At 72.3% G+C, this 57,671-nt stretch carries 46 protein-coding genes, 1 tRNA gene and 1 rRNA gene (1 of these 48 running past the window's edge); 29 read left to right on the top strand and 19 right to left on the bottom strand.

Annotated features, from left to right (window positions below; all coding sequences use genetic code 11):
* The 3 genes from rrf to ACF1BE_RS08630 all read left to right on the top strand — a co-directional run.
* Positions 1-105 (top strand): 5S ribosomal RNA (gene rrf, locus ACF1BE_RS08620); the annotation flags it as partial.
* A 115-nt stretch (positions 106-220) separates the two neighbouring features.
* Positions 221-883 carry a DegT/DnrJ/EryC1/StrS family aminotransferase gene (locus ACF1BE_RS08625; protein ID WP_392198570.1) on the top strand — a complete coding sequence of 221 codons (663 nt, stop codon included), beginning with the start codon at positions 221-223 and terminating at the stop codon, positions 881-883.
* Between the two features lie 84 nt (positions 884-967).
* A tRNA-Thr gene (locus ACF1BE_RS08630) sits at positions 968-1,043 on the top strand.
* 44 nt (positions 1,044-1,087) lie between these two features.
* Here the strand turns inward: ACF1BE_RS08630 and ACF1BE_RS08635 are convergent.
* Complete coding sequence (locus tag ACF1BE_RS08635; RefSeq protein ID WP_392198242.1) at positions 1,088-3,838, bottom strand: SpoIIE family protein phosphatase; 2,751 nt, start codon at positions 3,836-3,838, stop codon at positions 1,088-1,090.
* A gap of 416 nt (positions 3,839-4,254) precedes the next feature.
* Between ACF1BE_RS08635 and ACF1BE_RS08640 the strand changes: the two genes are divergently transcribed.
* The 10 genes from ACF1BE_RS08640 to ACF1BE_RS08685 all read left to right on the top strand — a co-directional run bounded on the left by ACF1BE_RS08640 (position 4,255) and on the right by ACF1BE_RS08685 (position 19,165).
* On the top strand, positions 4,255-9,714 hold the full coding sequence (locus ACF1BE_RS08640; protein ID WP_392198243.1) for a HAMP domain-containing protein: 5,460 nt from the start codon (positions 4,255-4,257) through the stop codon (positions 9,712-9,714).
* Positions 9,715-10,027: 313 nt separating this feature from the next.
* On the top strand, positions 10,028-10,708 hold the full coding sequence (locus ACF1BE_RS08645) for a two-component system response regulator (protein ID WP_392198244.1): 681 nt from the start codon (positions 10,028-10,030) through the stop codon (positions 10,706-10,708).
* A 124-nt stretch (positions 10,709-10,832) separates the two neighbouring features.
* A complete protein-coding gene (locus tag ACF1BE_RS08650) occupies positions 10,833-13,613 on the top strand; it encodes a DNA translocase FtsK (protein ID WP_392198245.1) in 2,781 nt (926 codons plus the stop codon).
* Positions 13,614-13,891: 278 nt separating this feature from the next.
* Positions 13,892-14,728: a helix-turn-helix domain-containing protein gene (locus ACF1BE_RS08655; protein ID WP_392198246.1), complete on the top strand. Its 837-nt coding sequence runs from the start codon at positions 13,892-13,894 to the stop codon at positions 14,726-14,728.
* A gap of 91 nt (positions 14,729-14,819) precedes the next feature.
* Positions 14,820-16,292: a 30S ribosomal protein S12 methylthiotransferase RimO gene (gene rimO, locus ACF1BE_RS08660; protein ID WP_392198247.1), complete on the top strand. Its 1,473-nt coding sequence runs from the start codon at positions 14,820-14,822 to the stop codon at positions 16,290-16,292.
* Complete coding sequence (pgsA, locus tag ACF1BE_RS08665) at positions 16,289-17,059, top strand: CDP-diacylglycerol--glycerol-3-phosphate 3-phosphatidyltransferase (protein WP_392198248.1); 771 nt, start codon at positions 16,289-16,291, stop codon at positions 17,057-17,059. The genes rimO and pgsA overlap by 4 nt, the downstream gene beginning before the upstream one ends.
* On the top strand, positions 17,056-17,601 hold the full coding sequence (locus ACF1BE_RS08670) for a CinA family protein (protein ID WP_392198249.1): 546 nt from the start codon (positions 17,056-17,058) through the stop codon (positions 17,599-17,601). The genes pgsA and ACF1BE_RS08670 overlap by 4 nt, the downstream gene beginning before the upstream one ends.
* 109 nt (positions 17,602-17,710) lie before the next feature.
* Positions 17,711-18,082 (top strand): helix-turn-helix domain-containing protein, encoded by a 372-nt coding sequence (locus ACF1BE_RS08675; protein ID WP_392198250.1) that lies wholly within the window; start codon positions 17,711-17,713, stop codon positions 18,080-18,082.
* A gap of 199 nt (positions 18,083-18,281) precedes the next feature.
* On the top strand, positions 18,282-18,752 hold the full coding sequence (locus tag ACF1BE_RS08680; RefSeq protein WP_392198571.1) for a Dps family protein: 471 nt from the start codon (positions 18,282-18,284) through the stop codon (positions 18,750-18,752).
* A gap of 137 nt (positions 18,753-18,889) precedes the next feature.
* The gene (locus ACF1BE_RS08685; RefSeq protein WP_392198251.1) at positions 18,890-19,165 is read left to right on the top strand and encodes a hypothetical protein; all 276 of its coding nucleotides are present in this window, start codon (positions 18,890-18,892) and stop codon (positions 19,163-19,165) included.
* A 90-nt stretch (positions 19,166-19,255) separates the two neighbouring features.
* Here the strand turns inward: ACF1BE_RS08685 and ACF1BE_RS08690 are convergent, their stop codons facing one another.
* From ACF1BE_RS08690 to ACF1BE_RS08700, 3 genes are all read right to left on the bottom strand, one after another.
* On the bottom strand, positions 19,256-20,101 hold the full coding sequence (locus ACF1BE_RS08690) for a DNA-formamidopyrimidine glycosylase family protein (protein ID WP_392198252.1): 846 nt from the start codon (positions 20,099-20,101) through the stop codon (positions 19,256-19,258).
* A 235-nt stretch (positions 20,102-20,336) separates the two neighbouring features.
* Positions 20,337-25,391, bottom strand: coding sequence for an ATP-dependent helicase (locus tag ACF1BE_RS08695; protein WP_392198253.1), 5,055 nt, complete (start codon positions 25,389-25,391; stop codon positions 20,337-20,339).
* A gap of 372 nt (positions 25,392-25,763) precedes the next feature.
* On the bottom strand, positions 25,764-26,708 hold the full coding sequence (locus tag ACF1BE_RS08700; RefSeq protein WP_392198254.1) for a hypothetical protein: 945 nt from the start codon (positions 26,706-26,708) through the stop codon (positions 25,764-25,766).
* An 80-nt stretch (positions 26,709-26,788) separates the two neighbouring features.
* On the opposite strand from ACF1BE_RS08700, the gene ACF1BE_RS08705 reads away from it, so the two are divergent.
* The 5 genes from ACF1BE_RS08705 (at position 26,789) to ACF1BE_RS08725 (ending at position 33,584) form a co-directional block, all read left to right on the top strand.
* Entirely contained in the window at positions 26,789-26,983 is a 195-nt protein-coding gene (locus ACF1BE_RS08705) for a DUF3046 domain-containing protein (protein ID WP_392198255.1), read from the top strand.
* A 277-nt stretch (positions 26,984-27,260) separates the two neighbouring features.
* Positions 27,261-28,394, top strand: coding sequence for an AI-2E family transporter (locus ACF1BE_RS08710; protein ID WP_392198572.1), 1,134 nt, complete (start codon positions 27,261-27,263; stop codon positions 28,392-28,394).
* Between the two features lie 404 nt (positions 28,395-28,798).
* Positions 28,799-29,926 (top strand): recombinase RecA, encoded by a 1,128-nt coding sequence (gene recA, locus ACF1BE_RS08715; RefSeq protein WP_392198256.1) that lies wholly within the window; start codon positions 28,799-28,801, stop codon positions 29,924-29,926.
* Positions 29,927-29,929: 3 nt separating this feature from the next.
* A complete protein-coding gene (recX, locus tag ACF1BE_RS08720; protein WP_392198257.1) occupies positions 29,930-30,889 on the top strand; it encodes a recombination regulator RecX in 960 nt (319 codons plus the stop codon).
* 166 nt (positions 30,890-31,055) lie between these two features.
* A complete protein-coding gene (locus ACF1BE_RS08725; RefSeq protein WP_392198258.1) occupies positions 31,056-33,584 on the top strand; it encodes an FtsX-like permease family protein in 2,529 nt (842 codons plus the stop codon).
* A 91-nt stretch (positions 33,585-33,675) separates the two neighbouring features.
* On the opposite strand, the gene ACF1BE_RS08730 is transcribed toward ACF1BE_RS08725, so the two are convergent.
* The 8 genes from ACF1BE_RS08730 to ACF1BE_RS08765 all read right to left on the bottom strand — a co-directional run bounded on the left by ACF1BE_RS08730 (position 33,676) and on the right by ACF1BE_RS08765 (position 39,987).
* Positions 33,676-34,116: a rhodanese-like domain-containing protein gene (locus ACF1BE_RS08730; protein WP_392198259.1), complete on the bottom strand. Its 441-nt coding sequence runs from the start codon at positions 34,114-34,116 to the stop codon at positions 33,676-33,678.
* Positions 34,113-34,658, bottom strand: coding sequence for a cysteine dioxygenase (locus ACF1BE_RS08735; RefSeq protein WP_392198260.1), 546 nt, complete (start codon positions 34,656-34,658; stop codon positions 34,113-34,115). The genes ACF1BE_RS08730 and ACF1BE_RS08735 overlap by 4 nt, the downstream gene beginning before the upstream one ends.
* A 72-nt stretch (positions 34,659-34,730) precedes the next feature.
* Positions 34,731-34,937 (bottom strand): putative leader peptide, encoded by a 207-nt coding sequence (locus tag ACF1BE_RS08740; protein ID WP_392198261.1) that lies wholly within the window; start codon positions 34,935-34,937, stop codon positions 34,731-34,733.
* On the bottom strand, positions 34,894-36,498 hold the full coding sequence (locus tag ACF1BE_RS08745; RefSeq protein ID WP_392198262.1) for an FAD-dependent monooxygenase: 1,605 nt from the start codon (positions 36,496-36,498) through the stop codon (positions 34,894-34,896). Before ACF1BE_RS08745 ends, ACF1BE_RS08740 begins: the two co-directional genes overlap by 44 nt.
* A gap of 177 nt (positions 36,499-36,675) precedes the next feature.
* Entirely contained in the window at positions 36,676-37,569 is an 894-nt protein-coding gene (locus ACF1BE_RS08750; protein ID WP_392198263.1) for an amino acid ABC transporter permease, read from the bottom strand.
* A complete protein-coding gene (locus tag ACF1BE_RS08755) occupies positions 37,566-38,231 on the bottom strand; it encodes an amino acid ABC transporter permease (protein WP_392198264.1) in 666 nt (221 codons plus the stop codon). Before ACF1BE_RS08755 ends, ACF1BE_RS08750 begins: the two co-directional genes overlap by 4 nt.
* Positions 38,232-38,306: 75 nt before the next feature.
* Complete coding sequence (locus ACF1BE_RS08760; protein ID WP_392198265.1) at positions 38,307-39,143, bottom strand: glutamate ABC transporter substrate-binding protein; 837 nt, start codon at positions 39,141-39,143, stop codon at positions 38,307-38,309.
* A 67-nt stretch (positions 39,144-39,210) separates the two neighbouring features.
* Positions 39,211-39,987: an amino acid ABC transporter ATP-binding protein gene (locus tag ACF1BE_RS08765; RefSeq protein ID WP_392198266.1), complete on the bottom strand. Its 777-nt coding sequence runs from the start codon at positions 39,985-39,987 to the stop codon at positions 39,211-39,213.
* 291 nt (positions 39,988-40,278) lie between these two features.
* Between ACF1BE_RS08765 and ACF1BE_RS08770 the strand changes: the two genes are divergently transcribed.
* Both ACF1BE_RS08770 and ACF1BE_RS08775 read left to right on the top strand, forming a co-directional pair.
* Entirely contained in the window at positions 40,279-40,965 is a 687-nt protein-coding gene (locus tag ACF1BE_RS08770; protein ID WP_392198267.1) for a response regulator transcription factor, read from the top strand.
* Between the two features lie 9 nt (positions 40,966-40,974).
* Positions 40,975-42,411, top strand: a complete 1,437-nt coding sequence (locus ACF1BE_RS08775) for a sensor histidine kinase (RefSeq protein WP_392198268.1) — start codon at positions 40,975-40,977, stop codon at positions 42,409-42,411.
* Here the strand turns inward: ACF1BE_RS08775 and ACF1BE_RS08780 are convergent.
* A complete protein-coding gene (locus ACF1BE_RS08780) occupies positions 42,408-43,406 on the bottom strand; it encodes a TAXI family TRAP transporter solute-binding subunit (protein ID WP_392198269.1) in 999 nt (332 codons plus the stop codon). The genes ACF1BE_RS08775 and ACF1BE_RS08780 overlap by 4 nt on opposite strands.
* A gap of 105 nt (positions 43,407-43,511) precedes the next feature.
* Here ACF1BE_RS08780 and ACF1BE_RS08785 point away from each other — a divergent pair, with 105 nt between their 5' ends.
* The 5 genes from ACF1BE_RS08785 (at position 43,512) to ACF1BE_RS08805 (ending at position 46,922) form a co-directional block, all read left to right on the top strand.
* On the top strand, positions 43,512-43,919 hold the full coding sequence (locus ACF1BE_RS08785) for a MazG nucleotide pyrophosphohydrolase domain-containing protein (RefSeq protein WP_392198270.1): 408 nt from the start codon (positions 43,512-43,514) through the stop codon (positions 43,917-43,919).
* A gap of 268 nt (positions 43,920-44,187) precedes the next feature.
* A complete protein-coding gene (locus ACF1BE_RS08790) occupies positions 44,188-44,730 on the top strand; it encodes a hypothetical protein (RefSeq protein WP_392198271.1) in 543 nt (180 codons plus the stop codon).
* A gap of 191 nt (positions 44,731-44,921) precedes the next feature.
* On the top strand, positions 44,922-45,605 hold the full coding sequence (locus ACF1BE_RS08795) for a hypothetical protein (RefSeq protein WP_392198272.1): 684 nt from the start codon (positions 44,922-44,924) through the stop codon (positions 45,603-45,605).
* Positions 45,605-46,279, top strand: coding sequence for an RES family NAD+ phosphorylase (locus ACF1BE_RS08800; protein WP_392198273.1), 675 nt, complete (start codon positions 45,605-45,607; stop codon positions 46,277-46,279). Before ACF1BE_RS08795 ends, ACF1BE_RS08800 begins: the two co-directional genes overlap by 1 nt.
* Before the next feature lie 97 nt (positions 46,280-46,376).
* Positions 46,377-46,922, top strand: coding sequence for a DUF1697 domain-containing protein (locus ACF1BE_RS08805; protein ID WP_392198274.1), 546 nt, complete (start codon positions 46,377-46,379; stop codon positions 46,920-46,922).
* A gap of 117 nt (positions 46,923-47,039) precedes the next feature.
* Here ACF1BE_RS08805 and ACF1BE_RS08810 read toward each other — a convergent pair whose 3' ends face one another.
* The 4 genes from ACF1BE_RS08810 to ACF1BE_RS08825 all read right to left on the bottom strand — a co-directional run bounded on the left by ACF1BE_RS08810 (position 47,040) and on the right by ACF1BE_RS08825 (position 52,983).
* A complete protein-coding gene (locus ACF1BE_RS08810; RefSeq protein WP_392198275.1) occupies positions 47,040-48,140 on the bottom strand; it encodes a lytic polysaccharide monooxygenase in 1,101 nt (366 codons plus the stop codon).
* Positions 48,141-48,249: 109 nt separating this feature from the next.
* Positions 48,250-50,454, bottom strand: a complete 2,205-nt coding sequence (locus tag ACF1BE_RS08815) for a glycoside hydrolase family 3 N-terminal domain-containing protein (protein WP_392198276.1) — start codon at positions 50,452-50,454, stop codon at positions 48,250-48,252.
* A 134-nt stretch (positions 50,455-50,588) separates the two neighbouring features.
* Complete coding sequence (locus ACF1BE_RS08820; protein WP_392198277.1) at positions 50,589-51,716, bottom strand: cellulose binding domain-containing protein; 1,128 nt, start codon at positions 51,714-51,716, stop codon at positions 50,589-50,591.
* Between the two features lie 235 nt (positions 51,717-51,951).
* Positions 51,952-52,983 (bottom strand): LacI family DNA-binding transcriptional regulator, encoded by a 1,032-nt coding sequence (locus tag ACF1BE_RS08825; protein ID WP_392198278.1) that lies wholly within the window; start codon positions 52,981-52,983, stop codon positions 51,952-51,954.
* A 273-nt stretch (positions 52,984-53,256) separates the two neighbouring features.
* On the opposite strand from ACF1BE_RS08825, the gene miaB reads away from it, so the two are divergent.
* The 3 genes from miaB to ACF1BE_RS08840 all read left to right on the top strand — a co-directional run bounded on the left by miaB (position 53,257) and on the right by ACF1BE_RS08840 (position 56,635).
* Positions 53,257-54,783, top strand: coding sequence for a tRNA (N6-isopentenyl adenosine(37)-C2)-methylthiotransferase MiaB (gene miaB, locus ACF1BE_RS08830; protein ID WP_392198279.1), 1,527 nt, complete (start codon positions 53,257-53,259; stop codon positions 54,781-54,783).
* A gap of 74 nt (positions 54,784-54,857) precedes the next feature.
* Complete coding sequence (locus ACF1BE_RS08835) at positions 54,858-55,274, top strand: hypothetical protein (RefSeq protein WP_392198280.1); 417 nt, start codon at positions 54,858-54,860, stop codon at positions 55,272-55,274.
* A gap of 641 nt (positions 55,275-55,915) precedes the next feature.
* Positions 55,916-56,635 carry a class III extradiol dioxygenase subunit B-like domain-containing protein gene (locus ACF1BE_RS08840; protein ID WP_392198281.1) on the top strand — a complete coding sequence of 240 codons (720 nt, stop codon included), beginning with the start codon at positions 55,916-55,918 and terminating at the stop codon, positions 56,633-56,635.
* 147 nt (positions 56,636-56,782) lie between these two features.
* Here ACF1BE_RS08840 and ACF1BE_RS08845 read toward each other — a convergent pair whose 3' ends face one another.
* Both ACF1BE_RS08845 and ACF1BE_RS08850 read right to left on the bottom strand, forming a co-directional pair.
* Positions 56,783-57,067 (bottom strand): antitoxin, encoded by a 285-nt coding sequence (locus tag ACF1BE_RS08845; RefSeq protein WP_392198282.1) that lies wholly within the window; start codon positions 57,065-57,067, stop codon positions 56,783-56,785.
* Positions 57,068-57,092: 25 nt separating this feature from the next.
* Entirely contained in the window at positions 57,093-57,458 is a 366-nt protein-coding gene (locus ACF1BE_RS08850; protein ID WP_392198283.1) for a hypothetical protein, read from the bottom strand.
* Between the two features lie 189 nt (positions 57,459-57,647).
* Here ACF1BE_RS08850 and miaA point away from each other — a divergent pair, with 189 nt between their 5' ends.
* Positions 57,648-57,671, top strand: partial view of a tRNA (adenosine(37)-N6)-dimethylallyltransferase MiaA gene (miaA, locus tag ACF1BE_RS08855; RefSeq protein WP_392198284.1) — the beginning only. 915 nt of this gene lie beyond the right edge of the window; 24 of the gene's 939 nt are visible here — the first part of the coding sequence; it begins with the start codon at positions 57,648-57,650; its stop codon lies off the right edge, out of view.

Genomic DNA, 57,671 nt, shown 5'->3' on the forward strand with positions numbered 1-57,671 from the left:
AGCGTGAGGGAAACGCCCGGTTACATACCGAACCCGGAAGCTAAGCCTCACAGCGCCGATGGTACTGCAGGGGGGACCCTGTGGGAGAGTAGGACACCGCCGAACAATTTTTCAGAAAGGTCGGATCCTGAACTTCGGTTCAGGGTCCGGCCTTTTTCTGTTGTGCGTAACGTGTCGTTCACGTTGCGCGCCGAGCATCCAGCACATGGGAACTGCTGCACTGCTCAGGGCCGCCGGCGTCGGAGCCGGTGACGAGGTCGTCGTACCGGCCTTCGGGAACGCCGAGGTGGCTGAGGCCGTGATCCTGGCCGGCGCGCTCCCGGTGTTCGCCGACATAGACCCGGTGACCTACTGCGTCGCCCCGGAAGCCGTCGACGCGGCCATAACCCCCCGTACCGCGGCCGTCGTTGCCGTACACCGCTTCGGACGGCGCGCCGACATGAGGCGGTTGCACGCGCTCGGACAGCGGCACCGGCTCCTCGTGCTGGAACACGCCGAGTCCGAGGCGCCGTACGACGAGACGGCGCAGCGCAGGGAGCGGGCCGGCTATCTCGACGCCAGACTGAAGGGCGTACGGACGCCGGACGGCGGGGACGGGCACACCTACCAGCAGTACGTCGTACGGGTGCCGGGCAACGGCCGGCCCGACCGGGACGCCTTCGCACGCGCCCTCCGGGTCAAGGGAGTCGGCTGCCGGGTGCCGGTGAAGACGCCGGTGCATCGACTGCCGGAGTTCCGCCGGTGCGTGTCCCTGCCCGAGACCGAGCTGGCCGCCGACGAGACGCTCGCCCTGCCGGTGGACGCCTCGCTGACGAAGCGTGAGATGCAGCGGATCGTCTCCGCCTGCAACGCCCTCGGCGGACTGCTCCAGCCCGCCTTCTGAACAGGCACCGAACGCATTTGGGAACTCGGGCCTGTCCGGGGTACAGTTTCTTCGTCGCCGCGAGGGAAACCTCGAAAGCGACCGGCCCCTATAGCTCAGTCGGTAGAGCGTCTCCATGGTAAGGAGAAGGTCAACGGTTCGATTCCGTTTGGGGGCTCCAATGAAAAGGCCCCACCCTTCCGGGTGGGGCCTTTCTCATGCCTCCTAGAGGATTTCCGGGATCCGCATCGTCAGGATCGCCATGTCGTCCGAAGGGGCGTCCGAGGCGAAGCGTTCCACCGCGCGCATGATGCGTGCCGCGACCGCCCCGGCCGTCAGGCCCGTGCACGTCGTCAGGACGTCGGCGAGACCGTCGTCGCCCAGCATGCGGGTGCCCTCCCGGCGTTCGGTGACGCCGTCCGTGACGCAGAGCAGCACGTCACCGGGCTCGAGGGTGACCGTCTCCTCGTACAGCTCCAGATCCTCTATGACGCCCAGCAGTGGCTGCGGCTCGGCCGCCGCCACGACCGTGCCGTCCTGACGCAGCCGCAGCGGCAGGGGGTGGCCGGCGCAGACCACCTTCAGTTCGGCGCTGCCGTCCTGCTGCGGGCGCAGCTCGCCGTAGAGCAGGGTCAGGAAGCGGCTGCGGTCGCCCTCGTCGAGGATCGCGGAGTTCAGGCGCTCCAGGACCGCCGGCCCCGACAGGCCCTCCCGGGCCAGCAGACGCAGGGCGTGCCGGGCCAGGCCGGTGACCGCCGCCGCGTTCGGGCCCGTACCGCAGACGTCGCCGATGGCGAAGCCGTACGCGCCGTCGCCGATGGGGAAGAGGTCGTAGAAGTCGCCGCCGACCTCGTTGCCCTCGCCGGCCGCGCGGTAGATGACCTCCACCTCGACGTTGTCGATGTGCGGCAGGCCCGGCGGGAGCAGGCTTCGCTGGAGTGCCTGGCTGATGGCCGTACGCTCCGAGTACAGGCGGGCGTTGTCCAGGGCGAGGGCGGCCCGGCGGCTCAGGTCCTCGGCCAGCTCCAGGATCTCCTGGCGGAAGTGCTCGTCGGTGGGCTTGCCGAGGGTCAGCATGCCGATGACGCGGTTGCGGGCGACGAGCGGCAGCACGACCGTCTCTCCGCCGACCGCGGAGGCCGTCGCGAGCGTGGGACCGATACCGGAGGAGAACTGGTGCGTGGAACCGCCGGTCAGTCCCAGGCTGCGCATGGAGCTGCGCAGTGCCGCCTGGTGGGCCACCTCGCCCGGGGTCGTCCAGATGCGGGCACCGGGCGTGGGCACCGGGTCCGGCGGGGAGACCTTCGACAGCAGCGACTTGATGCCGTCGATGAGTTCCTCGTCCTCGTGCAGGACGTACGACAGGTACGGCTCCGACGCCTGGTCGGCGATGGTGTACACCGCGCACCACGTGGCCAGGGTGGGGACGGTCATCTGCGCCATCAGGGCCAGCGTCTGGTCCCGGTCCAGGGTGCCGGCGAGCAGGTCGGAGGCCTCGACCAGGAAGCTCAGGGAGCCGCGGCGCAGCCGTTCCAGCTCGCCCAGGCGGGCCGACTCGACGGCCAGGGCGATGCGGTCGGCGGCGAACTGGAGGCGCAGCGCCTCTTCGTTGGTGTAGCGGCCGGGTGCCTCCGCCGCGACGCCGAGGGAGCCGGTCAGGCGGCCCTCGACCTTCAGCGGGACGGTGACGACCGAGCGCATGCCGGTGCCGGCGAGCAGCGGGACGGCGCCGGGGACGGCGGCGAGGTCGTCGTGGACGGCGGGCATGCGCGCGGAGCCGTAGCGGCCCGGGCCCGCGTCGACGGGCACCCGCGCGAAGCGCTGGCGGGCGGAGGGCAGGCCGGTGGAGGCGCGGACCTCCAGCTCCGTCTCGTCGTCGGTGGCGAGCAGCAGGAACGCGGAGTCGCCGTCGAGCATGTCCCGGGCGCGCTCCACCGTGCGCTGGAGCAGACCGTCGAGGTCGTCGGGGGCGGGGGAGCCGATGAACACCTCGAAGGGGTCGGTGTTCGGTCCGTCGCCGGACGAGGTCTGGTCGGTGGCCGGGACGCGGGACGGCGTCTGCAGGACGGCGCGCTCGTGGTCCCGGACCAGCAGACAGACGGTGGACGGCTCGCCGCCGGTGTCGCGCACCCGAAGATGGGAGGCGTACACCTGGGCCACGCGGCCGTCGGCGCCGCGGATGCCGTAGCTGCCCTCCCAGCGGGAGAGCTGGAAGGCCTCGGCGATGCCGGTGCCGGTGCCCGGGGTGTGCGGCCAGGCGGCCAGCTCGGTGAGGGGCTTGCCGACGACCTCGGCCGCGGGGAAGCCGAACAGTTCCTCGGCGTCCTCGTTCCAGGCGCTGATGCTGCCCTTGCGGTCGACCTGGAGGACCGCGACACGGACCCGCCCGTCGGCCAGCGGGAGCAGGTCGGCGGGCAGGGCGGGGCCGGCGGCGCGGGTGCCCACCATCCGTGCGGGCAGGTCGAGCTGGAACCAGACCTTCTTGTGGGTGGGGGTGTAGTCCACGCCCCAGCGGGTGGCCAGGGCCGCGCACAGCTGGAGGCCGCGGCCGCCCTCGCGTTCGGGGCTGCCCATGACGGCGGCGCTGTTCTGGAGGGGGACCTCGCGCTCCGGGTACCGGTCGGCGACCTCGATGCGCACGCCGTCCTCGGTGCGCAGGCAGAGCACCTCCGCGTGCGTGCCCGCGTGGACGACCGCGTTGGTCACCAGCTCGCTGGTCAGGACCACGGCGTCGTCGACGATGTCGGTGAACCCCCAGCCCTGGAGGGTGTCGCGGACGAAGGACCGGGCGGTCGCGACCGATCGCCCGACGGGCTCGAAACTGGCAGCCGCGCGCGCGGTGATCACAGAACTCCTCGGCCGGTCGTCGGAGGGCAGGGCTGCGGGGCCGGCCGGCTCGTGCCGCTGCTGCGGCATCAGCTCGCCCGTCGGTTGTGGCTCCGGGGGCTGTCCCCCGGGGATCACTCCGGTGGTCATGGTCTGCGGCCGCCCCTCCGATGCCCGCTCGTGCTCGTGCCACCGCCCAGGCCGGTCGGACCGGTGCGGCTGGACAGCCGCTTGCAAGGTTACTTACCTTCGCGGTCCGAGCGGATGCCGGTCGGCGGTGTTCACCCCCCACGGTGTGCGGACGATGTGCGAAGCTGCCGAACTGTTATGGCCTGGTTCGGCCGGGGTGAAACACTGGGCAGGCTTCGATGGAGGTCGGGTCGGGCTGCGTGCGTTCCGTGCGGGCGGGCAGCAGCCCCTGGTGAGGCCGGATCCCGTCTGGGCGGAACTGGCAGGAACACGCAGTAGTAACCGGTACGCCGACGTGCCCGGGATGCCGATGACGGCACCCGGGCAGAAGCGGGCCGGGCACAGCAGTAGCGGTCTACCCCTCCGGGAGGGACACAGTGGAGTCTGGCGCGGCGACGCGGGGTACGAGGACGCGCGCGAAGGGCGGACCATCCCTGGGCAGGAGCGGCGCGACCACCGAGGTGGACACGGCGGCCCTGAACCGGCTGCTGGCGGCGCTCGTGTCGATGCGGGACGGGAACTTCCGCAAGCGGCTCACGGTGTCCGGAGACGGCGTGATGTCGGAGATCGCGGCCGTCTTCAACGAGGTGGCGGACCGGAATCTGCACCTCACCGGCGAGTTGTCGCGGGTGCGGCGCATGGTCGGGCGTGAGGGAAAACTCACGGAACGGCTGGAGACGGGGGCCTGCGAGGGTTCCTGGGCGGCGGCCGTCGACAACTCCAACGCGCTGGTGGACGATCTCGTCTGGCCCGTGTCGGAGGTCAGCCGGGTGCTCACGGCGGTCGCCGAGGGTGATCTCTCGCCCCGCATGGAACTGCGGACGCAGGGGCCGGACGGTGGCACCGGGCATCCGCTGCGCGGTGAGTTCCTGAAGGTCGGCCGTACCGTCAACAACCTGGTCGACCAGCTGTCGACGTTCACGGACGAGGTCACGCGGGTGGCCAGCGAGGTCGGTACCGAGGGCAAGCTCGGTGGGCAGGCCCAGCTGCGCGGGATGTCGGGTTCGTGGAAGGACCTGACGGAGTCCGTCAACACCATGGCGTACCGGCTGACGGCCCAGGTGCGGGACATCGCGCTGGTGACCACGGCGGTCGCCCGGGGTGATCTGTCGCGCAAGGTGACCGTCCATGTCGCCGGCGAGATGCTGGAGCTGAAGAACACCGTCAACACGATGGTGGACCAGCTCTCGTCCTTCTCCTCCGAGGTCACGCGGGTGGCCCGGGAGGTGGGCACCGAGGGCATCCTGGGCGGCCAGGCGCGGGTGCCCGAGGTGGCCGGTGTGTGGAAGGAGCTGACCGACTCCGTCAACACGATGGCGGGCAACCTGACCGCGCAGGTGCGCGGGATCTCGCAGGTCACCACGGCTGTGGCCAGTGGTGACCTGTCGCAGAAGGTGACGGTTCCGGCGCGCGGCGAGGTCGCGCAGCTCGCCGAGACGATCAACCAGATGACCGAGACGCTGCGGATCTTCGCGGACGAGGTCACGCGCGTGGCGAACGAGGTCGGCGCGGAGGGGCGGCTCGGCGGGCAGGCGAACGTGCCGGGCGCGGCCGGGACGTGGAAGGACCTGACGGACTCCGTCAACACGGTGTTCCGGAACCTGACCACGCAGGTGCGGGACATCGCCGCCGTGACGACCGCGGTGGCCAGCGGTGACCTGTCGCAGAAGGTCACCGTGGACGTGGCAGGCGAGATGCTGGAGCTGAAGAACACCGTCAACGGCATGGTGGACCAGCTTTCCTCGTTCGGTGCCGAGGTGACGCGGGTCGCGCGGGAGATCGGCGTCGAGGGTGAGCTGGGCGGCCAGGCGCAGGTGCCGGGGGCGGCCGGGACGTGGAAGGACCTGACGGACTCCGTCAACACCGCGTTCCGCAACCTCACCGGGCAGGTGCGCAACATCGCCCAGGTGACCACGGCGGTGGCCAACGGCGACCTGTCGCAGAAGGTCACCGTGGACGTGTCCGGCGAGATGCTCCAGTTGAAGAACACCGTGAACACGATGGTGGACCAGCTGTCCTCGTTCGCCGACCAGGTCACGCGGATGGCCCGGGACGTGGGCACCGAGGGCCGGCTGGGCGGTCAGGCCCGGGTGGACGGCGTCTCCGGCACGTGGAAGGAGCTGACGGACTCCGTCAACTTCATGGCGGGCAACCTGACCTCGCAGGTGCGCCAGATCGCCCAGGTGACGACGGCGGTGGCGCGCGGTGACCTGTCCCAGAAGATCGACGTCGACGCGCGTGGCGAGATCCTCGAACTGAAGAACACGATCAACACGATGGTGGACCAGCTGTCCGCCTTCGCCGACCAGGTGACCCGGGTCGCGCGTGACGTGGGTACGGAGGGCCGCCTCGGCGGGCAGGCGCAGGTGCCCGGGGTCGCCGGTGTGTGGCGGGACCTGACCGACTCCGTGAACGGCATGGCCGGCAACCTCACCGCGCAGGTGCGCAACATCGCGCAGGTCGCGACGGCGGTGGCGCGCGGTGACCTGTCCCAGAAGATCACCGTGGACGCGCGCGGCGAGATCCTGGAGCTGAAGAACACGCTGAACACGATGGTGGACCAGCTGTCGTCGTTCGCCCAGGAGGTCACGCGGGTGGCCCGCGAGGTGGGCACGGAGGGCATGCTCGGCGGGCAGGCCGAGGTCCAGGGCGTCTCCGGCACCTGGAAGGACCTCACGCAGTCGGTCAACTTCATGGCGAACAACCTGACCATCCAGGTGCGCAACATCGCCGAGGTCACCACGGCGGTCGCGAAGGGCGACCTGTCGAAGAAGATCACGGTCGACGCCAAGGGCGAGATCCTCGAGCTGGTCACGACGGTCAACACGATGGTCGACCAGCTGTCCAGCTTCGCCGAGCAGGTGACGCGGGTGGCCCGCGAGGTGGGCACCGAGGGCATCCTGGGCGGGCAGGCGCACGTGCCGGGTGTCACCGGTATCTGGAAGGACCTCAGCAACAACGTCAACCTGATGGCCAACAACCTGACCATGCAGGTGCGGAACATCTCCCAGGTGGCCGCGGCGGTCGCCAACGGTGACCTGACGCGGCAGGTGACGATCGAGGCCAGCGGTGAGGTCGCGCAGCTCGCCGACACCATCAACACGATGGTCAAGACGCTGAGTTCGTTCGCGGACCAGGTCACCAAGGTGGCCCGTGAGGTGGGCACGGACGGCATCCTGGGCGGCCAGGCGCACGTGCCCGGGGTGGCCGGCACCTGGAAGGACCTCACCGAGTCGGTGAACCAGATGGCGTCCAACCTGACCGGTCAGGTCCGCAACATCGCCATGGTGACCACCGCCATCGCCAAGGGTGACCTGACGAAGAAGATCGACATCGACGCGCGCGGTGAGATCCTGGAGCTGAAGACGACGATCAACACGATGGTCGACCAGTTGTCCAGCTTCGCCGAGGAGGTCACGCGGGTGGCCCGCGAGGTGGGCACCGAGGGGCAGCTCGGCGGCCAGGCACGGGTGCGCGACGTCGACGGCACCTGGCGGGACCTCACCGAGTCGGTGAACGAGATGGCCGGGAACCTGACCCGTCAGGTGCGTGCCATCGCGCGCGTGGCGACCGCGGTGACCCGCGGCGATCTCAACCTGAAGATCGACGTGGACGCGTCCGGTGAGATCCAGGAGCTCCAGGACTACATCAACAAGATGATCGCCAACCTGCGCGACACCACGATCGCCAACAAGGAACAGGACTGGCTGAAGGGCAACCTGGCCCGCATCTCCGCCCTCATGCAGGGCCGCCGGGACCTGGAGGACGTGGCCTCCCTGATCATGAGCGAGCTGACGCCGGTGGTGTCCGCGCAGCACGGGGCGTTCTTCCTGGCGATGCCGCTGATGGAGGGCAGGGCCACCGGCGGCGGCGAGGACGGCTACGAGCTGCGGATGCTGGGCTCGTACGGCTACTCGATGGGCTCCATGCCGACGTCGTTCCGGCCCGGTGAGGCGCTGATCGGCACGGCCGCCGAGGAGAAGCGCACGATCCTGGTGGACAGGGCGCCCAGCGGCTACCTGAAGATCGCCTCCGGGCTCGGCGAGGCCCCGCCCGCGCAGGTGATCGTGCTGCCGGTGCTGTTCGAGGGCGAGGTGCTCGGCGTGATCGAGCTGGCGTCCTTCACGCCGTTCACGCAGATCCAGAAGGACTTCCTCAACCAGATCGCCGAGATGATCGCGACCAGCGTGAACACCATCTCGGTCAACACCAAGACCGAGAAGCTGCTCAAGCAGTCGCAGGAGCTGACCGAGCAGCTGCGGGAGCGGTCGGCCGAGCTGGAGAACCGGCAGAAGGCGCTCCAGGCCTCCAACGCCGAACTGGAGGAGAAGGCCGAGCTGCTGGCCCGGCAGAACCGGGACATCGAGGTGAAGAACACCGAGATCGAGGAGGCCCGGCAGGTCCTTGAGGAGCGTGCCGAGCAGCTCGCGGTGTCGATGCGCTACAAGAGCGAGTTCCTCGCCAACATGTCGCACGAGCTGCGCACGCCGCTCAACTCGCTGCTGATCCTGGCCAAGCTGCTCGCCGACAACGCCGAGGGGAACCTGTCGCCGAAGCAGGTGGAGTTCGCCGAGACGATCCACGGCGCGGGTTCCGACCTGCTGCAGCTGATCAACGACATCCTCGACCTGTCGAAGGTGGAGGCGGGCAAGATGGACGTCTCCCCGACGCGCATCGCGCTCGTGCAGCTCGTGGACTACGTGGAGGCCACCTTCCGGCCGCTGACCGCGGAGAAGGGCCTGGACCTGTCGGTACGGGTCTCCCCGGAGCTGCCCGCCACCCTGCACACCGACGAGCAGCGGCTGCTCCAGGTGCTGCGGAACCTGTTGTCCAACGCGGTGAAGTTCACCGACTCCGGGTCGGTGGAGCTGGTGATCCGGCCCGCCGGCGCCGGGGTCCCGCAGTCCATCCGGGAGCAGTTGCTGGAGGCCGGTTCACTGGTCGATCCCGAGGGTGAGCTGATCGCGTTCTCGGTGACCGACACGGGTATCGGCATCGCGGCCAGCAAGATGCGGGTGATCTTCGAGGCGTTCAAGCAGGCGGACGGCACGACGAGCCGCAAGTACGGCGGGACCGGGCTGGGGCTGTCGATCTCGCGGGAGATCGCCCAGCTGCTCGGCGGTGAGATCCACGCGCAGAGCGAACCGGGCCGCGGCTCGACGTTCACGCTGTACCTGCCGCTGCACCCGAGCGAGCTGCCGCCGCAGGGCTACCAGCAGCCCGTGGCCGCGCTCGAGGCCGGTGACCTGGTCGCGTCCGAGGCGCGCCGGTCCCTGGAGCTGTCGGCCGCGGAGATCGAGACGCCGGCCGAGGTGAAGTCGTACCGGGAGACGCAGAACGGTCCCGCGGCCCTGTTCCGGCGCCGCCGGCGCAGCCTGCCGGAGGAGGGGCAGCGCACCGGGCAGTGGGCGGTGGCGCCGGAGCAGGAGGGCACGTCGCAGCCGGGCCGCGCGGTGCGGTTCGGCGGGGAGAAGGTGCTGATCGTCGACGACGACATCCGCAACGTGTTCGCGCTGACCAGCGTCCTGGAGCAGCACGGTCTGTCGGTGCTCTACGCCGAGAACGGCCGTGAAGGCATCGAGGTGCTGGAGCAGCACGACGATGTGGCGGTCGTGCTGATGGACATCATGATGCCGGAGATGGACGGGTATGCAACGACCACGGCGATCCGCAGGATGCCGCAGTTCGCGGGGCTGCCGATCATCGCGCTGACGGCGAAGGCGATGAAGGGCGACCGGGAGAAGGCGATCGAGTCGGGTGCCTCCGACTACGTCACCAAGCCGGTCGACCCCGACCACCTGCTGTCGGTGATGCGCCAGTGGATGAGCCCGGAGTGAGTGCGGCGGGCCGCGGTGCGGCGGGGACGCTGTGGGGCGGGCGGTGCGGCCGGGTGTGGCGTGAACTCGCGGGAACGTCGGGAGGGCGTCGGAGGTTGTTGCATCATGAAGGCGGGGAACACGCGGGAATGCGGGATTCCGGGAACCCTCCGGAGGCCCGCCGCGTTTCCTCTACGTGCACAGTGACATCACGGTGACAGGGTGTGGCGACAGACGGGGTGCGGCTACGATGACCGGCACAAGGACGGGCGGCGAAAGGGAGTCGTCCCCTGGGGCGGCGCCCGGCGTACCGCCGGGGCGAGGAGGGCGGGCCATGGTGCAGAAGGCCAAGATCCTCCTGGTCGATGACCGGCCGGAGAATCTGCTGGCGCTGGAGGCCATCCTCTCTGCGCTCGATCAGACGCTGGTGCGGGCATCGAGCGGGGAGGAAGCGCTCAAAGCGCTGCTCACGGACGATTTCGCGGTCATTCTGCTGGATGTCCAGATGCCGGGCATGGACGGGTTCGAGACGGCGGCGCACATCAAGCGGCGTGAGCGGACCCGTGACATCCCGATCATCTTCCTCACGGCGATCAACCACGGCCCGCACCACACCTTCCGGGGTTACGCGGCGGGCGCGGTGGACTACATCTCCAAGCCCTTCGACCCGTGGGTGCTGCGCGCGAAGGTCTCGGTCTTCGTCGAGCTGTACATGAAGAACTGCCAGCTGCGTGAGCAGGCGGCGCTGCTGCGCCTCCAGTTGGAGGGCGGCGGCGGCAAGGGCGCGGTCGCCGGCCGGGAGTCGGCCGGGCTGCTCGCCGAGCTGTCCGCACGGCTCGCGGCCGTCGAGGAGCAGGCCGAGGCGCTGTCCAAGCAGCTGGACGACGACTCCGCCGACGCGGCGGCCGTCGCCACGGCGGCCCATCTGGAGCGCAAGCTCACCGGTTTGCGCCGCGCGCTCGACGCCCTGGAGCCGGGCACGGGCAGCGGCGCCTCCCTGCCGTCCCAGAACTGACGCGCGCCGGGCCCTGACTTGCCGGTGAGCGGGCGTCAGTTCCGGTCCTCCACAGGCACGACACGAACGGGTGAAGCTGTGGGCACACGTGTCCGCCGTCGTCTCCCCCGGTAACCTCACACCCATGGCCTCACGTCCGTCCGCAGCCAAGAAGCAGCCCGCGAAGAAGGTGGCAGCTCCCGCGAAGGCTGCGGTGAAGAAGGCCGCCGTGAAGAAGGCCGCGGCCAGGAAGGCGCCCGCCAGGAAGCCGGCGGCGAGGAAGGCCGTGCCGCCGAGGCCGGCTCCCAGCCCCACCGGCGGTCTCTACCGGCTCGTGCGCGCCCTCTGGCTCGGCCTCGCGCACGCCTTCGGCGCCGTCTTCCGCGGCATAGGGCAGGGTGCGAAGAACCTCGACCCGGCCCACCGCAAGGACGGCGTCGCCCTGCTGCTGTTCGGCATCGCCCTGATCGTCGCGGCCGGCACCTGGGCCGACCTGAAGGGGCCCGTCGGCGACCTGGTGGAGATGCTCGTCACCGGCGCCTTCGGGCGGCTCGACCTGCTGGTGCCGATACTGCTCGCGGTGATCGCCGTACGGTTCGTCCGGCATCCGGAGAAGCCGGAGGCCAACGGCCGGATCGTGATCGGCCTGTCGGCACTCGTCGTCGGTGTGCTCGGCCAGGTCCACATCGCCTGCGGCGCGCCCGCGCGCAGCGCCGGCATGCAGGCCATAAGGGACGCCGGCGGCCTCATCGGCTGGGCGGCGGCCACCCCGCTGACGTACACCATGACCGAGGTGCTCGCCGTACCCCTGCTGGTGCTGCTGACGGTCTTCGGGCTGCTGGTGGTGACCGCCACTCCGGTCAACGCCGTCCCGCAGCGGCTGCGGGCGCTCGGCGTGAGCCTGGGGCTGCTGCCCGACCACGAGGACGACGAGTTCGTCGAGGACGGCGCGTACTACGGCGAGCACTACGACGAGCAGTGGCGCGAGGCGCCGCCGGCGCGTCCGCGCGGACGCTCGCGCGCCCCCCGGGCGTACGACCCGGGCGGGGTGGAGGAGGAGGCCGTCGCGCAGCGCCGCGGGCGTCCCCGGCGCTCCGCCGTGCCCCAGCCGGATCCGCAGCGGCATCCGGACGCCGTGGACGTCGCCGCGGCCGCCGCCGCCGCGCTCGACGGTGCCGTGCTGCACGGCATGCCGCCGTCCCCGCTCGTCGCCGACCTCACACAGGGGGTGGGCGCGGACCGGCGTGAGGACACCGCCCCGGTGCCCACGCCGGCGCCCGCCGGCTCTCCGGTGCGGACACCGGCGCCCGCGTCGTCGTCCGTACCCGCCCCGGCGCCCCGGCCGAAGCAGGAGCGGGTCGCGTCCGGGCCCGTACCGGACCTCACCAAGAAGGCCCCCGAGGTGCCCCGGGAACTGCCCGCGCGCGCGGAGCAGCTCCAGCTGGCCGGTGACATCACCTACGCGCTGCCCTCCCTGGACCTGCTCCGGCGCGGCGGCCCCGGCAAGGCGCGCAGCGCGGCCAACGACGCCGTCGTCGCCTCGCTCACCCAGGTGTTCATGGAGTTCAAGGTCGACGCGGCCGTGACCGGCTTCACCCGCGGGCCGACGGTCACCCGCTACGAGGTCGAGCTGGGCCCCGCCGTGAAGGTCGAGCGGATCACCGCGCTCACCAAGAACATCGCCTACGCGGTGGCCAGTCCCGACGTGCGGATCATCAGCCCGATCCCCGGCAAGTCCGCGGTCGGCATCGAGATCCCGAACACCGACCGGGAGATGGTCAACCTCGGTGACGTCCTGCGTCTCGCGGAATCCGCCGAGGACGACGACCCGATGCTGGTCGCCTTCGGCAAGGACGTCGAGGGCGGGTACGTCATGCACTCGCTGGCGAAGATGCCGCACATGCTGGTCGCCGGCGCGACCGGTTCCGGCAAGTCGTCCTGCATCAACTGCCTGATCACCTCGGTCATGATGCGGGCGACCCCGGAAGACGTCCGGATGATCCTCGTCGACCCCAAGCGCGTCGAACTGACCGCCTACGAGGGCATCCCGCATCTGATCACGCCGATCATCACGAACCCCAAGCGGGCCGCCGAGGCCCTCCAGTGGGTCGTCCGCGAGATGGACCTCAGGTACGACGACCTGGCCGCCTACGGATACCGGCACATCGACGACTTCAACCGCGCGGTGCGCGAGGGCAAGGTCAAGCCGCCCGAGGGCAGCGAGCGGGAGCTGCAGCCGTACCCGTACCTGCTGGTGATCGTGGACGAGTTGGCCGACCTGATGATGGTCGCCCCGCGGGACGTCGAGGACGCCATCGTGCGCATCACGCAGCTCGCGCGCGCGGCCGGCATCCACCTCGTGCTCGCCACCCAGCGCCCGTCGGTGGACGTGGTCACCGGTCTGATCAAGGCCAACGTTCCCTCCCGGCTGGCCTTCGCCACCTCCTCGCTCGCCGACTCCCGGGTCATCCTCGACCAGCCGGGCGCCGAGAAACTGATCGGCAAGGGCGACGGCCTGTTCCTGCCGATGGGCGCGAACAAGCCGACCCGTATGCAGGGCGCGTTCGTGACCGAGGAGGAGGTCGCGGTCGTCGTCCAGCACTGCAAGGACCAGATGGCGCCCGTCTTCCGGGACGACGTCACCGTCGGCAGCAAGCAGAAGAAGGAGATCGACGAGGACATCGGCGACGACCTCGACCTGCTGTGCCAGGCCGCCGAACTGGTCGTCTCCACCCAGTTCGGGTCGACTTCCATGCTCCAGCGCAAGCTGCGCGTCGGATTCGCCAAGGCCGGGCGGCTGATGGACCTCATGGAGTCCCGCAGCATCGTGGGACCGAGCGAGGGCTCCAAGGCGCGTGACGTTCTCGTGAAACCCGACGAACTGGACGGCGTGCTCGCGGTGATACGCGGGGAGAGTGAGGGGTAGCGCGAAGGGCCGTCCGGCGGGCGTGGGTTACGCCGACCGGCCGGACCCCCGTGACCCACCCGTTAGACAACGGTGAGCAACCGTTTCCCTCAGTCGTACGTCCAGTTGAGCGAGAGGACAGGTAGGCCTCCCATCCCGGGGTACCTGCCCGTCAGCCCTCGGTGTTCCGGGCCGATCCGATGGCGTACAAAGTCCCGCCGCCCGCTTGCCCCACCCTTTCGTACCCCCCCTAGACTGAGCTTCCAGCACAGGTGGCTACACGCTCGAAAGGCGCCCCCGTGTCCCTCGGCAACTCTCCTGAAGACGAGCGTCCGATCCCAGACGAGTCCCACGAGGCCCGGCCCTCCGTGGGCCGTGCCTTGCAGCAGGCGCGGATCGCGGCCAGGCTGACGGTGGACGACGTCAGCAGCGCCACTCGCGTCCGCATCGCCATCGTGCACGCCATCGAGGCGGACGACTTCACCCCCTGCGGCGGCGACGTGTACGCCCGGGGGCACATCCGCACGCTGGCCAGGGCCGTCCACCTCGATCCCGGTCCGCTGATCGCCCAGTACGACGCCGAGCACGGTGGCCGCCCCGCGCCCACCCCCGCCGCACCGATGTTCGAGGCGGAGCGGATCCGGCCCGAGCGCCGCGGCCCGAACTGGACCGCGGCCATGGTCGCCGCGATCGTCGTGGTGATCGGCTTCGTCGGGTTCACCGCCGTCAAGGGCGGCGACGGCGGCTCCCGGACGCAGGTCGCCGAGGGCGCCACGCCGGCTGCCGGCAAGACCGCCTCGGCGACGCCGAAGAAGGCGAAGCCCGCCGCGCCGACCGGTGAGCCCTCCGACAGTGCCATCGCCGCCGCCCCCCAGGACAAGGTGACCGTCCAGGTCAGCGCGCCCGGCGGGCGCAGCTGGATCTCGGCCAAGGACCACAACGGCCGCATGCTCTTCGACGGGCTGCTGAAGAAGGGCGAGTCGAAGACGTTCCAGGACAGCTCCAAGATCAACCTGATTCTGGGCGACGCGGGCGCCATCGAGCTGTACGTCAACGGCAAGAAGATCGAGGACACCTTCAAGCCCGGCGCGGTGGAGCGGCTGACCTACACCAAGGGCGACCCGGTGGCCGGCTGACCTGCCCCGCGGCGCGGATGTGACGGAGTCGGCCGCGCTCGGCCAACCCCGTCGACGTGGGGTGTCATCGGGACGAAGTAGTCTTGAGCCCATGCCTGAACGCCGTACCGTCGCACTCGTCACTCTCGGCTGCGCTCGTAACGAGGTGGATTCCGAGGAGCTCGCAGGCCGTTTGGAGGCGGACGGCTGGCAGCTCGTCGAGGACGCCGCGGACGCCGACGTCGCCGTGGTCAACACCTGCGGCTTCGTGGAGGCCGCCAAGAAGGACTCCGTCGACGCCCTGCTGGAGGCCAACGACCTCAAGGACCACGGCAGAACCCAGGCCGTCGTGGCCGTGGGCTGCATGGCCGAGCGGTACGGCAAAGAGCTGGCCGAGGCGCTGCCCGAGGCCGACGGCGTGCTCGGCTTCGACGACTACGCGGACATCTCCGACCGCCTCCAGACCATCCTCTCCGGCGGCATCCACGCCGCCCACACCCCGCGCGACCGGCGCCGACTGCTGCCGATCAGCCCCGCCGAGCGACAGGAATCGGCCGCGGCGGTGGCGCTGCCCGGACACGGTCCGGCCGACCTCCCCGAGGGCGTCGCGCCCGCCTCCGGCCCCCGTGCGCCGCTGCGCCGCCGGCTGGACGGGGCGCCCGTCGCCTCGGTCAAGCTCGCCTCGGGCTGCGACCGGCGATGCTCGTTCTGCGCCATCCCCTCCTTCCGCGGCTCCTTCATCTCCCGCCGCCCCAGCGACGTCCTCAACGAGACCCGCTGGCTGGCCGAGCAGGGCGTGAAGGAGGTCATGCTGGTCTCCGAGAACAACACCTCCTACGGCAAGGACCTCGGTGACATCCGCCTGCTGGAGTCCCTCCTGCCGGAGCTGGCCGAGGTCGACGGCATCGAGCGGGTGCGGGTGAGCTACCTCCAGCCGGCCGAGATGCGCCCGGGCCTGATCGACGTGCTGACCTCCACCCCGAAGGTCGTGCCCTACTTCGACCTGTCCTTCCAGCACTCCGCGCCCGACGTGCTGCGCGCCATGCGCCGCTTCGGCGACACCGACCGGTTCCTCGAGCTGCTCGACACCATCCGCGGCAAGGCACCCCAGGCCGGTGTGCGCTCCAACTTCATCGTCGGCTTCCCCGGCGAGACCGAGTCCGACCTGGCCGAACTGGAGCGCTTCCTGAACGGCGCCCGGCTGGACGCCATCGGCGTCTTCGGCTACTCCGACGAGGAGGGCACGGAAGCGGCGACGTACGAGAACAAGCTGGACGAGGACCTCGTCGCCGAGCGGCTGGCGCGGATCTCCCGGCTCGCCGAGGAGCTCGTCTCGCAGCGTGCCGAGGAGCGCGTCGGCGAGACCGTGCGCGTCCTGGTGGAGTCCGTCGACGAGGAGGAGGGCGTCCACGGCCGTGCCGAGCACCAGGCCCCGGAGACCGACGGCCACGTCCTGCTCACGAGCGGCGCCGGCCTGAGGGTCGGACGTATGGTCGAGGCGAAGGTGGTCGGTACGGAAGGTGTCGACCTGGTCGCCGAGCCGCTGACCGGCTCGCTCGCGTGTAGTGAGGAGGCGGGCAGATGACCGGAGTCCCGGCATCCGCCGCGGGCGGCTCCTCCGGCGCGCAGGGCGCACCGGGCACCGCCGCCGCTGCCGACGGCGTCACGTCCGAGGTCTCCGGTTCTGCTTCTGGTCCGGCCACGGCCCCCGAGGGCGGCGGCAAGCCGGCTCGCGGCGGGAAGATCGCGGCCGCGGCCGTCAACCAGGCCAGCGTCTGGAACGTCGCCAATCTGCTGACGATGCTCCGGCTGGTCCTGGTGCCCGGCTTCGTGGCTCTGATGCTGGCCGACGGCGGCTATGACCCGGCCTGGCGCTCGCTGGCCTGGGCGTGCTTCGCCATCGCCATGATCACCGACCTGTTCGACGGGCATCTGGCGCGCACGTACGACCTGGTCACCGACTTCGGCAAGATCGCCGACCCCATCGCCGACAAGGCGATCATGGGGGCGGCGCTCGTCTGTCTGTCGGCCCTGGGCGATCTGCCGTGGTGGGTCACGGCCGTCATCCTCGGCCGGGAACTCGGCATCACCCTGCTGCGTTTCCTGGTCATCCGCTACGGCGTGATCCCCGCCAGCCGGGGCGGCAAGCTCAAGACGCTCATCCAGGGCGTGGCCGTCGGGATGTACGTCCTGCCGCTGACGGGGTGGCTGGCCACCTCGAGGTTCTGGGTGATGGCCGCGGCGGTCGTCCTCACGGTCGTGACCGGCCTCGACTACGTAAGACAAGCCATTGTGCTGCGGCGACAGGGAATCGCCGAGCGCTCGGCGGCGTTGGAGGAGAAGGAAGCGTGAGTTCCGGGGCCACCGAACTGGTGCGACTACTGACAGTGAGGGGTGAGACCCTCGCCGTCGCCGAGTCGCTGACCGGTGGTCTGGTCGCCGCGGAGATCACCGGGGTGCCCGGGGCCTCCCGGGTGTTCCGGGGCTCGGTCACCGCCTACGCCACCGAGCTGAAGCACCGGCTGCTGGGCGTGGACGCCACTCTGCTGGCTCAGCGCGGAGCGGTGGATCCGCAGGTCGCGGCGCAGATGGCGGCCGGAGTCCGCGAGGCGCTGGGAGCCGACTGGGGCATCGCGACCACCGGGGTCGCCGGCCCCGACCCGCAGGACGGCCGGCCCGTCGGGACGGTGTACGTCGCCGTGGACGGGCCTTGCACCGCCCGGGCCGGTTCTGCCGGTGGCGGAAAAGTCGAGGGTCTGCGGTTGAACGGCAGCCGTGCGGAAATTCGTATGGAGAGTGTACGGAGCGTACTCGCAGTGCTTCTGGAGCGGCTTGCGGGCGAACAGACCGGGAATGAGCGGGCACAGGATACGGAACGGAACGGGGGGTTTTGATGTTTGCAGCCCTGAGTGAACACGACATCGCTCCCCGCACGGCCGCGGCGCGAGGCGGTACGGTGGGGCGAGAAGGATGCGGCTACGCGGTCCGAGGAGGGAGCCACCGATGATTCTGCTCCGTCGCCTGCTGGGTGACGTGCTGCGTCGGCAGCGCCAACGCCAGGGCCGTACTCTGCGCGAAGTCTCCTCGTCCGCCCGAGTCTCACTCGGCTATCTCTCCGAGGTGGAGCGGGGGCAGAAGGAGGCATCCTCCGAGCTGCTCGCCGCCATCTGCGACGCGCTGGACGTACGGATGTCGGAACTCATGCGAGAAGTGAGCGACGAACTGGCGCTCGCCGAACTGGCACAGTCCGCCGCGGCCGAGCACGTGCCCGCGCCGGTCCGGCCGATGCTGGGTGCCGTCTCGGTGACCGGCGTGCCACCGGAACGGGTGACGATCAAGGCACCCTCGGAGGCCGTGGACGTGGTCGCCGCCTAGGGTGCGTGTACGCGACCCGGCAACCCGATACGAGTGAGGCCCCGGCCGGCTCATCCCAGTGACCACTGGGAAGCCGGCCGGGGCTTCCGTTTTGTCATGCGCTCCGCGCGGGGCCCGGGGCCCTTCGTCCGTTTGCCGGAGTCGGGCGGTGCGGTCATCGTGGAGGGACGTGACGGGGCCGAAGCACCGGAGGAAGCGGATGTACGTCGTGAAGAGCCCATTGGCCGACGCGGCCCTGAAGACCGTGTCCGAGGCGCTCCAGGGCGCCCTCGTGGACCTGGTGGACCTCTCCCTGGTCGCCAAGCAGATCCACTGGAACGTCGTCGGGCCCCGCTTCCGGTCCGTCCACCTCCAGCTCGACGACGTGGTCGCCTCGGCCCGCACCCACTCCGACACCGTGGCCGAGCGCGCCTCGGCGCTGGGCGTTCCGCCCGACGGGCGCGCCGCCTCGGTGGCCTCCGGGAGCGGCATCGGCACCGCTCCGGCGGGATGGATCAAGGACACGGACGCGGTCGGCACGATGGTGGACGCGCTCGGCGCGGTGATCGTCCGCATGCGGGAGCGGGTGAACGCGACCGGCGAGGCGGACCCGGTGTCCCAGGACATCTTCATCGGCATCACCGCCGACCTGGAGAAACATCATTGGATGTTCCAGGCGGAGCACGCGTAGCGGCTCGCCGCAGGACGGCGGCCCCCTGCCGGGCCGTCCGTGGACCGAGTGGTGCGGCGTTGCTTCGGTGAGCCCGTGGTGCGCCTCCCGAGCGGGACGGGCGACGGTCTAGCGTCCGGCTGGAGGTGGTGGCGGGCATGGTGGGGCGGATAGTGCGCTACGGGGTGGCGCTCGGATGCGGCGCGGCCTGGTGGTGGGCCGTGCTGCGGCTCGCCGTCGGCGAAGGCCCGGGCGTGCTGGAAGGCGCCGTCGTGGCGGGCGGCTGGGGGCTGAGCGTGCTGCCCGTGCACTGCGCGCCCAAGCGGCGCGCGACCGGGGCCGTGCCCGCCGGCCGCTGGCAGGCCGCCTGGCGGGCGGGCGACATCACCACGGCGCCGCAGTCCTGTCCGGGCGAGCTGTCCGACCCGTCGTGAGCGCTGACGGTCCGGTACGGGCAGTGCCGAAATCCGGCGGCGTCGGTCGATGAGAGGCCTGCGGAGGGTGCCGGGTGCCGGTCCGGGTGGTCAGCCGGTGCGGCGGGGGTACTTCTCGCGCCAGCGTTGCGGTGAGCCCGGTGCGGGAGCGGGGCCCGTCTGGCAGGTGGGGCACCAGTAGGTGGGCCGCTCCTGGGAGCCGTCGCCCTGGTCGGCCACCCGCACGGGGGTGTGGCAACGCAGGCAAGGGCGGGACGCGCGGCCGTAGACGAACAGATCCTGCCGGTGCAGGCCGGTGGTCTGCCTGACCGGGCGGTCGCGGTTCGCCTCCAGCAGCTTCTTGGCCAGGAGGGGCAGCTTCTCGGCGCGGTCCCCGGGGAGTGTGCCGGCCGGTAGCCAGGGGGTCACGCCGAGCAGGAAGCACAGCTCGCTCTTGTACACGTTGCCGATGCCGGCCAGGTTGCGCTGGTCGAGCAGGGCCTCGCCGAGCTGGCGGGCGGGGTCCGCGAGGATGTTGGCCAGCGCGCGATCGGGGTTCCAGTCCGGGCCGAGCAGATCGGGGCCGAGGTGGCCGACGGCCCGCTCCTCGTCGGCCGTGTGCAGCAGCTCCAGGACCGTAAGGCGGTAGCCGACGGCCGCGCGGTCGGCGGTGGTGAGGACCGCGCGGATCTGGTGGGCCGGTCCGCCCCGCCAGCGCTCGCCCGTGCCGAACACCTTCCACGCTCCCTCCATGCGCAGATGGGTGTGCAGGGTCAGACCGCCCTCGAACCGGGTGAGCAGGTGCTTGCCGCGCGGGATCGTGTTCAGCACCGTGCGGCCGGCCAGGTCGACCGTCGCGTACTTCGGCACCCGGAAGTCGCTCCGGGTCAGCGCCTTGCCCGCGAGGGCCTCGTGCAGCCGTCGCGCGGCCTGCCAGACCGTGTCACCTTCGGGCATGCGTCAAGAGTGCCACGCGCTCGGCGCTGCCACGGCGGGGTGGGAGAGCGCCGCCGGGTCCGGGGTCTGGGGGTGGGTGGACGGTGTCGATCCAGGGGTGTGTGGGGCAGGTGGGTGGGACGGTGTCGGGTCCGGCGTCTGTGGGGCGGGGCCGAAGTCGGTCGCGTTGGGTGGGGTGGCTCGGGGCATGGGGTCGGTCACCGCGGCGGAGCGGTGCGTGGCGGCGCGGTCCCGGTCAGGCTCTCAGGCGCAGGCCGCGTGGTGTCGCCACGAATCCCGCCGTCTCCAGGAGGGTGCCCACGGGCGAGGTCAGGGCCTGGACGCCGTTGATCCGCTCGACCGTGACCGTGCCGAGTGAACCCGCGCGGGCCGCCGCGGCCAGCGCTTCGGCGGCCGTACCCAGACGGTGGTCGTCCGGGACGTCGGTGTCCGGGTCGGCGGGCCAGGCCAGCAGTGTCTTGCCGCCGCGCTCCATGTACAGCGTCAGCTCGCCCTCCACCAGGACGACCAGTGAGCCCGCCTTGCGGCCCGGCTTGTGCCCGGCTCCGGTCGGCGGCTCCGGCCAGGGGAGTGCGGCGCCGTAGGCGTTCGCGGGGTCGGCCGCGGCGAGGACCACAGCGCGGGGGTCGGGTGCCGGGGCGTCCGTACGGCCGTTGCCCCGGCCCCGGTGCGCGGCCGGGCCGAACGGAGCGGAGCCGTACGAGCGTGAGCCACCGGGACCGGCGGCGTAGGGGGCGGGGCCGCCGCCGCGGGGGCCGCCGTAGCCGGGGGAGGCGAACGGGTCGGCGAGGTCGCGGGGCGGGACGCGGTCGCCGGCGGCGGTGGGGCCGTCCTCCGGCGGCCAGGTGAAGTCGCCGTCCAGGCCCGGGTGGGCGAGACCGCCGTCGGCCCCGTCGAAGGCGCCGGGAGGTGTGTGGCCGTGCAGGGTGCCGTCGGCTGTGCCGAAGGGCGCATCGAACGGGTTCGGGAAACCCGAGTCGGCGAAGCCGTTCGCGCCACCCGGGGCCACGAGGCCACTGTGACCGGCCGGGACGGGCAGCCCCTGGGACCGCTCGCGGGCGTTCGCCACCGCACGCAGGCGGTCCACCGCGCCGTCCATGGCGAACTGGGCCGCGCCCAGCCCCTCGACCACATAACCACGCCGGGCCTGGCCGCTCTCCTCGAACACGGACAGGACCCGGTACACCGCCGAGAAGCCGCCCTCGACACCCTCCGCGGCGACCGCGCCGCGCGTGACCACGCCGTGCCGGTCCAGGAGCGTGCGTGCCAGCGCGTGCGCGCGCACGGTGACGTCCGGCTCGGCCGCGGGCAGCAGCGACCAGCGGCCGGCGACGGTCGGCGGGCCGGTGCGGGAGGCGGTGCGCGCCGCGGCCGTCAGGGAGCCGTACCGGCCGCGCGGGACGCTGCGCTTGGCACGGTGCGCGGTCGAGCCCGCGGTACGGCCCGAGCCCAGCAGGGAGCGCATCGGCGCCAGCGTGTCGTTGGTGAGCCGGCCCGACCAGGCCAGGTCCCACAGCGCGTCGGCCAGTTGCGGGTCGGTGGCCTCGGGGTGGGTGGTGGCCCGGACCTGGTCGGCGATCTGCCGGAAGAACAGGCCGTAGCCGCCGGAGAGGGCGTCGAGGACGGACCGGTGGAGCGGGCTCAGCTCCAGCGGGTGCGGTGACGGCAGCAGCAGCGGCGCCGCGTCGGCCAGGTAGAGGGAGACCCAGCCGTCCTTGCCGGGCAGGGCGCCCGCTCCGGCCCACACCACCTCACCCGCCGCGGTCAGCTCATCGAGCATCGACGGGGTGTAGGCGGCCACGCGGGAGGGCAGGACCAGCTTCTCCAGCGCGGAGGCCGGCACCGAGGCGCCCTGCAACTGCTCCACGGCGCGCACCAGTCCGTCGATGCCCCGCAGCCCGTGGCCCTTGCCGATGTGCTGCCACTGCGGCAGGAACTGCGCGAGCGCGGGCGGCGGCACGGGTTCCAGCTCGTGCCGCAGGGCCGCCAGGGAGCGGCGGCGCAGGCGGCGCAGTACGGCCGCGTCGCACCACTCCTGGCCGATGCCCGCCGGGTGGAACTCGCCCTGGACGACTCGGCCGTTGGCGGCGAGCCGGTGCAGGGCGCCCTCCGTGACCGCGACACCCAGGCCGAAGCGGGCCGCTACCGTGGCCGACGTGAACGGACCGTGCGTGCGGGCGTACCGGGCGAGGAGGTCGCCCAGCGGGTCCTTGACCGGCTCGGTGAAGGCCTCGGGGACACCGACCGGCAGCGCCGTGCCGAGCGCGTCGCGCAGCCGGCCCGCGTCCTCGATCGCCGCCCAGTGCTCGGCGCCCGCGATCCGCACCCTGATGGCCCGGCGGGCGCCGGCCAGCTCCCGCGCCCACTGCGGGTCCGCGCCCCGTGCGACCAGCTCGGCGTCGGTCAGCGGGCCGAGCACGCGCAGTATGTCGGCGACCCCCTCCACGTCCTTGACCCGGCGGTCCTCCGTGAGCCACTGGAGTTCGCGCTCCAGCTCGGTCAGCACCTCCGCGTCGAGCAGTTCGCGCAGCTCCGCCCGGCCCAGCAGCTCGGCCAGCAGCCGTGAGTCCAGGGACAGCGCGGCGGCGCGGCGCTCGGCCAGCGGGGAGTCGCCCTCGTACAGGAACTGGGCGACGTACCCGAACAGCAGGGAGCGGGCGAACGGCGACGGCTCCGGGGTGGTGACCTCGACCAGGCGTACCCTGCGGGACTCCAGGTCGCCCATCAGCTCGACCAGCCCGGGAACGTCGAAGACGTCCTGGAGGCATTCGCGGACCGCCTCCAGGACGATCGGGAAAGAACCGAACTCGCTCGCCACCTGGAGCAGCTGGGCCGCCCGCTGGCGCTGCTGCCACAGCGGGGTGCGCTTGCCCGGGGTGCGGCGCGGCAGCAGCAGCGCGCGGGCGGCGCACTCGCGGAACCGGGAGGCGAACAGCGCCGAGCCGCCGACCTGGTCGGTGACGACCTGGTCGACCTCGCCCTTGTCGAAGGCGACGTCCGCCGCGCCGACCGGGGCCTGGTCGCCGTCGTACTCGGTGCCGGTCTTCACCGGCTCCCGGTCGAGCAGGTCCAGGCCCATCAGGTCGGCGTCGGGCAGACGCAGCACGATGCCGTCGTCGGCGTGCATGACCTGCGCGTCCATGCCGTACCGCTCGGACAGGCGGGCGCCGAGGGCGAGCGCCCAGGGGGCGTGGACCTGGGCGCCGAACGGCGAGTGCACGACGACGCGCCAGTCGCCCAGCTCGTCACGGAACCGTTCGACGACGATCGTGCGGTCGTCCGGGACATGGCCGCAGGCCTCGCGCTGCTCGTCCAGGTACGACAGCACGTTGTCCGCCGCCCAGGCGTCCAGACCCGCGGTGAGCAGGCGCAGCCGGGCGTCGTCCTTGGACAGCGAGCCGATCTCGCGCAGGAACGCGCCGACCGCGCGGCCCAGTTCGAGCGGGCGGCCGAGCTGGTCGCCCTTCCAGAAGGGCAGCCGGCCCGGCACCCCGGGCGCGGGGGAGACCAGGACGCGGTCGCGTGTGATGTCCTCGATGCGCCAGGAACTCGTGCCCAGCGTGAAGACATCGCCCACCCGGGACTCGTAGACCATCTCCTCGTCCAGCTCGCCGACCCGGCCGCCGCCCTTCTTGGGGTCGGAGCCGGCGAGGAAGACGCCGAACAGGCCACGGTCCGGGATCGTGCCGCCGGAGGTGACGGCGAGACGCTGGGCGCCGGGCCGGCCGGTGACCGTGCCGGCCACCCGGTCCCAGACCACGCGCGGGCGCAGCTCGGCGAACGCGTCCGACGGGTAGCGGCCCGCGAGCATGTCGAGCGTGGCCGTGAACGCCGACTCGGGGAGGGAGGCGAACGGGGCGGCGCGGCGGACCACGGCGAGGAGGTCGTCGTACTGCCAGGTGTCCAGCGCGGTCATGGCGACCAGTTGCTGCGCGAGCACGTCCAGCGGGTTCGCGGGCACCTTCAGGGACTCGATGGCGCCCGAGCGCATCCGCTCGGTGACCACGGCCGCCTGCACGAGGTCCCCCCGGTACTTCGGGAAGACGACACCCGTGGAGACGGCGCCGACCTGGTGTCCCGCGCGGCCCACGCGCTGGAGGCCCGAGGCGACCGAGGGCGGGGACTCGACCTGCACGACGAGGTCCACGGCACCCATGTCGATGCCCAGTTCCAGGCTGGACGTGGCGACCACCGCGGGCAGCCGGCCCGCCTTGAGGTCTTCCTCCACCAGGGCGCGCTGCTCCTTGGAGACCGAGCCGTGGTGCGCGCGGGCGATCACCGGGGGCGCGCCCTGGGCCGCGCCCGAGCCGCCCATCAGCTGGGCGGGGGAGTGGTGCTCGTCCAGGGGTTCGCCGGTGGCGCGCTCGTACGCGATCTCGTTGAGCCGGTTGCACAGCCGTTCGGCCAGCCGGCGGGAGTTGGCGAAGACGATCGTGGAGCGGTGGGACTGGACCAGGTCGGCGATCCGTTCCTCCACCTGCGGCCAGATCGACGGCCGCTCCCCGCCCCCGGCCGCGTCGGCCGCCGGGGCGCCGCCCAGCTCACCCATGTCCTCGACCGGGACGACCACGGACAGGTCGAACTCCTTGCCGGACTCCGGCTGGACGATCTCCACCTTGCGGCGCGGCGACAGATAACGGGCCACCTCGTCCACCGGGCGCACGGTCGCCGACAGGCCGATCCGGCGGGCGGGCCTCGGCAGCAGCTCGTCCAGCCGCTCAAGGGAGAGCGCGAGGTGCGCACCGCGCTTGGTGCCCGCGACGGCGTGCACCTCGTCCAGGATCACCGTCTCCACGCCGGCCAGCGCGTCACGCGCGGCCGACGTCAGCATCAGGAACAGCGACTCGGGAGTGGTGATGAGGATGTCAGGCGGGCGCGTGGACAGCGCGCGGCGCTCGGCGGGCGGGGTGTCGCCGGAACGGATGCCGACGCGGATCTCCGGCTCGGGCCGGCCCAGGCGCACGGACTCCTGGCGGATGCCGGTCAGCGGGCTGCGCAGATTGCGCTCGACGTCGACCGCGAGGGCCTTCAGCGGAGACACGTACAGCACCCGGCAGCGCTTCTTCGGGTCGGCCGGGGGCGGGGCCGAGGCCAGCTGGTCCAGGGCGGCGAGGAACGCGGCCAGCGTCTTGCCCGAGCCGGTCGGGGCGACCACCAGCACGTCCGAGCCCTCCCGGGTGGCCTGCCACGCGCCCGCCTGGGCCGCGGTGGGCGCGGAGAACGCCCCCGTGAACCAGCCGCGGGTCGCGGGGGAGAAGCCGTCCAGGGCTCGGTGTGCGGAGCTGACCATGCGTCCATCCTGCACCCGCCCACTGACAATCGCTCTGACCTGGGCAGATCAGGACCAGTGAGGTTCCTGTGCCCCGCCGGCGCCCGCCGCGGTGCGGGCAGGCGGCGCGGAGGGCGCGGCGGGTGCCACGGTCACGGCACCGCACCCCGCGGTCGGCGCGTCGCGGCAGTGGTGGTCACGTCGCGGCAGTGGTGGTCACGCGGGCGTACGGGCCGTCGGCGGCCGAGGCGGGGGCCGGGCCCACCCGGTGGGCCAGGTCGGCCCGCGCCTGTTCCGCCGGGCCGCGGCCACCCCGGCCCGGCCGGCGCGCCCGGCCGGCACCTACGGCGCCCTGGACCGGCCGGCCGACGAGGAGGACGTGCGCCCGACCGGTCAGCCCACGAAGCGGCCGTGCGCCCGCAGCGTGCGCAGCGCCTCGATCGTCACCAGGGGGCGCGCCTCCAGCGCGGGGGCCGGGGCCCACTGGCGCCACCGGACGGGCCAGCCGCCGTCCTCCTGCTGCTCGGCCGCCAGATGGTCCAGCGAGCGCGCCATCTCGTCATCCGTGAACCACGCGCGCGCGAGCGAGTCCGGGCTGCGGGCGAAGTCGTGCGGGAAGTGGTGCTCGCCCGGGGCGTAACCGGGTGCGACCGGGAACGCGTCGAGACGGCCGGGGTCCAGCGCCGCGAGCCGCTGCTGCCGCACCAGGCGGCCCAGCCGGCCGGCGGCGGCCTCCGCGCGCGGGCGGTCGGCAGCGGAGTCCAGGAAGGTCATGGCGGCCTCCACCTCGTAGGGGTGGGACTTCTCCAGGGACTCCACGGCCTGCCAGCAGAAGTCGGTGGCCCGGAACAGCCACGCGTGCCACACCGCGTTGCGGTGCAGCACACCGACCACCGGTCCGGTGGCCAGCAGCTCGCTGGGCGGGTCGTCGACGACCGGGACGAACGGCGCCGTCGGATACCCGCGCTGGCCGGGGTGGACGGCCGGCAGCGCGCCGTCCGGGGTGGAGACGGAGGTCAGGTAGCGGCACACGCGCTCCACCCGCTGCCCGCCGCACCGCCCGATGGCGTCCAGCACGCGCAGGGCGTGCGCGGTGTGCAGGGGCTGGCTGACGGGCCCGCGCAGATCGGGTTCGAGCGCGTGCCCGTAACCGCCGTCCTCGTTGCGGTAGGCGTCAAGTGCCGCCTCCACCGCGTCCGGGGTGCCGTGCAGGAAGTGGTAGGCGAAGAGGCGCTGTTCCAGGACGCGCGCGGTGAGCCACACGAACTGCTCGGCGCGGAGGAGCGGGGAGCGCGCCGGGGGCGTGGAGGGGAGCGGGGAGACTCCTGTTTCGGGCATGGGTCAGACCGTAGGACGGAAAGCGGTCTCGAAAGGCACTCCGGGCCAGGGCCCACACTCAGGGGCGGGATACTGGGGTCATGCGGTTGACGGTCTTCTGGCAGCGGATGGCGGAACACTTCGGTCGGGAGTACGCCGACACCTTCGCGCGTGATCACGTCATGTCCGAGCTGGGCGGACGCACGGTGAACGAGGCACTGGACGCCGGCTGGGAGGCCAAGGACGTGTGGCGCGTGGTCTGCGCGGTCATGAGCGTGCCCGGTGAGAGACGCTGACGGACCCTGACCGACCGGCCGGAATGCCGCGGACGCGGGGGCCGGGGCCGGTGGGGACACCGGCGGTACGGCACTGATCTGTCACGAAGGCCGCCCACGGGCACCGGCTGCTTGTGACGTGGGCGAGACTTGGTCCGTGGCACCGACTGACGAGGACTACCTGGCACCGCCCGCGGACGGCGACGATCCGTCCGCGCCGTCCGACCGGCACGCGGCACCGGCGACGACACCACCCGGCCGGGCTCCGGCCTCCGGGGCCGTCGCTCCGGCCGGCCGGATGCCGCGCTGGCTGCCGCGCGCCATGGTGCTCGCGCTCGCGCTGATCGCCGCGTTCCAGCTGGGCAGCTGGGCCTTCCACCAGTTGACCGCACTGTTGATCAACATATTGATCGCGTTCTTCCTGGCCCTCGCGATCGAGCCGGCGGTGAGCCGGATGGCGGCCCGCGGGATGCGCAGGGGGCTCGCCACCTTTCTGGTCTTCCTCGGGCTGACCGTCATCGCCGCCGGTTTCGTCACCCTGCTCGGGTCGATGCTGGCCGGTCAGATCATCAAGATGATCGAGGGTTTCCCGGACTACCTGGACTCCCTCATCAACTGGATCAACAACTCCTTCCACACGGAACTCAAACGGGTGGACGTCCAGGAGGGCCTGCTCCACTCCGACTGGCTGCGCAAGTACGCGCAGAACAGCGCGGCCGGTGTCCTCGACGTGTCCGCGCAGGTCCTCGGCGGCCTCTTCCAGCTGCTGACGATCGGACTGTTCTCGTTCTACTTCGCCGCCGACGGCCCCCGGCTGCGCCGCGCCCTGTGCTCCGTCCTGCCGCCCGCCCGCCAGGCCGAGGTGCTGCGCGCGTGGGAGATCGCCGTCGACAAGACGGGCGGCTATCTCTACTCGCGTGGCCTCATGGCACTGATCTCCGGGGTCGCGCACTACATCCTGCTCGAGTCCCTGGGCGTGCCGTACGCGCCCGTGCTCGGTGTGTGGGTCGGCCTGGTCTCGCAGTTCATCCCCACCATCGGGACGTACCTGGCGGGCGCCCTGCCGATGCTGATCGCGTTCACCGTCAACCCCTGGTACGCGGTGTGGGTGCTGGCCTTCGTCGTGGTCTACCAGCAGTTCGAGAACTACATGCTCCAGCCCAAGCTGACCGCCAAGACGGTGGACATCCACCCGGCGGTCGCCTTCGGTTCCGTCATCGCGGGCACCGCACTGCTCGGTGCGGTCGGCGCGCTGATCGCCATCCCCGCGGTGGCCACGCTCCAGGCGTTCCTCGGGGCGTACGTGAAGCGGTACGCCGTCACGGACGACCCCCGGGTGCACGGGCACCGGGGCCGGCCGGGCGGTCCGGGAACGCTCACGCGCGTCCGACGGCTGTGGTCCGGCCGTTCCGGCGCGCAGGAGCGGCCGTAAGGCGGGGCGGTGACCGCGACGGGGCCGGTAGCCGCGACGGACTGGCGGTGACCGCGACAGACCGGCCGTGACCGCCACGTACCGGCGGTTGACCGCCGTGGTCGCAACGGGCCGCCGTGGTCGCCCGGCCGCGGCCGCACGGTCGCACGGGGCGCGTCGGCCGAGGCCACTGAGCCACCCTGCGGGAGCCCTGCCCGGCCCGCGTGGTGAGCTTGACACAAAAATCGAACATCCATTCATATGGAGGCTCAGGCGAGGCTTTCGGTGGGGCGACCATGTCCCGGTTCGAGGGCAGATGCCCCTCGGTTATCCACAGGCTGGGCCTGCGTCGGGGCGCATTGTCAGTGGCAGGCGTTAGCGTCTTTGACGTGAAGCGATCGACTCAAGCAAACCGGGTGGAACCCATGGCAGGAACCGACCGCGAGAAGGCGCTCGACGCCGCGCTCGCACAGATTGAACGGCAATTCGGCAAGGGCGCGGTCATGCGCATGGGCGATCGGTCGAAGGAGCCCATCGAGGTCATCCCGACCGGGTCGACCGCGCTGGACGTGGCCCTCGGCGTGGGCGGCCTGCCGCGCGGCCGTGTCATCGAGGTCTACGGACCGGAGTCCTCCGGTAAGACGACCCTGACCCTGCACGCGGTGGCGAACGCCCAGAAGGCCGGCGGCCAGGTCGCGTTCGTGGACGCGGAGCACGCCCTCGACCCCGAGTACGCGCAGAAGCTCGGCGTCGACATCGACAACCTGATCCTGTCCCAGCCGGACAACGGCGAGCAGGCCCTGGAGATCGTGGACATGCTGGTCCGCTCCGGTGCCCTCGACCTGATCGTCATCGACTCCGTCGCGGCGCTCGTCCCGCGCGCGGAGATCGAGGGTGAGATGGGCGACAGCCACGTCGGTCTCCAGGCCCGTCTGATGAGCCAGGCGCTCCGGAAGATCACCAGCGCGCTCAACCAGTCCAAGACCACCGCCATCTTCATCAACCAGCTCCGCGAGAAGATCGGTGTGATGTTCGGCTCCCCGGAGACCACGACCGGTGGCCGGGCGCTGAAGTTCTACGCCTCGGTGCGACTCGACATCCGGCGTATCGAGACGCTGAAGGACGGCACCGACGCGGTCGGTAACCGTACCCGCGTCAAGGTCGTCAAGAACAAGGTCGCGCCGCCCTTCAAGCAGGCCGAGTTCGACATCCTCTACGGCCACGGAATCAGCCGCGAGGGCGGCCTGATCGACATGGGCGTGGAGCACGGCTTCGTGCGCAAGGCCGGCGCCTGGTACACGTACGAGGGCGACCAGCTCGGGCAGGGCAAGGAGAACGCGCGCAACTTCCTGAAGGACAACCCCGACCTGGCCGACGAGATCGAGAAGAAGATCAAGGAGAAGCTGGGCGTGGGCGTCCGGCCGGAGAAGCCCGCCGTGGAGCCGGGCGCGGACGCGGCGGTCACCACCGCGGCGGCCGACGACGCCAAGTCGGTGCCCGCCCCGGCAGCCGCCAAGGCCGCCAAGCCCAAGGCCGCCGCAGCCAAGAGCTGACCCGTGACACGACGAACCGACTGGGCCGAGTACGAGTACGCCTCCCACGGCGCCCCTCGGGGGAGGGGCACCGGGGACCGGCCGGGCTCCGCCACGGACGGTGACGACGGGCACCGCGGCGACGGACACCGGGGCGGGTATCCGGACGACGGCTACGGCGAGCCCGGGGAGCGTGGGGCGTACGGCGAGTACGGCGGGCGCGACGTCCACGGCGGATCCGACGCGTACGGGGCCACCGGCGGACACGGGGGCGACGGCGGTGGCCACCCGGAGTCCGCGGACGGTGGGCCGCGAAGGGCCGGCTCGCCCGGCCGTGGCGCCGGAGCCTTCGGCGGCCCGCGGGGTGACGGCTCGCGGGGTGACGGCGGCGGGCGTGGCCGGCGGCGCGGTTTCGGGGACGCGCCCGGTGGGGACGAAGACGCCCTTCCCTCGTCGAGGGCCGAGCGGGGGGAGTCTTCAGGGGACCCGGCTGAGCGGGCGCGGGCGATCTGCCTGCGCCTGCTCACCGGGACCCCGCGCACCCGAAAGCAGCTCGCGGACGCCCTGCGCAAGCGGGAGATCCCCGACGACGTCGCCGACGAGGTGCTCTCCCGGTTCGAGGAGGTCGGACTCATCGACGACGGTGCCTTCGCGGACGCCTGGGTGGAGTCCCGGCATCACGGCCGCGGGCTCGCCCGCCGGGCACTCGCCCGGGAGCTGCGCACCAAGGGGGTCGACTCGGCGCTGATCGACGAGGCCGTCGCCCAGCTCGACTCCGAGCAGGAGGAGGCGACCGCCCGCGAACTCGTCGCCCGCAAACTGCACGCCACGCGCGGCCTCGACCGGGACAAACGGCTCCGGCGCCTCGCCGGCATGCTCGCCCGCAAGGGCTACTCCGAGGGCATGGCCCTCCGCATCGTCCGCCAGGCCCTGGAGGAAGAGGGCGAGGACACGGAGTTCCTCGGGGGCGGGGACCTCTTCTGACGCGGCCCTCCGGGACCGGCCGGCGGGGACCGGCGTCGGGGTGGGGTTAGCCCCCGCCGAGGACGCCGGGCCGCCGCAGTGCTCTCCCACACCCGCACCGGCGAGTCTGTACGCGCGCCCAGCGCACGTCACCGCCGATGCGTACAACAGAAGAGAGCCCGTCCCCATGATGCTGCGTTACGCCCTGCAGACGGTCCGCGCCCGCAAGGCCGGATTTCTCGGCGCCTTCCTCGCCCTGATGTGCGCCGCGGCTCTGATCACCGCGTGCGGCACCCTGCTCGACACCGGCCTGCGCGGCACCATCCGGACCGAGCGTTACGCCGCCGCTCCCGTCGTGGTCTCCGCCGACCAGTACGTCCACCGGACCACCGTCAAGCACAAGAAGGGCAAGACCAAGGTCAAGCACAAGGCGAAACCCATCGCCGAGCGGGCCTGGCTCCCCGCGCACCTGCGCGGCACCCTCGCCCGCACCCCCGGCGTGGCCCGGGTCGTCCCAGAACTCACCTTCCTGGCACAGCCGTTGACCCCAGCCGGCACCGCCGGCCGTACGGCCTACGGTCATGCCTGGGAGTCCGCCGCGCTGACGCCGTACCGGCTGACCACGGGCAGTGCCCCCGAGACCGCAGGTGACCTCGTCATCGACGGTGCCCTCGCCGCGCGGGCCCGGCTGCGCCCCGGTGACCGGCTCACCGTGCAGACCACGCAGGCCCCGCGCAGCTACCGCGTCACCGGCATCGCCGCCCCGGCCACCGCCGTACGCCATCAGACGTCCCTGTTCTTCTCCGCCGCCGAGGCCCGCCGGCTGGCCGCGCACCCCGGGCAGGTCACCGCCTTCGGTGTGCTGCCGGTGAAGGGGGCGGATCCCGAACAGGTGCGCCGGGCCGTGGCGCGGGCGCTGCACGGCACCACGGCCCAGGTCAGCACCGGCGACGCCCGTGGGCCCGTCGAGTTCCTGGACGCGGCTGCCGCCCGCACCCGGCTGGTCAGCATGGGCGGCGCCATGGGCGGCACGTCGCTGCTGGTGGCGGTGCTCGTCGTCGTCGGCACCTTCGCGCTGACCGTCCAGCAGCGCCACCGGGAACTCGCCCTGCTGCGGGCCATCGCCGCCACGTCCGGGCAGATCCGCGCCCTGCTCGGCCGGGAGGCGCTGATCGTCGGCGCGGCGGCGGGCACGGCAGGCGCACTCCTCGGGCTGCCGCTGGGCGGCTGGTTGTACGCCCGGTTCGTCGCCCTGGGCGCCGTACCCGACACGCTGGAGCGCGCCGTCGGTGTCTTCCCGCCGCTCGTCGCTCTCGCCGCCACCCTGCTCGGTGCCTGGACCGCGGCCCGGATCGCCTCCCGCAGAATCGCCCGGATCCGTCCGGCCGAGGCCCTCACCGAAGCGAGGGCCGAGCGCGCCCGGCCGGCCTGGGGCCGGATCGCCGCCGGGCTGCTGTTCCTCTCCGGCGGAGTCGTCCTCGTCGTCGTCCTCACCTTCCTGCGCGCCGAGCCCGCCTCGACTCCCGTGACCTTCCTCGCCGTCGTCGTCCTGTCCACCGCCGTAGCCCTGCTCGGCCCCCTCCTGGTCAAGGCCGCCGCGCTGCTGCTCGCCGGCCCCCTCCGGCTCACCGGTCACGGCGGCAGGCTCGCCACCGCCAACCTGCGCGGCAACGCCGCCCGCATGGCCTCGGTCGTCACCCCCCTCACCCTGCTCATCGGCATGACCTGCACCGTCCTGTTCGTGCAGTCCACCCTGGGGGACGCGGCCCGCACGCAGGTCCGCGAAGGTGTCCGGGCCGACTGGGTCGTCGCCGCCCGGGGCCCAGGCGTCCCCGGTGAGGCCGCCGAGCGGCTGCGCGCCCGGCACGACACCGTCACCGAGGTGGTCCGCACGACCGTGCGCGTCGGACTCGACAAGTACCCGGCGCAGGGCGTCACCCCGGAGGGCCTCACCCGCACCTGGGACCCGCTGGTCACCGATGGTTCCCTCGGCCGGCTCGGCCCCGGCACCGTAGCGGTCAGCGAACTGGCCGCCGGCCAGCAGCACGTCAGGCCCGGAAGCACCCTGAAGCTCACACTCGGCGACGGCACGCCCGCCACGCTCACCGTCGCCGCCGTCTACGCCCGGGGTCTCGGCTTCGGCGATCTCACCTTCGCCCACGACCTCGTGGCCCGACACGTCGACAACCCGCTCGCCTCCTCCGTCCTCGTCCGCACCGCCCGTACACAGACAGAACTCGCGACTACACTCCGTGAGTTCCCGGGAATACGGATTCTTTCTCCGGCCGCCGCCGACGCCCTCCAGGCCGACCGGCAGCAGACGAACGCCGAGGTCAACTACCTCGCCATGGGACTGGTCCTGGCGTTCACGGCCATCGCCGTCGTCAACACGCTCACCATGTCGGTCGCCGAGCGTGTCCGGGAGTTCGCCCTGCTCCGCCTCGCCGGCGCGACCCGCCGTCAGGTGCTGCGCATGCTGCGGACCGAGGTGCTGTCCGTCCTGCTTCTGGCCACCTCGCTCGGAAGCGGTATCGCGCTCGCCGTGCTCACAGCGTTCAGCGTCGGCATGACGGGCCGGGCGGCCCCCACGGTGACCCCGCTGCTCTACGCCACCGTCGTCGCGGTCGCCGGTCTCCTCGCCCTCGTGGCCGCCGCGGTGCCGGGACGCACGGTGCTCCGGGTGCGGGCGGTGACCGTGGCCACGGCGAAGGAGTAGCACCGGCACCGCCCGTGGGCCGGCGCGGCGGTGAACCCCCGGCCGGTCCGCGGGGTTCACCGCCGCGCGTGAGGCACAGCCGACGCGTGGCTCAGGGGCGCGCCGGCTCCACCGGCAGCCCCTCCGCGCGCCAGGCCTGGAAGCCGCCCACCAGGTCCGTCGCCCGGTGCAGGCCCAGTTGGTGCAGGGACGCGGCAGCGAGGCTGGAGGCGTAACCCTCGTTGCAGACGACGACGACCCGCACATCGTGCCCCGTGGCCTGCGGGACACGATGGCTGCCACGCGGGTCCAGCCGCCACTCGAGTTCGTTGCGCTCGACGACGAGGGCGCCCGGGATCAGCCCGTCGCGCTCCCGCAGGGCCGCGTACCGGATGTCCACCAGCAGCGCCTCACCGGCCTGAGCCGCGTCGTACGCCTCACGTGCCCCGATGCGCCGGTAGCCCGCCCGCACGCGGTCCAGGAGGTCGTCGATGCCCAGCGGCGGTCCGCCCGGCACGCCCGTCGCCTGCGACTGCTCGATGGTGCCGCTCACTGCCAGTCCTCCGGGCGTTCGACCTGCTCCAGGCGCAGCACCTGGCCGGTGCGACTGTAACGGCGGATGCGGGGCAGCGGCGGGTGGTAGGCGTGGACGGAGATCGCGTGTCGGTCACGGGACTCGTTGAGCACCTCGTGCACATGGTGCCGGCCGAACGCGCGGCCCTTCCCGGCGGACAGCCGCCGGGTGCGGTCCACGCCCTCGGTGAGTTCCAGCGTCTTCCAGCCGTCGGTCGGCAGCCGGGCGGCGAGGGAGTGTTCCGTGAGGTCGCCGGAGGCGGTGACGAACGCGCCGACCGAGTCGGCGTGGTCGTGCCAGCCGGTGCCGGTGCCCGGCGGCCAGCCGATCAGCCAGGCCTCGCTGCCGCCGGGTCCCTCCAGCCGCACCCAGGTGCGGCCCTCGGGGTCGAGCGGCAGGGAGGCGATCAGTTCCGCGTCGGCGGCCGTGCGCCGGGCGAAGTCGAGGAGGTCGGCCTGGGTGGGTGCCGCGGCGGCGACAGGGGACGCGGCAGCGGGCAGGGAGGGGGAGGGGACAGACACGTGCACCGTCCTGGAGCAGGTTCGCGGACACGGGCGCGCGACGGCGCCCGGAAAGGGGGGAAGAACGCGAATTCAGCAGGACGGGCGACACACGCAGCCCGCGTAGCGGACGAGGTCCATATGGACCCTCCGCCACAGGCGCACACAGGTGTCGGTCACGATCCGGAGTACAGCACGCCGCCGCACTGCGGTCAACCGACAGTCACCCTGTGGACCGAGGGTGAGGGGCGCGCGGTCAGCGCGCGCCGGAACCGGCCTCCGCCCCCTCCTTCGCCGCACCGCCCAGCGTGGCCTCGGCCGCCGCGTACAGGTCGGCCGGGCGGACCCCGCCCAGGGCCGTGACCAGGTGACCGTCGGGGCGTACGAGCAGCACGCTGTGCGCCGGCGCACCCGGGTAGCTCTCGGCGACCAGCAGCTCGGCCGGGTGCGGCAGCGCGGTCACGGCCGCCGCCAGCCGGGGCATCACCCCGGCGGACACCCAGTGTCTGCGGTCCCAGACACCCGTGCCGGGCGCGATCAGGACGACGAGCAGCGCACCACGGCCGAGCCGGTCGCGCAACCGGACGAAGGACCCGTCCTCCGCCGTGACCCGGACATCGGCCACCGGCGCGCCGGGCAGGGTGTCGACCGCGATCTCCGCCGCCAGCTGCCCGGGAGCGAGCGGCGAGCCGGCGTACGACCCGGGCCCGCCCAGCGGACCGCGCCCCAGATGGCCGTCCGTGAGCAGCGCGTCATGACTCCGGGCCGCGCCGGGGACGATGTGGCGCAGCCCGCCTCCGCCGCGCAGCACCGGCAGCGCCTGGTCGGCGGCGCGCAGCCGGGCGGCGACCACCGCGCGCCGCTCGGTCTGGTAGCTGTCCAGCAGGGCCTCGTGCGGGCCGTGATGCCAGGCCGCGCCCAGCTTCCAGGCCAGGTTGTCGGCGTCCCGGAGACCCTCGTCGAGCCCTTGCGTGCCCAGCGCGCCGAGCAGATGCGCCGCGTCCCCGGCGAGGAAGACCCGGCCGGCGCGCCACCGGCGGGCGAGGCGGTGGTGCACCGTGTGGACACCGGTGTCGAGCAGGTCGTACACCGGCGTGGAGCCGCCCGACCAGCCCGCGAGAGTCTCGCGGACGCGGGCCAGCAGCACCTCGGGCGTGACCAGGTCCTTGCCCGGCGGCAGCAGCCAGTCCAGGCGCCACACACCGTCCGGGAGGGGGCGGGCGGTCACCTCCCCGGCCGGGGGCCCGGACTGCCGCCACGGGGGCATCCGGTGAAGCAACGCGTGAGCCTCCCAGGGAAGTTCCACGCGCAGTGCGGCGACCGCGTGCCGCTCCACCGCCGTACGGCCAGGGAAGCGGATGTCCTGGAGCTTGCGCACGGTCGAGCGGGGGCCGTCGCAGCCGGCCAGATAACTGCCCCGCCACCAGGTGCCGCCGGTGCCGCGGGTGCGCGCGGTGACGCCGGAACGCTCCTGCTCGATCGCGTCCAGGCGGCTGTCGGCGACCACCCGTACCAGCGGCTCGTCGGCCAGGGCCGCGCGCAGGGCGTTCGTGAGAACGTGCTGGGCGATGTGCAGCGGGGCCGAGGGGCCGGCCTCGTCGAAAGCGACCTCGCTCATCACCTGCTTGCGCCGCAGGGACCGCCATCCGGCCCAGCGCACGCCCTGCTCCGCGAGCGCGACCCCGGTCAGCCGCTCCAGCAGGGCGGCCGTGTCCTCCCGCAGGACGACGGTGCGCGCCGGACGGGGTTCGTCCTTGCCGGGGCCCTCGTCCAGGACGAGGGCGGGGACGTCCTGACGGGCCAGCAGCAGGGCGAGCGTGAGCCCGACGGGCCCCGCTCCGACGATGATCACCGGGTCCATGACGCGGCGCCCCCTGCCCGTGACGATGCCCTGACGGAGACGAGTGAACAGGAAGGTGGAGCGGGGTGCACGATCACACGAGGTATGCAACCCATTGGCAGAGTTTGCGTCAAGCGACAGGAGGCAGTGGCGATCACGCCACTGCCTCCTGGTGGTGCATTCGGGTCTGATCGGGTGTCAGGCCGCGATTCCCGTCGCCGTGGTGCCCGTGATGTCCGCCACGTCCTGGGCACCGAGCACCGCGCCGGTCGACTTCTTGCGCCGCCGCAGCCGGCCCTCCAGCCAGCTCGCGAACGAGGTCAGCGAGAAGTTGATGACCACGTAGATGACGGCGACCACCGTGAACGAGGCGATGGTGTTGGCACCGTAGTAGCCGCTCGCGGTGTTCGCCGAGGCGAGCAGCTCGGGGTACGTGAGGACGGCGCCACCGAGCGCGGTGTCCTTCACGATGACCACCAGCTGGCTGACGATCGCCGGGAGCATCGCGGTGACCGCCTGCGGCAGCAGGACGAGCCGCATCACCTGGTTCTTGCGCAGACCGATCGCCATGGCCGCCTCGGACTGACCCTTCGGCAGGGCGAGGATGCCCGCGCGGACGATCTCGGCGAGCACCGAGGCGTTGTACAGCACCAGGCCGGTGACGACCGCGTAGAGCGGACGGTCGTCCGAAGTGACGTTCGTGTACTGGGAGTACAGGGCCAGTCCGAAGATCATCAGGACCAGTACCGGGATGGCGCGGAAGAACTCGACGACGATCGCGGCCGGGACGCGGATCCACGTGTGGTCCGAGAGCCGCGCGATGCCGAGGACGGCGCCCAGCGGCAGGGCGATGACCATCGCCGCGGCCGCGGCCTTCAGCGTGTTCTCCAGGCCGGGCCAGATGTACGTCGTGTAGGCCTCGGAGCCGCTGAGATACGGCTTCCACAGCACCCAGTCCAGCTGGTGTTTGTCGTCGAGGGCCGAGTACACCCACCAGCCGACGGCCGCGAACGCGACTACGAAGAGCGCCGTGAAAAGGACGTTGCGCCGCTTGGCGCGCGGCCCCTGGGCGTCGTACAGGACCGAGGTCATCGCTTCACCGCCACCTTCTTGCCCACCCAGCCGAGGATCAGGCCGGTCGGCAGGGTCAGGCAGCAGAAGCCGAAGGCGATGATCGCGGAGATCAGCAGCAGCTGCGCCTCCTTCTCGACCATGTTCTTCATCAGCAGCGCCGCCTCGGCGACGCCGATCGCCGCCGCCACCGTCGTGTTCTTCGTCAAGGCGATCAGGACGTTGGTGAGCGGCAGGACGGCGGCCCGGAAGGCCTGCGGCAGCACGACCAGGAACAGCACCTGGCTGAAGCTCAGGCCGATGGCCCGCGCGGCCTCCGCCTGGCCGACCGGCACGGTGTTGATGCCGGACCGGATCGCCTCGCACACGAAGGCCGACGTGTAGACGATCAGACCCAGCACCGCCAACCGGAAGTTGACCGTGTCCGTCTGGTCGGATCCGAGGCTGACGCCCAGCGTCTGGTAGAGGCCGAGCGAGGAGAACAGAATGATCACCGTGAGCGGGATGTTCCGCACGATGTTCACGTAGACGGTGCCGAACCCGCGCATCAGCGGCACCGGGCCCACCCGCATGGCGGCCAGCAAGGTGCCCCAGACCAGGGAACCCACGGCGGACAGCAGTGCCAGCTGTACCGTCGTCCAGAAGGCTCCCAGTGCGTCGTAACCCTCAAAAATGTCGAACACGATCTCCCGCGCTTCCGCGTGTTGGGGATGCCCGGACGCGCCGCCCGCACGGACGGCGCATCCCCGGGCGTTGCCTCAGCTCTTGACGTCGCCGATCTTCGGCGCGGGCTCGTTCTTGTAGCCGGCCGGACCGAAGTTCTTCTTCACGGCCGATTCCCAGGAACCGTCGGAGACCATCTGCTCCAGCGCCTTGTTGATCTTCGCCTTGAGGTCGCTGCCCTTCTTGACGCCGATGCCGTAGTTCTCGTTGGTCATCTTCAGGCCGCCCAGCTTGAACTTGCCCTTGAACTGGGCCTGGGAGGCGTAACCGGCGAGGATCGAGTCATCGGTGGTCAGAGCGTCGATCACCTTGTTCTGGAGACCGGTCAGGCACGCGGAGTACGTCGGGTACTGCTGGAGCTGCGCCTTGGGGGCGAGCTTGTCCTTCACGTTCTGCGCCGACGTCGAGCCGGTGACCGAACACAGCTTCTTCTTGTTGAGGTCGGCCGGCGTCTTGATGCTCTTGTCGTCCGCGCGGACCAGCACGTCCTGGTGGGCGAGCAGGTACGGGCCGGCGAAGTCGACCAGCTTCTGGCGCTCCGGGGTGATCGAGTAGGAGGCGGCGATGAACTGGACGTCACCACGCTGCAGCATGGTCTCGCGGTCGGCGCTCTTCGACTCCTTCCACTCGATCTGGTTGGCGCTGTAACCGAGCTTCTTGGCGACATAGGTGGCCACGTCGACGTCGAAGCCCGCGTAACCCTGCGGGGTCTTCTGGCCGATGCCCGGCTGGTCGAACTTGATACCGATGGTGATCTTCTTGCCACCGCCGGAGGAGCCGTTGTCGTCCTTCTTGTCGCCGCCGCACGCGGTGGCGGACACGGACAGGGCGAGGAGGACGGCCGAGGCGGCGGTGACCTTGCGGAGCTTCATGGTGAACATCCTTCTGAGTGGTGGGAGGCGAGGCCCTGAGCGCGGGGGCCGCGAGCGGCCGACGCCGTCAGTGGTGCAGGATCTTGGACAGGAAGTCCTTGGCCCGGTCGCTGCGCGGGTTGCTGAAGAACTGGTCGGGCGTGGCCTGTTCGACGATCCGGCCGTCGGCCATGAAGACCACGCGGTTCGCGGCCGACCGCGCGAAACCCATCTCGTGCGTGACGACGATCATCGTCATGCCCTCCCGGGCGAGCTGCTGCATCACCTCGAGGACCTCGTTGATCATCTCGGGGTCGAGGGCGGAGGTCGGCTCGTCGAAGAGCATGACCTTCGGGTCCATCGCCAGCGCCCGCGCGATCGCGACACGCTGCTGCTGGCCGCCGGACAGCTGCGCGGGGTACTTGTCGGCCTGGCTGCCCACGCCGACCCGGTCCAGCAGGGCCCGCGCCTTCTCCGCGGCCTGCTTCTTGTCCGCCTTGCGGACCTTGACCTGGCCCAGCATCACGTTCTCGAGCACGCTCTTGTGCGCGAAGAGGTTGAAGGACTGGAAGACCATGCCGACGTCCGCCCGCAGCCGGGCCAGCTCCCGGCCCTCGTGCGGCAGGGGCTTGCCGTCGATCGTGATCGTGCCCGAGTCGATCGTCTCCAGGCGGTTGATGGTGCGGCACAACGTCGACTTCCCGGACCCGGAGGGCCCGATGACCACGACGACCTCGCCGCGGGCGATCGTCAGGTCGATGTCCTGGAGCACGTGCAACGCGCCGAAGTGCTTGTTGACGCCGCTCAGGACGACCAGGTCGTCGGACGTGGCCACGTCTTCCTTGGCCACCGATACTTTGGTCATCGCTCTCAGGCTCCGTCCTCCTCGGGTTTCCGAGGACAGTAGTGAGCGGCTGTGACCTGCGTCATCACATCTGAGGGGAACTTGAGCATCACGATCCGATAGCAATCGGACACATGTCGTAGCACGCGTCGCGGCGCACGTATCGGCCGGGTAACGGAAGCGACGGGCAACCCGAACCCTCTTGACGCCGTCCTCTCCATCGGCGTCACTGCCATGGTGCACGCGCGCGCGTGCGGCACAAGACCCGCGATCGCCGGGACCGTACGACCACTGAAAACGGAGGGGGCCGGAATGAGACTGCTCCTCGTCGAGGACGACAACCACGTCGCCGCGGCCCTGTCCGCCGTCCTCGCGCGGCACGGCTTCGACGTCACCCACGCGCGCAGCGGCGAGGAAGCGCTGCAGGCACTGGTCCCCGAGAGCGACGGCTTCGGCGTCGTCCTGCTCGACCTCGGCCTGCCCGACCAGGACGGCTACGAGGTGTGCGGCAAGATCCGCAAGCGCACCAGCACCCCGGTCATCATGGTCACCGCGCGGTCCGACGTCCGCTCCCGCATCCACGGGCTCAACCTGGGCGCCGACGACTACGTGGTGAAGCCGTACGACACCGGGGAACTGCTCGCCCGTATCCACGCCGTCGCCCGGCGCACCCTCCACGAGGACCCCGCCGGCGGCGGCGAGGACGCCCTCCTCCTCGGCTCCATGCGGATCGAGCTGCCCACCCGCCAGGTCAGCGTGGACGGCACGGTGGTCCAGCTGACCCGCAAGGAGTTCGACCTGCTCGCGCTCCTCGCCCAGCGGCCCGGGGTGGTCTTCCGGCGCGAACAGATCATCAGCGAGGTCTGGCGCACCAGCTGGGAGGGCACCGGCCGCACCCTGGAGGTGCACGTCGCCTCCCTGCGGGGCAAGCTCCGCATGCCCGCGCTGATCGAGACCGTACGCGGCGTCGGCTACCGGCTCGTCGCCCCGGCCGCCTAGCGGGGACGGGTGCGCACACGCCTCCTGCCGCTGCTCATCGTCCTGCTGGCGGCGGTCCTGCTCGCGCTCGGCGTCCCGCTCGCCGGCAGTGTGGCCGCCGCCCAGCAGCAGCGGGTCGTCGTCGACCGGATCGACGACACGGCACGCTTCGCGGCGCTCGCCCAGTTCGTCACCGACGGGCCCAGCGGATCCCGCCGCACCACCACGGACGAGCGCCGGGAGAGCCTGCGCAGCGAACTGGACAGCTACTACGGCGTCTACGGCATCCGCGCGGGCGTCTTCTACCGCAACGGCTCCGCGATGGCGAACGCGCCCGGCGACTGGTTCGTACCGCGGACCGGAGAGGTCCGCGAGGCGTTCGACGAGGCGCTGCTCAGCCGGCGCAGCCACGACCCGCGGCAGGTGTGGCCCTGGCAGCGCACCCGGCTCGTCGTCGCCTCACCGGTGATCAGGGACGGGGACGTCGTCGCGGTCGTGGTGACCGAGTCGCCCACCGGGCAGATGCGTTCCCGGATCCTGCGCGGCTGGCTGCTCATCGGGGCCGGCGAGATCGCGGCCATGCTGCTCGCCGTCGGCGCGGCGCTGCGGCTGACCGGCTGGGTGCTCAGACCGGTACGGGTCCTGGACGCCACCACCCACGACATCGCCACCGGCCGCCTGAAGTCCCGGGTCGCGGTCGCCGGGGGGCCGCCGGAACTCAGACGGCTGGCCCGCTCGTTCAACGAGATGGCGGACAACGTCGAGGCCGTGCTGGAGCAGCAGCGCGCCTTCGTCGCCGACGCCTCGCACCAGCTGCGCAACCCGCTCTCGGCGCTGCTGCTGCGCATCGAACTGCTCGCCCTCGAGCTTCCCGAGGGCAACGAGGAGATCGCCTCCGTCCGCACCGAGGGCAAACGCCTCGCGCAGGTCCTGGACGACCTGCTCGGCCTGGCGCTCGCCGAGCACGCCGAGGCCGACCTCCGGCTGACCGACATCGGCGCGCTGGCCGAGGAACGGGTGGCCGCCTGGTCGCCGGCCGCCCGCGCCCAGGGCGTACGGCTGACCGGGGACTGCCCGCCCACCACCGCCTGGGCCGACCCGATCGCCCTGTCGAGCGCCCTCGACGCGGTGATCGACAACGCCGTGAAGTTCACCCCCGAGGACGGCACGGTGGAGGTGGTCGTCCGGGCCGACGGCGACACCTCCACGATCGTCGTCACCGACACCGGCCCCGGTCTCACCGACGAGGAACTCGCGCGCGTGGGCGACCGTTTCTGGCGCAGCGGCCGGCACCAGAACGTCCGGGGGTCGGGCCTGGGCCTGTCCATCACCCGCGCCCTGCTCGCGGCGGGCGGCGGCTCGATCGCCTACGCCCACCACGAGCCGCGCGGGCTGCGCGTGACGGTCACGGTCCCGCGGCACGCGGAGACCCGTCAGGCGGCTTCCCCAGGGCCCAGGGTCCCCTAGGGTTTCATCGACCGGTAGTAGCGCCGGGCGCCCTCCTGGAGCGGGAGCGGGTCGGTGTAGATGGCGGTGCGCAGATCCACCAGCTGGGCGGAGTGGACGTGGGCGCCGATGCCGTCCCGGCTCTTGATCACCGTACGGGTCAGCCACTCGGTGAGCCGGGGGTCCAGGTCCGTGCGGGTCATCAGCACGTTGGACACCGCGATCGTCGGCACCTGCGCGCCCTGCTGCGCGACCGGGTAGGCCGACTCGGGGATGTTGGTCGCCCGGTAGTAGCGCGCCGCCTCGCCCTCGCTGTGCAGCCGGGCGATGAGGTCGTCGTCGATCGGCACGAACCGGAAGGCCGCCTTCTTCGCGAGGGTGACCAGCCCCTTCGTGGGCAGGCCGCCCGACCAGAAGAACGCGTCGATCTTCCCCCGCTGGAGCTGGTCGGGCCCGGTGTCGATGCCGTCCGCCACCGGGGTGATGTCCTTCACCGGGTCGATCCCGGCGGCGCGCAGCACCCGGTCGGCGATCAGGCGTACCCCCGAGTCGGGCAGTCCGGTCGCCACCCGTCTGTGCCGCAGGTCCGCGACGCTTCTGATGCCGGAGCCGCGGGGCACGACGAGATGCACGTAGTCGTCGTAGAGCCGGGCCACACCGCGCAGCCGCCCGGCACCCCTGCCGTGCCGCAGCTCGTACGTCGCCACCGCGTCGGCCGCCGCGATGGTGAAGTCGGCCCGCCCGGTCGCCACCCGCTGGACGTTCTCCTGCGAACCGGCGCTGTTGAGCAGCTTCACCTTCAGGCCGGGCATGTCCCTGGCCAGCTCGGCGCGCAGCCGCTCGCCGTACTCCTGGTAGACCCCGCGGGGCGTACCGGTGCTGAACACGATCGTCCCGCTCGGCGGCTTCTCGCCCAGGGGCAGCAGCCACCCCAGCAGCAGCCCGAGGGCCACGACACCGGCGGCCACGCCCTGGAGCGCCCGGCGCCTGCTGATACGGGGGAACGTCTTGGACATGCGGCGATCCTGCCAGCCGAAGCGCGGCGCTGACCAGGGCCGTGGCCGTTCCGGGGCCGGCCGCGGCCGGCGGGCCCTGTCAGTGGCGGCCGTTAGAGTCCCCGCATGAGCACTTCGCCCGCCCGTCTCGTCCGTGAGTTCCACCGCGCGTTCGGACTCGACGCCCGCAGCACGCCGACGGAGGTGGACCCCGCACTGGCGGCCCACCGCGGGGAACTGCTCGCCGAGGAGGCCGCGGAGGTCGCCGAGGTCGCGGTCGAGGGCCCGCTCGACCGGCTGGCGCACGAGCTGGCCGACGTCGTGTACGTGGCGTACGGCACGGCTCTGGTGCACGGCATCGACCTCGACGAGGTGATCGGCGAGATCCACCGCGCCAACATGAGCAAGCTCGGCCCGGACGGTCAGGTGGCCCGCCGGGCCGACGGCAAGGTCCTCAAGGGCGAGCACTACCGGGCGCCGGACGTGTCGGCCGTACTGCGCCGTCAGGGCTGGACACCGGACGGCGCGGCCTGACTCCGGCGCCGGGACCCGTCAGCAGCGGCCATCCGAGAGCGGGTTTCCGGGGCCGGACGTGAGGTGTCCCGCGAAGGCCGGTGTGCCGACGACGTCGACTCGCTCACGGCGACCGGCATGCGACCGGACGGCGCCCGTCGGACCGGACCGGCCGCCGGCACGGTCGACAGCGGGGCGAACACCGGGCGACGTCCGGGCCGGCCGTTCACCCGGTCCGGGGACCCCTGCTTTCCTGAGGTCGTCGGGGGGACGGCGGGGAGGGGGCGGGGTGGACGTCGGGGGAGTGACCGCGCCCGTGGTCGCGGTCGTCGGGGTCGTCGGGACGCTGCTGTCCGCGCTGCTGACCCAGCGCGCGGCCGACCGCAGCCGCCGGCGGGAACAGGCACGCGTCGAGGAGGCGCGGGAGCGGCGCCGGCACGCCCAGGAGCTGCGGGCCTGCTACGTCGCTCTGAACACCGCCGCCCGGCACTATCTCGCCGCGCTCACCGACCAGGTGTACGCGCTGGGCCGAACCGCTGAGCTGCGGGCCGTACGTCAGCGGCTCACGGAGGCGCGCGACCAGTACCGGGACGTGTACGCGGAGGCCCAGATGCGGGTGCCGGAGCAGGTGCTCGACCTCGCGGGCAGTCTCAGCCACGACCTCGGCGCTGTCTACGGCATGGTCCGGCGCCTGGACGACGGCGTCCCGCGCGCCGGGGACTCGCCGGCCGCCGTGCAGGAGAGCATCGAAGAACTGTGGGGCCGGCTCCGGCGGATGCGGCGCGAGATGCGCACCGAACTGGGTGCGTTCCGGGCGGATCCGGGGCGTTGACGAGGACAGGAGCGGGATCCTTTCGCCGAGGGCGCCGCGCGTCGGCATAGTGGCGCAGGCCCCCGGGGCGGCGCTGGCCCGGCGCGACGGGGGACGGCGACGGAGCCGGTGACGGCCACAGTGACCGCGACGGTGACGGTGACCGCGTCGGTGAGGGCGACAGCGGCGGCGACGCCAGAAGGGAGGCAGGTGTGGACGAAGGGGACGCGGGATCGGCGGAACGGCTGCTCGTCCTGATCGGCGAGCACCGCGACACCATCCGCGAGGCACTGGACGACGAGGAGTACGCACTGCTGGTGTCCAGGCTGACGGCACTAGCCGAGGCGGCACCGGACGAGGACAGGGCGGTCCGCAGGGCACTCCAAGGCGTCCGGCGGGCGCTGGTGCCGCTGCCGCCGGACCATCCGGTACGCGCGGAACTGGACTCCCTGCGCGCGGTCGTGGTGCCGCCCGGACCGGGGGCCGTGGCCGGTGCGCGGGAGCTGATGGCCTGGTTCCGCCTGCCGTCGCCGGTAAGGGAACCGCCGTGCGGCAGGGACCCCGGGCGCGACCGGCTGCTGCGGGAACCGGCCCTGTCGGCCGCCGAGGCGCGGGCCCGCTGCGGCGGCGCGCCGCCCCCGGAACTGATCAGACTCCGCGATCCCCGGGACGGCGACCGCTACCCCGAGTTCCAGTTCACGCCCGGTGGCGGCACTCCGCACGGCGTCGTCCTCGAGGTCAACCGCCTGCTGCTCGCGGACATCGACCCCTGGGGCGCCGCCTCCTGGTGGTTCAGCGGCAACACCTGGCTGCGTGGCACCCCCGCGGCGCTGCTCGGCCGGCTCCCCGACCACCGGCTGGTCGGCGCGGCCCTCGAACTGGCGGAGGGGGAGTGATGGGCGGCTTCTTCCCGATGATCGACCTGAAGCTGCGCCCCAACCGCAGGGTGATCCCGGCCGGCACGGAGCTGTGGCGGGTGCACCGGTCGATCCACGCGCCGGACGCGTTCAACCCGAGGCTCGCGGACATCCACTTCGACGGAGGCCGCTTCGACGGCACCGTGCTGGACCGGTACCACAGCCTGTATTTGGCGGAGACCGCGCTGACCGCGCTCGCGGAGAGCGTGCTGCGCTCCCGGCCCTTCGATCTGCCGGCCGGCGAGCGCACGATCCCCTACCGCGCCGTCTGGCAGCGGACCCTGAGCTGTCTGCGCACCCGCACCGACCTGACCCTGGTGTCGCTCGTCAGCGGTACGGACCTGGCCGCCGTCTGCCAGGACGCCACGCTCCTGGAGGACGAGGGCAACTACGCGAGGGCGCGCCGTTGGTCCAGCGAGATCCGCGCGCAGGCACCCGACGCCATGGGGCTGGTCTGGGAGTCGCGGCGCAACCGGTCCGAGCATGCCCTGGTGCTCTTCCACGACCGCTGCGAACGCCCCGGCGGCGGACCGCTGGAGGTGCTGACGGACCGGGGCATCGCGGACCTCGGATCCGAGGAGGGCCGGGAGCGGGCCGACGCGCTTCTCGCTCCGTTGCGGGCGAGCGTCTCCAAGCCCGAGTGGCCGTGCTGACCGGCGCGAGGAAACCGGGCCGCACCCGGCCACCCCCGGCCGCCACCCGTGCCGCCGCCCCGCGCCACCCCATGCCGCCCCGTGAGAGGTTGGTGGCATGACGAAGCACGTCGCGCTCCTGCGCGGGATCAACGTCGGCGGCCGTACGCAGATCGCCATGGCGGACCTGCGCGCCCTGTTCACCGCGCTGGGATGCGAGGCCGTCCAGACGTATCTGCGCAGCGGCAACGTGGTGTTCCGGGCCCCGGCCGGGCAGACCCCAGCCGAGCTGGCCGCGCGCATCGGGAAGCGGATCGCCGACGACCTCGGGGTGTCGGTCACGGTCCTGCTGCGTACCGCCGAGTCCCTGGCCCGCACCGTGGCCCGCAACCCCTACCTCGGCCAGGAGGACGACCCGGCCAAGCTGCACGTCACCTTCCTCGCCCAGGAGCCGACCGCCGAGCAGGCCGCCCGGCTGGAGGTGCCGGCCGGCGAGACCGCCGTGTTCACGCTGGCAGGTGACGAGATCCATCTGCACGTGCCCGACGGGTACGGCAGGACCAGGCTGGACAACGCCTTCATCGAGCGCCGCCTCGGCATCCCGGCCACCACCCGCAACTGGAGGACGGTGACCGCCCTGCACGAACTGGCGGCGCGGGACTGAGCCCACGGCCGTGGACCGGACCACCGCACGGCACCGTCCGGGCCGGGGTGACCGGCCCGGACCGCGGCGGACGACCTCCTGGCCGTCGGCGGTGACATCGTCGCCGGGTGACGTGCGTCAGGTGGTGCCCTGCGCCGTGACGCAGCCGATCGAACCGGCGGGGACGTCGTTGCCGGTCGAGGTGGCGGTGAAGCCGAAGGTGACGCTGCCGCCGGCGGGGACGACCCGGTTGTGGTCGGCGTTGCGGACCGTGACCGTGCCGTCGGCGCCGGTGGACTGGGTGCCGTTCCACAGACTGCTGATCCTGGTGCCCGCGCCGGGCCTCCAGGCCACGGCCCAGCCGTCGAGCGGTGCCGTGCCGTGGTTCATGACCTCGACGGAGGCCTGGAAGCCACCGCTCCAGGAGTTGACCACGGAGTACGTGGCCATGCAGGAACCGGTGTGCGGATCCGTGGGGGTCGGCGTCGGGGTCGGTGTAGGGGTGGGGGTGGGGGTGCCGCCGGAGGTGCGGATGCCCGTGACCTCGCCGTGGCCGCCGTCGAAGACGATGTCGGAGCAGGAGAAGAAGTTCTCCTGGCTGTCCGAGCGGACCCACTGGATGAAGACCAGGGCGTCCCCGGTGCGGCCGGAGGGCAGTTTCAGGTCCCAGGAGTAATGGCCGCCCTCGGTGCCGGGCGACCCCTGCTGCGGCGGGTTGGTGACCGTCTGGATCAGATCCAGGTCGGCCCAGCGCAGGGCGGAGGTGGGTGACCAGCCCTGCTTGGTCAGGTAGATCCGGAAGTCACCGGGGTGCGCCGCCCAGTTGCTGTACTGCGCCTGGATCGTCGCCCCGCTGGTCAGGTGGGTCCGCGGCCAGTCCGAGCGGGCCGCGTCGTAGGCGGAGAAGTCGTACGGGGACCGGTCGCCCGCGCTGCACAGGGTGCCGTCCGGGACGTAACCGGAACCCCGGCCACCGGCGTTGGAGTCGAGCACGGCGAACCAGTTGTACAGCGCCGTCGCCCCGCTCTTGGCCAGCGCGTCCCGGCAGGCCGGATTGGTGGGATCCAGTCCGCCGGTGGTGGTGTGCGCGTCCAGGTAGCACAGGTAGGTGCGGGAGCCGGGCAGCATCGCCACCCCGTGCGCCTGTGCGCTGCCCTGCCCCAGGAGGGTCAGGGCGAGTGCCGCCAGCAGCGTCGACAGGGCCGCTGCCACCGACAGGAGTCTGCCGCGTCGGACCATGTGGTGCTCCTTCCGTTTCGAGATCGGGCGGATGGTGCGCCCCGGACGGGTGCGGGTGCCGGGGTACGGGGGTGTCGCCGGAGCGTCGGTGCCGTGAGCCGGGGTGTGTTCAGCCGCCGGTGCAGTGCGGCGCCGGTGTGCCCGCGGAGCCGTTCGCGGTGAGGCCGAAGGTGGTGGTGGCGCCGGGGAGCAGGGAACCGTCGAAGGCGGCGTTGCGGACGGTGGCCCGGCCCTGCGCCGTCGTCAGTGAGCCGTTCCACAGGCTGGTGACGGTGGAGCCGGCCAGGTCCCAGTCGACCGACCAGCCCGTCAGCGGCTCGGAGCCCGTGTTCTCGACCGTGATCTCCGCCTGGTATCCGCCCTGCCACGCCGAGGCGGTACGGAACCGCGCGGTGCACGTGCCCGGCGTCGGGGTCGGTGTGGGGGCAGGCGTCGGAGTCGGGTCCGTGCCGGCGTACGTCAGCCCGTACCCGTACGGGAAGAGCGGGTCCTTGCCGTCGCCGTCGTTGACGGGCTCCTGGGAGGCGCCCCTCGGCCAGGACACCGGCAGCTTCCCGGTGGGGGCGTGGGTGCCGAACAGGACGTCGGACACGCCGGCGCCCTCCGTGCCGGGCAGCCAGGCGGCCAGCAGGGCCTTCCAGCCGGGCAGTTCGGCGGCGACGTCGAGCGGACGACCGGAGACCAGGACCACGACCACCGGCACCCCGCTGGCCTTCAGCCGGGCGAGGGTCTGCAGATCCTCCTGGTCCAGGCCCAGCCCGTTCGGCCGGTCGCCCCGGCCCTCGGCGTACGGGGTCTCACCGACTACGGCGACCGCGGCGCCGTAACCGGAGTCGATGCCGTTGCCGTAGCGGTCGTAGGTGACCCGGGAGGGGTCGGTGACGGCGGCGCGGATGCCCTGGAGCACGGTGGTGCCGTCGGTCACGGGACCGCTGCGGCCCTGCCAGCCGACGGTCCAGCCCCCGCTCTGGTTGCCGATGTCGTCGGCCGATCTGCCGGCGACGAACAGCCTGGCCGAACGCGCCAGCGGCAGGACTCCGCCGTCGTTCTTCAGCAGCACCTGGGACTCGCGTACGGCCTGCCGGGCCAGCTCCCGGTGGGCGGCCGAACCGACCGCCGACGTGTACGACCGGTCGGTGAAGGGCCGTTCGAACAGGCCCAGCTGGAACTTCTTGGTCAGGATGCGCCGGTTGGCGTCGTCGATGCGCGACTGCGTGATCCGGCCCGCGGTCACCTCGCCGCGCAGCAGGGTGAGGAACTTCCTGTAGTCGTGCGGGACCATCACCATGTCGACGCCCGCGTTGACGGCCGTGGTGATCTCGGCGCCGGTGAAGCCGCTCTGCCCGTCGAGCTGGTCGACCGCGGCCCAGTCGGACACGACGAACCCGGTGAAACCGAGTTCGCCCTTCAGCACGTCGGTCACCAGATAGCGGTTGGCGTGGGACCGGACGCCGTTCCAGCTGCTGTACGACAGCATCACCGCGCCCACGCCCCGGCGCACCGCCTCCTCGAACGGCGGCAGGTGGACCGCGCGCAGCTCTGCCTCGGAGACTCTGGTGTCGCCCTGGTCGACCCCGCCGGCGGTGCCGCCGTCACCGAGGTAGTGCTTGGCGGTGGCGAGCACCGATGCCGGTCCGGCGCCCAGGGTCTCGCCCTGGAGTCCGGTGACGAACGTGGTCATGGCCGTGGGCAGTGCGGGCGTCTCGCCGTACGACTCGTAGGTGCGGCCCCACCGGTCGTCGCGCGCCACGCACAGGCAGGGGGCGAAGTCCCAGTCGATGCCGGTGCCCGACACCTCCTCGGCCACCGCCCGCCCGACGCGCTGCACGAGCGCGGGGTCACGGGTGGCGCCGAGGCCGATGTTGTGCGGGAACAGGGTGGCCCCGCGGACCGCGTTGTGGCCGTGCACGGCGTCGATCCCGTAGATCACCGGGATGCCCAGCGGCGTGGTCAGCGCGGTGCGTTGCAGCGAGTCGTAGGTGTCGGCCCAGGTACGGGCGTTGTTGGGGCTGACGGTGGAGTCGCCGCCGGACAGCACGGAACCGATGCGGTAGGCGGCCAGATCGGACTGCGGGACGAGGGCGTCCTTCTCGATCTGCGTCATCTGGCCGAGCTTGTCGTCCGGCGTCATCCGGGACAGCAGGTCGGTGACGCGGTCCGGCACCGGTAAGGACGCGTCCTGGTAGGGGAGAACCGCGGTCGTGGAAGCGGCCACGGGCTCCGGCGCGGCGGCGGCCGGCACGGTGAGGGCCAGCGCCGCGACACACAGGGCCAGGGCCGTCGCCGGGCGGCGGCGGGCGGACGGGAGGCTCATGCGGGGGGCCTTTCCTGGAGGGATCGGCGACGGGGCCGCGCGAAGTGGAACCGGGACCCGGCCGATCGGCGGGTGGGAGACGGGCGGGTCCCGGGGCAGGTGGGTGTGGCATGCGGCCCGCGCGGGCGGCCGTGTCACACGGTGGTGCAGGCGGCACCGTTCAGGCTGAAGCCGGCCGGCCTGGCGAAGGTGCCGCCGTAGGTGCCCTGGAAGCCGAAGGACGCCTTGCCGCCGGCCGGGATCTGCGGGTTGTAGGCGAGGTTGCTCGCCGTGACCGCTCCTGAGGACGGCGTGACACCGGCGCCCCAGGCGCTGGTGATCCGCTGCCCGGCGGGCAGGGTGAAGGCCAGCTTCCAGCCGTTGACGGGGGTGGAGCCGGTGTTGGTGACGGTGACGTCGGAGGTGAAGCCGCCCTGCCAGACGTTCGTCGTGTACGCCACCGTGCAGGCCGTGGAGCTGCCGGGGCCGCCCGGGTCGCCGCCGCCGGTGTTGACCGTGGAGGAGAACGAGGTCACGGCGAGGCCGGTGCCGTTCTGCCAGGGCTCGAAGCCCGCCTGCACACTGGTCAGGTACCAGCTGTTCTGTGCCAGACCGCGGGCGACGGCCTCCCGGGCGAAGTCCATGACGTCGAAGTTCCAGCTGGTGATCGCCGACGGGGCGACGAAGGACAGCACGTCGTTGGAGCCGTTGTCACCCGACCACACCTGCCACGAGCGCCCGGCGACGGTGGCGGTGCCGACCTGCGAGCCGACGGGCTGGACGGACCCCACCTTGTTGAACCAGATCATGATCTCGGTCTGGTTGACGCCGTCGGTGCGGGGCGTGGAGTCGAGCCAGATGTCGTACGCGGCGTCGTACACCGCGTTGCTCACATAGCTGTAGGAGATGCCGGTGGGAGCACTGGAGATGGTGCTGAGCCGTGCCGGGAGGCTGGTTCCGGGCGAGCAGTTGGTGTAGTGACAGCCGTTGAAGACGGACGGGTACGACTTCGGGGCGCCGTTCGTCGGGACCGAGCCGTCGGCCTGGGTGATCCGGAATCCCGAGTCGGTGGCGGTGACGCACTGGGCCGCGCTGGTGCCCCAGCGGTTGTTCTGGACGACGTAGCGGCCCTGGATCGTGGTCGACCCGAACGCCTCGCAGATCGCGGTGTCGGCGTGTGCCGCCGGGGCGGTGGTGAGCAGTGCCGCGAGGGCGGCGAGGGCGGTGAGCAGCGCGCCCAACAGGCCGCGCGTGCCACGGGCAGGGTGCGTGGACGGTCGCATGCGGGTCCTCTCCGGGACGGTCGGTGCGATGCGGGAGCGCTCTCACGCGCACGATGATGGGAGCGCTCCCATTCCTCCGTTCGGCAGGGACTGTAGGGAGAGTTCATGACCCTGACAAGACTGTGCGCGGGGGAAGTGTCGAAGGGGATTCGAAAACGCAGGTGGCAGCCCGGCTGTATCGGGATGCGGAACGCTGGGAGCGCTCCCGAGCGGGTGCGGGGGGTGCCGGCGAGCCTCAGGCCGACTCGCGCAGCACCAGCTCCGTGCGGAGGACGACGTGCCGCCAGGCCACGGACGACTCCTCCGTCTCCTCCATCTCCTCCAGGAGGAGACGGACCATGGCTTGCCCGATCTCCGCCACCGGCTGCCGCACCGTGGTCAGTCGCGGCTCGGTCCGCTCGGCCAGCGGGAAGTCGTCGAAGCCGATGACGGCGACGTCCTGCGGCACCCGCCGTCCCGCCGCGCGCAGCGCCTGAAGAGCACCGGCGGCCGTGGTGTCCGACGCGGCGAGGACACCGTCGATCCCCGGGTGCCGCTCGATCAGCCGGGTCATGGCGCGACGGCCGCTCTCCTCGGTGAAGTCGCCCTCGGCGATCCACGACCGCTGGGCGTCCAGGCCGGCCTGTGCCAGTGCCTCGCGGTAGCCGCGCAGCCGGCACTGGGCGACGTACATGTCGAGCGGCCCGGTGATCGTGGCGATCGTCCGCCGGCCGGTGTCCAGCAGGTGGGAGACCGCGCTGCGGGCCCCGCCGGCGTTGTCCACGTCGACATAGCTGACGTGCTCGTCGCCCGAGCGGCGGCCCAGCAGGACCGTCGGCAGCCGGGCCTCGGCGAGCATGTCCGGCAGCGGATCGCCGGCGTGCACGGACATCAGCAGCACCCCGTCGACCCGGCCGCCACGGGCGTACTCCAGGAAGCGTTGCCGCTCGGCGTCCGAGCGCACCAGGGTCAGCAGCAACTGCATCCCGGTGTCGGCCAGGGCATCACCGAGTGAGCGGACGACCTCGGAGAAGAACGGCTCGGCGAACAACCGCCAGTCCGGTTCCGTCATGACGAGCGCGACGGCGTCGGCCCCCCGCCCGGCCAGGGACCGGGCCGCGAGATTGGGCACGTACCCCAGTTCCGCGATGGCCCGCTGCACGGCCCGGCGCGTCGAGTCCCTCACCCCCGCCGCGTTGTTGACGACGCGGGAGACCGTGCCCCGGCCCACCCCGGCGCGGGCGGCCACCTCCTCCAGCGTCGGCGTGCCCGGGCGCCGCCTGCCCATGACCACCTCCCCCCCGAGATCACCGATCCTACGGGCCTCGCGGCAGCCGGCCCACAGCATGTCCGGCCTCTCCGGACGCACCCCCGCCCTCACCGGCCCCATGGGCACCGCAGGCCCCGGATCACCGGCATCGCCGGACCACCGGCCCCCGGCCCATCGGGCCCCGGACCACCGGACCCCAGCCCACCGGACCCCAGCCCACCGGCACCGCCGGACCATCCGGCCCCGGACCACCGCGGCTCGGCGCCTTCGGAGACCACCTACCCTTGAGGCATGACCAGCAGCAGCGACCGGAGCCCCGCAGTGGACGTTCACGCACCCAAGAGCTACGAGATCCGCACCTACGGGTGCCAGATGAACGTCCACGACTCGGAGCGGTTGTCCGGACTGCTCGAAGAGGCCGGATACGTACGGGCGCCCGAAGGGTCGGACGGGGACGCGGACGTCGTCGTCTTCAACACCTGCGCGGTCCGCGAGAACGCCGACAACCGGCTCTACGGCAACCTCGGCCGGCTCGCGCCGAGGAAGGTCTCCCGCCCCGGCATGCAGATCGCGGTCGGCGGCTGCCTCGCGCAGAAGGACCGCGACACCATCGTGAAGAAGGCGCCCTGGGTGGACGTCGTCTTCGGCACGCACAACATCGGCAAGCTTCCCGTCCTGCTGGAGCGCGCCCGCGTCCAGGAGGAGGCGCAGGTCGAGATCGCCGAGTCGCTGGAGGCGTTCCCGTCCACGCTGCCGACCCGCCGCGAGAGCGCGTACGCGGCCTGGGTCTCGATCTCCGTCGGCTGCAACAACACCTGCACCTTCTGCATCGTCCCGGCGCTGCGCGGCAAGGAGAAGGACCGGCGGCCCGGCGACATCCTCGCCGAGGTCGAGGCGCTCGTCGCCGAGGGTGTCTCCGAGATCACGCTGCTCGGCCAGAACGTCAACGCCTACGGCTCCGACATCGGCGACCGCGAGGCCTTCAGCAAGCTGCTGCGCGCCTGCGGGAACATCGAGGGACTGGAGCGCGTCCGCTTCACCTCCCCGCACCCCCGCGACTTCACCGACGACGTGATCGCAGCGATGGCCGAGACGCCGAACGTGATGCCGCAGCTGCACATGCCGTTGCAGTCCGGCTCGGACACGGTCCTGAAGGCGATGCGCCGCTCGTACCGCCAGGAGCGCTACCTGGGCATCATCGAGAAGGTGCGGGCCGCGATCCCGCACGCCGCGATCACCACCGACATCATCGTGGGCTTCCCCGGCGAGACCGAGGAGGACTTCGAGGACACGCTGCACGTCGTCCGCGAGGCCCGGTTCGCTCAGGCCTTCACCTTCCAGTACTCCAAGCGGCCCGGCACCCCCGCCGCGACCATGGAGAACCAGATCCCCAAGGAGGTCGTCCAGGCGCGCTACGAGCGGCTGGTCGCCCTCCAGGAGGAGATCTCCTGGGAGGAGAACAAGAAGCAGGTCGGCCGCACGCTGGAGCTGATGGTCGCCGAGGGCGAGGGCCGCAAGGACGGTGCCACGCACCGCCTCTCCGGCCGCGCCGCCGACAACCGCCTCGTGCACTTCACCAAGCCGGAGCAGGAGGTGCGCCCCGGCGACGTCGTCACCGTCGAGATCACGTACGCCGCCCCGCACCACCTCCTGGCCGAGGGTTCCGTCCTCGCCGTCCGCCGCACCCGCGCGGGCGACGCCTGGGAGAAGCGCAACGCCACGGAGGCCGCCAAGCCGGCGGGCGTCATGCTCGGCCTCCCGAAGATCGGCATCCCGGCCCCGCTGCCGGCCGTGACGACGGGCTGCGGCTGCGACTGACCGAGCGGCACCCGCACCCGAGGGGACGGTCACGGGCCGCCCCCTTCTTCACCTGGGTAGGAGGCTGTCCGGTCGTGCCGGAGAAGACGAGTGGGTGGGAGGCGGCCCTGACCGAGGCGTCGTCTCCTTCGTGGACGCGACGTGTCCGGGCCGGGCGCGACCTCACTGCCTTCGCTGACGTCCCCGAGGCTGCGGAGGCGCTGGTGGGGCTGCTGCTGGACGTCGAGGACACGGCGGTGACCCGGCAGACGGCAGAGGCCCTGGCCCGGGCGGGGAAGCCGGCCGCCGTGCGGCTCATCGCCCTCGCGGTCGCCGAGGCGGACGACAACCAGGCCGACTGGCTCCGGACCGGGGTGCAGGACGCCCTCGCGGAACCGGACGGTGTACCGGACCTCGCGGCGACCTGCCGGAATCTCGCCCGGGACCCGGAAGAGGCTGTCCGTCGGGGTGCCGCGGACATCTGGGCCTGGGCAGACGCAACAGGGTGCTGACCTGACCGACCTGCCTGAGGGCCGGCTGGCCCATGTGCGGCCGTCGCTCGGGGGAGACGGGGTCCGCGGAGGATTCCGTCTGGCGGAGCACGCCGAACAGCACGCCGGCCTTCACATCCCGCAGCGAGCCCGGGGTCGTGGCCCGGCCTGTGGCTGGTGCCCCGCTCCGTGCCGGAGTCCCGCTCCATACTCGGCTCGGGCGCGCGCCCGTGCCCGCCCGGAGTCGCACGTGCCCGGCTGGGAGACGCTCTCCGCCGTGCGCGCCGGCCGTGCCGCGGGCCCGCGCTCGTCCTGGAGCCGCACACCCGCAGTGAATCGCGGCCCGCGCCCGCCGCGAGTCCCGTAATCCCGCGTCCCCCTGATGTCGCGCCCGGTGCCCCCCCCCGCGAAGTCGCGTCCGCACCCGCCCTGGACCGGCACGATCCTGGACCGGCATGACACCCGCCCTGGCGTCGCGCCACGCATTCGCCTGGAGTCACGTCCCGCGCCCGTCCTGGGGTCCGCGCCCCTTCGGTGTTGCGCCGTGCGCCTGCCGAAGAATCGCGTCCCGCGCCCGCTCCGGTGCCACGCCCCCCATCCGTCGCGCCCCGCGTCCCCGCTGATGTGCCGGTTCGGGGGGTTGCGGAGTTACTCTGCCGATCATGCTTGTCGCCGCCGCCGTCTGCCCCTGCCCGCCGCTGCTCGTGCCCGAGGTCGCCGCGGGTGCCGCCCCCGAACTGGACACCGCGCGCGCGGCCTGCGCGGACGCGCTCGGCGTGCTCGCCGCCGCCCGCCCCGACCTGCTGGTGGTCGTCGGCCCTGCCGGGCAGGACGGGGCGGGCCCGTACCCTCAGGGCGCCCCGGGCTCCTTCCGCGGTTTCGGCGTCGGCGTGGACGTACGCCTGGGCTCCGCCGCCCCGGACGCCGTCGTACCCGCGCGTGAGCTGCCGACCTCGCTGGCCGTCGCCGGCTGGCTGCTCGAGCGGACCGGCTGGGCCGACGCCTCGATCGAGGGACTCGGGATCGACGCGTCGCTGGCGCCGGAGCGGTGTGCCGAGGTCGGCAGGGAGCTGGGGGCCCGGGCCGCGCGCGTGGCTCTGCTGGTGATGGGGGACGCCAGCGCCTGCCGCACCCTCAAGGCGCCGGGATACCTGGACGAGCGGGCGGCGCCCTTCGACGCCGAGGTGGCACGGGCGCTGGGAGCGGCGGACCTCGCGGCCCTGCGGGCACTCGACCCCGGGCTGGCCCGCGAACTGAAGGCGTCCGGTCGCGCCCCCTGGCAGGTCCTGGCCGCCGCGGCCGAGGACGCCCGCCTCACCGGTGCCCTGCTGTACGAGGACGCCCCGTACGGCGTGGGATACCTGGTCGCGACCTGGTCCTGACCCCCGCTCCGCCGCCGCCCGTACGGCGGCGGCGGACGGCCGGGAGAGATGCCTCTCCGTAACCGTCCGCCGGGTCCCGGGCCGAGACTCCTCACCTGGACCGGGGACACCCCGCCGGGATCAGGCGCCCCTCAGGGCGTGGGGCGGTCAGGAAACCGGCGGCGGCCCCTCCGGCCGGGTGGGCGGCATCGGCTCGGTGGCCGACGCCGGTGTCTCGGGGCCGTCCTTGTGAGCGAGGCGGTCCATCGCCCCCTTGGCCTTGCCCGTGCCGGCCTGGATCCTGTCGCTGTACTTGCCCTTGGTCCGCTCGTCGACGGCCTTCGCGGCCTTGTCGATCCCGTGCTGGACCTTGTCCCCGTGCTGCCGCGCGAGGTCCGACACCTTGTCCTTCGCCGGACCCAGCTTGGCCTTCATGTTGTCCATCAAACCCATGATCCACCTTCCCCTCGCGGCGCGTTCACCTGCGGGCGCCGTCGCCGGCGTCACTGTCGGCGGCCTCGCCGGCGGACTGCTGCCGCGGGATCCCGGCACCCTCGGACGCGTCGGCCGCACTGTCGTCCGCACCGGCATCGGTACCGGCATCCGCTCGCACGACCCCGTCCTCGTTGCCGTCCTCGTTCCCGTCCACGGCCGGGCCATGCGCTTCCGGCTCCGCCTGCCCGGCCGCCTCCGCCTCAGCAGGCTCCGCCTCGGCCGCGGCCCCGGCCGACTCCGCCTCCGGCTCTTCCTCCGCCTCGGCCCCGGGCGGCTCCACATCGGTCCGCGCCTCGGCGGCCGACGCCTCGCGAGCCGCCTTCGACCTGCCGAGGAGTCGTGCGAACATGCCCATATCCACTCCATACGGTACTCGTGCGGGCGAATTCCCGCGTCACCCGGTGCATAAGGTCGTGCCGTCCGGGTCACCGCCTCCGGCAGTCCCGCAGGAGGCACCTCGCAACGGGCAACGACCCGCCGCGTCCCCCGTCACGTAACTCGTTCGGGACCACGCCGGGAGGTTTGCGAGACTGGTGCGGTGAGCAGTGCATCCCCCGCCCCC

The organism is Streptomyces sp. NPDC014991 (assembly GCF_043080665.1).
Classification (GTDB): domain Bacteria; phylum Actinomycetota; class Actinomycetes; order Streptomycetales; family Streptomycetaceae; genus Streptomyces.

What these genes read in the sequence shown, in the direction of transcription:
- ACF1BE_RS08675 (WP_392198250.1), top strand. Translation starts at nt 17,711, where the DNA reads ATGATTCTGCTCCGTCGCCTGCTGGGTGACGTGCTGCGTCGGCAGCGC.
- ACF1BE_RS08845 (WP_392198282.1), bottom strand. Translation starts at nt 57,067, where the DNA reads ATGGGTTTGATGGACAACATGAAGGCCAAGCTGGGTCCGGCGAAGGAC.
- ACF1BE_RS08745 (WP_392198262.1), bottom strand. Translation starts at nt 36,498, where the DNA reads ATGGACCCGGTGATCATCGTCGGAGCGGGGCCCGTCGGGCTCACGCTC.
- ACF1BE_RS08810 (WP_392198275.1), bottom strand. Translation starts at nt 48,140, where the DNA reads ATGGTCCGACGCGGCAGACTCCTGTCGGTGGCAGCGGCCCTGTCGACG.
- rimO (WP_392198247.1), top strand. Translation starts at nt 14,820, where the DNA reads ATGCCTGAACGCCGTACCGTCGCACTCGTCACTCTCGGCTGCGCTCGT.
- ACF1BE_RS08650 (WP_392198245.1), top strand. Translation starts at nt 10,833, where the DNA reads ATGGCCTCACGTCCGTCCGCAGCCAAGAAGCAGCCCGCGAAGAAGGTG.
- ACF1BE_RS08645 (WP_392198244.1), top strand. Translation starts at nt 10,028, where the DNA reads ATGGTGCAGAAGGCCAAGATCCTCCTGGTCGATGACCGGCCGGAGAAT.
- ACF1BE_RS08690 (WP_392198252.1), bottom strand. Translation starts at nt 20,101, where the DNA reads ATGCCCGAAGGTGACACGGTCTGGCAGGCCGCGCGACGGCTGCACGAG.
- ACF1BE_RS08725 (WP_392198258.1), top strand. Translation starts at nt 31,056, where the DNA reads ATGATGCTGCGTTACGCCCTGCAGACGGTCCGCGCCCGCAAGGCCGGA.
- ACF1BE_RS08705 (WP_392198255.1), top strand. Translation starts at nt 26,789, where the DNA reads ATGCGGTTGACGGTCTTCTGGCAGCGGATGGCGGAACACTTCGGTCGG.
- recA (WP_392198256.1), top strand. Translation starts at nt 28,799, where the DNA reads ATGGCAGGAACCGACCGCGAGAAGGCGCTCGACGCCGCGCTCGCACAG.
- ACF1BE_RS08820 (WP_392198277.1), bottom strand. Translation starts at nt 51,716, where the DNA reads ATGCGACCGTCCACGCACCCTGCCCGTGGCACGCGCGGCCTGTTGGGC.
- ACF1BE_RS08765 (WP_392198266.1), bottom strand. Translation starts at nt 39,987, where the DNA reads ATGACCAAAGTATCGGTGGCCAAGGAAGACGTGGCCACGTCCGACGAC.
- ACF1BE_RS08635 (WP_392198242.1), bottom strand. Translation starts at nt 3,838, where the DNA reads ATGACCACCGGAGTGATCCCCGGGGGACAGCCCCCGGAGCCACAACCG.
- ACF1BE_RS08760 (WP_392198265.1), bottom strand. Translation starts at nt 39,143, where the DNA reads ATGAAGCTCCGCAAGGTCACCGCCGCCTCGGCCGTCCTCCTCGCCCTG.
- ACF1BE_RS08780 (WP_392198269.1), bottom strand. Translation starts at nt 43,406, where the DNA reads ATGTCCAAGACGTTCCCCCGTATCAGCAGGCGCCGGGCGCTCCAGGGC.
- pgsA (WP_392198248.1), top strand. Translation starts at nt 16,289, where the DNA reads ATGACCGGAGTCCCGGCATCCGCCGCGGGCGGCTCCTCCGGCGCGCAG.
- ACF1BE_RS08700 (WP_392198254.1), bottom strand. Translation starts at nt 26,708, where the DNA reads ATGCCCGAAACAGGAGTCTCCCCGCTCCCCTCCACGCCCCCGGCGCGC.
- ACF1BE_RS08800 (WP_392198273.1), top strand. Translation starts at nt 45,605, where the DNA reads ATGGGCGGCTTCTTCCCGATGATCGACCTGAAGCTGCGCCCCAACCGC.
- ACF1BE_RS08680 (WP_392198571.1), top strand. Translation starts at nt 18,282, where the DNA reads ATGTACGTCGTGAAGAGCCCATTGGCCGACGCGGCCCTGAAGACCGTG.
- ACF1BE_RS08805 (WP_392198274.1), top strand. Translation starts at nt 46,377, where the DNA reads ATGACGAAGCACGTCGCGCTCCTGCGCGGGATCAACGTCGGCGGCCGT.
- ACF1BE_RS08695 (WP_392198253.1), bottom strand. Translation starts at nt 25,391, where the DNA reads ATGGTCAGCTCCGCACACCGAGCCCTGGACGGCTTCTCCCCCGCGACC.
- ACF1BE_RS08750 (WP_392198263.1), bottom strand. Translation starts at nt 37,569, where the DNA reads ATGACCTCGGTCCTGTACGACGCCCAGGGGCCGCGCGCCAAGCGGCGC.
- ACF1BE_RS08710 (WP_392198572.1), top strand. Translation starts at nt 27,261, where the DNA reads ATGCCGCGCTGGCTGCCGCGCGCCATGGTGCTCGCGCTCGCGCTGATC.
- ACF1BE_RS08850 (WP_392198283.1), bottom strand. Translation starts at nt 57,458, where the DNA reads ATGTTCGCACGACTCCTCGGCAGGTCGAAGGCGGCTCGCGAGGCGTCG.
- ACF1BE_RS08685 (WP_392198251.1), top strand. Translation starts at nt 18,890, where the DNA reads ATGGTGGGGCGGATAGTGCGCTACGGGGTGGCGCTCGGATGCGGCGCG.
- ACF1BE_RS08825 (WP_392198278.1), bottom strand. Translation starts at nt 52,983, where the DNA reads ATGGGCAGGCGGCGCCCGGGCACGCCGACGCTGGAGGAGGTGGCCGCC.
- ACF1BE_RS08770 (WP_392198267.1), top strand. Translation starts at nt 40,279, where the DNA reads ATGAGACTGCTCCTCGTCGAGGACGACAACCACGTCGCCGCGGCCCTG.
- ACF1BE_RS08815 (WP_392198276.1), bottom strand. Translation starts at nt 50,454, where the DNA reads ATGAGCCTCCCGTCCGCCCGCCGCCGCCCGGCGACGGCCCTGGCCCTG.
- ACF1BE_RS08785 (WP_392198270.1), top strand. Translation starts at nt 43,512, where the DNA reads ATGAGCACTTCGCCCGCCCGTCTCGTCCGTGAGTTCCACCGCGCGTTC.
- miaB (WP_392198279.1), top strand. Translation starts at nt 53,257, where the DNA reads ATGACCAGCAGCAGCGACCGGAGCCCCGCAGTGGACGTTCACGCACCC.
- ACF1BE_RS08840 (WP_392198281.1), top strand. Translation starts at nt 55,916, where the DNA reads ATGCTTGTCGCCGCCGCCGTCTGCCCCTGCCCGCCGCTGCTCGTGCCC.